Consider the following 53,744-nt stretch of genomic DNA (forward strand, 5'->3'; position numbering starts at 1 on the left):
GTTAGAATACACGTACACGCAACTCCTTTTCTGCTTGTTTCTCGTCAATTCAAGTGTAGTAAAGATTGGAGCTTGCGTGTTTTTTTATACTAAATTTTTATCTACCCCAACAAATATTTTAGAGCCTCAATAAAGCGCAGGGCAAGCAATGTTACTATCATTACTGGTTTTAACTATTGCTATAATTATCTTAGGGAAAGTGATATTCTCCCTTTATAAGGAGATGAAGATCGGGATTCCTTTTAATGACGAACGTTCGAAAAAGCTTAAACTCTTCGCTGCGGGGCACGCATATTTTTATTCTTTATTTCTATGGATCGTCTTGTTCGCATTTAAAAAATATTTTCAAACAGACGACCTACTAATAATCGGCCTCGGGAGTATGGTCTTCCTTTTAGCATTTTCGTGGTTAAAGATTAAAAAACAGAGCGGAACGATGGAATGAGAACACGGATAAAAGAATTTCGAGCCAGGCATGACTTAACGCAAGCGGATCTTGCACGAATGGTCCATGTGAGAAGGGAGACTATCGTTTTCCTTGAAAGAGGAGAATATAACCCTTCTCTCAAATTAGCTGCTAAAATTGCTTATCAATTCCGGGAACCAATAGAAAATGTTTTTCTTTTTGATGAAGAAGAGCTCTATTGAAAAAACCTCGCTGTTACAGCGAGGTTTTTTAATAAGTTAAATACGTTTCTTTTGCAGCTTGAACCAGTAACCGCCCAAAATGCTTGCACCAATAACCATTGTGACCGTTGAAAGAATCATGTGAATAGATGAGGCTACCACTACGTTGCCGGTTACCACAATCACGAATCCTACAACTGCATTCAATAGCAGTGAAAAAAGATAGAGCCAAGATAAAGTTACATGATATTTAAATTTAGAAGCGTATATAACGAACCATACCGCTGCTACTAAAATCACGATTGTTGCTACCCAGTGAAGAGAATAAACCATGTTAGCAATCGATTCACTTCTGATCAGATATTCGACTGCGGGTATATCGAGCATGACATTACTTGCACGACTGTGTTTGAAAAAAGCTCCTAGAATTACTTGCATGACATAGATACTGAAACCTATTATAAACGTTCTGTAGCTCATGGATATAGTGGACCAGCTTGTCCGTTCCAGCTCAATTTTCTTCTCATGAAGACTATAGCTTAAGAGGACAAGTACAATCAATAGAATTTGACTGAACGTAACATCAAGCGTTGTGAAACCTGGAGGCGTACCCAGCAAAACATTGAAACCTCCAACTAATGACTGAAATACCAGCAAGCCCAGACTCAATATGGCTAGAATAAGCACGGACCTCCGCTTACGGTGTTTAAATATTGCACCGACTGCATTGATGAAAGTAAGCATGGCGAGTAAAGGAACCATTAAACGGTGTGAATATTCTATAAGAACGTGATAATCAGTAAAATCAGGTATGACTGAACCATTACAGAATGGCCATGACGTTCCGCACGCATCCCCGGAATTTGTCGCCACAACAAGATTTCCAAGAATAAGAGCGAGGAACGTAACAAACGTAGTTAAAATTGAAAATTTCTTCATCGTCTTACCCTTTCTCTATATATAATGACGATCGTCAATACATTGAAGCATTCATATAAAATCATATCATGAAAGTCGAATAATAGAGAATGATAAACCCCATCATGCTCATGAACTTTTTGTGAACGAACGCTTTTTTCGGATTTTCTTCACAATTAAATAAATAAGAGAGAGTAGAATGAGCAGGGTATTAATCAAAGAGAAGATTCCAGCGTAATGTTCATTATCCCAATAAGATACCTTGCTTCTGAAAACATATGAGCTGACTGGATAAAATAAAGGAACGGCATCCTCTACATGAGTGAGCAGATCGATAACTACGTGCCCAAGCCACCCATAGATTAGAGCAGTCCATTTCGTGAGCTTATGCCCCTTCCAAACGAGGATTATAGCAAATACCACGGTCCATATAAACATAGAATGACCAGCCTGTCGAAGAATACTCACCACTGGATGGTCAAATAAATCGTGAACTATGCCAAAAAGTGATCGTAAAGGGGCAGGATCATTTAAGACCTGCCAAGCATTACGAGAAATACATAAATATAAAAACATCACATAATAAACAATATCCGGTAAAATACTTCCAAATATAAACCATCCGGTGTGCTTATGTTTTCGGCTTACAAAAAAAGTCCAGTATCCGTGATGAAGTGTATTCATTTCATCACCTCCCCCTTCTGCTTGTTTCATACTCTTCTGACAAGCTGTAACTATAAAACAGAAAGTATAGGAAAATGACAACTGTATTTCAAGAAAAAGCCCACCTTACAACAAAAGGTGGGCTTGATTTACTCAGCTACTCTTTTTCATTAATTACCAGAATCATTGGCAATTTTCCATGTTCCAAGACGTCTCGGATCTCCACCGCCATACATCTGGGTCACGTCCTCATTTGTACGAATACCAAGACCCTGGATGCCTCCATAGAAAACGGGAGAGTCATGGGTGATGACAGAATAATCCATTTCACTTCTCAAACGGTTTACAGCTCCTTGATCCACCATGTTTTCCAAGTGGACAACATTATCTTCTGTATAGAACCGTGAACGGCTAATGGCTTGTTGAAGTGTAAGTTTCTCGCCTTCCTCCGTCACTCCATATTCGTACTGAATTAGAGCCTGAAGAAGCATAGCAGGAATCCTTGATCCCCCCGGAGAGCCAATTCCAAGAACGGCACGCCCGTTTTCCGCAAAGACTAATGGAGATACGAAAGAACGAGGCCTCTTACCAGGCTCATAATCGTTCATAGCGCCATCTACGGTGTCAAAGTTGCTCATCTGATGGTTCATAAAGAACCCTTCTATATAGCGTCCAGAACCAAAGAATTTCCCGAGTGAGTTTGTGGCAGAGACCATCATGCCATTCTTATCCACTACGACAAAATGTGTGGTATTTCTAGAATCTGCTTTTTCGCCAGGGGAAGTAAGAATTTCAGATGAACTGGTAAGCTCCTGCCCACCTACATCAAATTCTTCTTCAAATAGTTCCTTAGAATAACTTTCAGACGTAAGATTCTCCTGATTTATATCCACAAACTTAGGATCACCAAGTGTATGAACACGATCGGAATAAACTCGATTCACTATCTTGTTCACTAGGTGAATGTAAATATCTTTATACTGAGGCTGATTTACAACCTCCTGCATATTTTCTGGCATGTTTCCAGCTAAAAAGGCAGGAAGTTCTCCATTTTCATTTTCAAATTCTGTGCGCAGTACTTCTTCCAAATTATTTTCTAATGTTTCAAGCATTTGAAGAGCCTGAATAACAATAATACCGGAAGTTGGTGAAGATCCTGCATAAACTTGTTGACCTTTAAAGTCACCTGAAGGAGCCACACGCTCCTCAACTTCATAAGATGCCAGGTCATTAGGTCCGAAGTTGACCTGTTGTTTAATCTTCTCAGCTATTTCACCTTGGTAAAATGCTTGCGGTCCGTTTTCCTGAAGCGTTTTAAGCGTGTTTGCCAGTTCATCCTGTATCAGTGTTTTATTCATCTCTAATGCCCGACCTTCTGGATAAAACTTATTAGATACCGCGGGATCTTCATTTCCGCTTTGGATAAATCTTCTGGAGTTTTGAAGCTGTTCGTGAAAGATCCGGCCAACTTTCACGCCATCTTCACTATGTGTCACTGCGTCATCTAGCAGCGTGCTCCAATCCATATTACTACCGTAATCCTCATAAATGGCACCCATCCCTTTAACAAATCCGGGCACCGCTATATCTCTATCAGGTCTCGCACCGCTTTGAGGCGCAGCTTCTCTATAGTCGTAGGTTTTAGCACCTTCGCCAGGTTCATGTACAATCATCTGGCCGCCGCCACCCATTCCTGATCCGTAAGGTTCAACAACATTTAGAACAAACGATACAGCGATTGCTGCTTCTGCTGCGTTACCGCCTTCGTCCAACACCTTCATTCCAGCTTCTACCGCAAGCGGGTGAACAGCACTTACGCCGTAAACTTTAGAAGCATTTTCACCGTCTGCGTTGCTTACTTCAACTGTTTCTGATCGATCTTCTACCGTATAAGGTTCACGAAACTGGTCGAATTCTTCTTCAAAATAAAAATTCCATCCAACCAGGCCGATAAAGACAATCGCGGCAATGGTGTACGTGATTTTCAAATAATTCAAGGCACCAGCCCTCCTATCCTTCTATTACTCCAGCTTTTTTCAAATCAATAACTAATCGGTCATCTTCCATGCGCCAGTACTCATTGTCCAACTCCTTACGAAGCGTTCGGAAAATACGGAAGTCTCTTAAAGGCTTCAAGAGTCCATTCGTTTCCCGTGGACGTGTATCGGAAATTTGCATGGGTACAAAGGAGAGCTCAGCTCCACCATCTGTTAGAAAGTCCATTTGAGCCATAGTCGAATCCCTGGTTCTTGTCCATCCCTGGTCAAAAACGAAGTTACCAAGACTATTCATAACAATCGCTGTGTTTCCATTATCCTGAGGGTTGTTCGGGTCACCTTCAACTTGCACACGCGTGACAGGCTCAAGCACGTGGGGATGGTGTCCAATGATGACATCAGCTCCCATATCCGTCATTAGGTAGGATAAAGTCTCCTGCTCCTGGCTCGTGCCTCCTGCGTATTCATCCCCCCAGTGGGAATGCACCATAACCACATCGGCGTTTTCATTCGCTTCTCGAATGCGTTTTTGCAAAACGCCCAGTCCAGAACCGGTGAGAACCCCTCCGACGTATTCATTTGCACTATATCCTTGTACATAAACATCCGTAAAACCAAGGATGGCTATCGTTCGGCCATTTGCTTCATAATAGTGAATTTTACCAGCATCCGTATGCTTCTCTTCTTCAGGAAAAAGATCTTCAGAAGGGTCCAAAGCTTTCCCTATCCCGAGTAAGTCTATATCCAGAGGCCCCATATTCTTAATAGTTTCCTCCAGAGATAGACTTCCATAGTCCATCGTATGGTTATTAGCCAAATTCACAGAATCAAAGCCGGCCTTCGCCACAGCTTCTCCTGCTCCTTTGTCGGAATATAAGTGAATAGCTTTATTACGCAGCTCGAAGTCCTCCATGGTATCTTTTACTTGAGGATTATCCGCATCAATAACTGGGTTTTCAAAGTTACCTGTTGTATGATCCGATTCTTCAATATAAGGCTCTACATATTCAAACACTCGGCCAATCGGCTCACCACTTCTTTCAGCAGCTTCACGGACGTGCCGGCCAAGCATCATATCGCCCACCATCGATACCCTATACTCCACATCATCTGGTCTTGTATCCCCTGGCATTGGTGGTCGGTCGATCCATTCATGGCCAAAAAAAGGAATAGCCAGTAGAGCCGCAACAATGAGCGAGTGGGGGGCAGCTTTTTTCTTGTGCTTTTTAGTCCATACTTTCATTTTGTACTTTATATCATTCTCGTTCATAAAAAATGCTCCTCTAAATCAAGTTATAAACTGTAATGGCCACAAACGTAAGGAAGGCAATGACAAATGTAGCACTAAAGGTAGGAAGTACTCCCTGTTTTTGGATCGAATTCGCTATAAGTCCCGGCACAATAACCCCTATCCCCCGGAGTTCCATCGTAGGAAATGGGGTTAGCGGATACAGATAGTCCATTGACATCTTCATCAAAACACCCACTGTAAGCATAGCCGCAAATTTACGACGTCCATAAAGCACAGTAAATCTAGAAAGCACCTGTGAAACTATTAAATACGTTAATAAACTAATTAATCCTACTACTAATACATACATAACCTGATCAAAAATCAAAGCTACATATCCCGGGACGACCAAACCAGCTGGTACTACCCCTGTTTTCTCAGAGTATAATAAACTCAATAACACACCTACAACTATTGCAATATATAAATCTGTACCGAACACGACAACTCCAACTCCTTTAGCGGTATTTCACTTTACTTATTTGTTTGAAGAGTTCTTTCTTCATAAGCTTCTTCTGTGATGGTATGGCTTTCTTCTTCTTCCCAGCTTGTTTGATAGTCTGATAGAGAAGGCACGATTTCAAGGTCCTGAATCGCAGCTGCCAATTCTTCTCCTCCACCTACAATATTTCCTATTCCATAAATGACACTATTACCAGGCAGGTCTTGCAAGTGTTCTACAATAACTTCTGCAGACTTATTCTCCAAGTTGATCAGGTTCGAAGCCGATATGCTGCCCTCATTATAGGCGTTTATAACAGGATCTACGGTTTCTCCCATTACAATCAGGTTATCCATGTCAATATGCGGCAGTACTCTCTCAGCAAAATCAATCGTACGTTCGACTCGGTCGCTACGGCAGTTCATAATGACGGTCTTTTCCTCCGTAGGGTAATCCAATTCCTGAATTCGTTCCCAAATGTTTAAGGTGGAGGTGATATCGTTCGCAGCAAATCCATTAAAGAAGTACTTAGGAGCACGTTTTTTACCGAATCTGTGCACACGCATAGCACCAGGGTCGACAGGTGCACTCAGCATGCCTCGAAGGGCTACTTCCCGGTCAATTTCCAGAATGTCAGCAACGGCAAGCGAAAGTGCCGCGTTCTGAGGGAAGATCATGAACGGGAATTTCTTTAAATATTCTTCTTCGAACAGACTTTCATCCGCAACTACAACTTTTGAATTACGGCGTCGGGCTATTTTCTCAAAATAACCTTTGTATGGTGTATCAGGGATTACTACATGTCCATTATGGGGAATAGTGGAACTAAAGGCTTCCGCAATGTCATCCAAAGTTGGCCCCATAACATCCATATGGTCTTCAATTACGTTAGCAATCACTGTGATATTTGCTTTGACGAGGCGCTGTTGGAAAATCCTTTGATACTCTGGATTTACCGCCATACACTCACTGACAAAAGCATCCGCTCTTCGCTTTACCACTCTTTTCGCCATTGTCTTCTGCTCACTAATGTTAGGTCCTTGCAGACTTCTGACAATTGGCTCCTCTTCTTCCTGATCCCAGTAGAACATACGGGCGGAAGTTCCTGTGGTCTTACCGGCTACCCTTCTGCCATCTTCCTTCAAAATTCCCATGATAAGACGGGTAACCGTGGATTTCCCTCGTATTCCATTAACCAGAATACGGGTAGGGATTTTTTTCAAATTCCGGTCATGAGATGATTTTTCTCTCAAACCAATGACTAGGACTATCACTGCAAAAATAGCCAAATAAACGATTTCCTCCACTACTTTTCCTCCTTAAATTTCCTTTCTTGAATGTAAGACGCTTTTTTATTACCTTATGTAATAAGCTAATATTCTCTATCTACGTCCCATGAAAGTATAGATAATATTCCATACCCTATTAAACATTTTTCAAAAGGAATTTTCAAAAGTTTAATGATTGTTTAGATATAATTTATTTTATAAAAACTACGACTCCCAGGTCCCTAACAAATTCTAGAAAATCATACGCCCTGGAGTCCCTCTACGCCCAATTGTCGTGTTTAAAACGTATAATACGCTTTTCAACGTCCAATCCGTTATGGATAAGATCCAAAACTCTACAATAAGCAAGCAAAAGAGAGACAGATTCGTTACTTACTTTTTCTTCAACCAGCTAATGGATCAATCCGTCCACTTGACGAAATAACCTGTTCGGCGCTATTGGATGCATTGAATTACAGTCGTGTAACATATTTCCCCGTTGTGCTAAATGAGCTAGTGAACCAATATGAAAAGCTTCTCCCCTGTGAAGAGTCACTGCTTCGGACGAAAAACACCATTTTTCAAACTCATTCATCAGCTTATGAGTACGCACAAAAAAACTGGGATACAGCAAAGAAGAAAATTCCTTCTTCTCAAGTAACCCTTGGGACATTGAGGCGCGGCTTTCTTTGGTTTTTACTGCCCGGTTAACCATGCTAAGCAGAAATGACCATAAATTGGTACAAAGGCCTTCCCACACCATAACTGATTTAAACCGAGCACCGCAATAGGAACAAGCGATCTGGTACATGTAATGGTTCCCAGATCTTCCAATTCATAAAATCTAATAAATCAAACATCATCTAATCCTTGAGCAATTCTATCATCTCTTGTCAAGATCAATGCCTTTTCGGTCATCAACTTAAAATAGTTTAACAGATTTAGAATAACATACCCAATATGATTATTTACGCTACACATTTATGCCATTGCATGATCGCCTCATTCACGTAAAACCGATACCATTAGGCATCAACATACATATCATACCATTTCCCAACAATAATTCTACACCATTCTACAAAAAGGTGAAACAAAAAAAGCAATGGAAATGTTTTTCCATTGCTCTCACATTTTCTTAGCTTATCCAATTGTTGACTGAGGCGTCTGTGCTTCCGCCTGTGCCTGCTTAATCAAGCAGCGGCCTTTTCCGTGCGGGATGCACATCGGTGTGCCAAAAAGAGGATCTTGCCTGACATCACAATTCATTTCAAACACGTGCTGCATTAAATCACAAGTAATGACTTCTTCAGGCTTCCCTTGTGCATAGACAGTCTGATCTTTTACAGCAATTATATGATCAGCATAGCGGCAGGCAAGGTTGATATCATGAAGAACCATTACCACAGTTCGTCCATTCTCCTGATTCAAGTCAAATAACAAATCCAAAATTTCAATCTGATGTGTCATATCAAGATAAGTGGTAGGCTCGTCGAGTAAAAGGGTATCGGTATTCTGAGCAAGGGTCATAGCAATCCAGGCACGCTGGCGCTGTCCTCCGGATAAAGAATCAACCGTACGCTCTTTCAATTCCATTAAATTAGTATCTTCTAACGCTTTATTCACCGCATACTCATCGTCTTCAGACCAGCGCTTTGCAAAACCCTGATAAGGGTAACGCCCTTGTTTAACTAATTGATAAACACTTAGACCTTCTGGAGTAGTAGGGCTTTGCGGGAGAATTGCCATTTTTTTTGCAACTTCTTTTGTACGCATTTTTGAGATATCTTCACTATCAAGCACAACTTCTCCTGATTTCGGTTTCAGCAGGCGGGCCATTGAACGTAGTAAAGTAGATTTACCACACCCATTACCTCCGATGAGTACGGTAACCTTTCCTTTCGGAATGCTGATATTCAAAGAATCTATAACGACGGAATCCCCATAACCCAAGGTCAGGTTGTTAGCCAACAGTGTATCCATAATCTCGAACTCTCCTTTTTCTACCCATTACGAAATCTCTATCTGTCTGTTGGTAATCTATAATTTCATAGAACTTTTTATATAAACGTGTCTAATATTTCTTTCATTTACTAGTTTATGTGCATTCAAGAGCTCTGTCAATGAATTTGAGAATCATTTTCACTTTGTTGGATGGTTACATTGTATGAATTTAATTCACTATTCAGACTAAAAAAGTCAAAAGCCCTTTTAGTAAGGACTTTTGACCTTCATTTAAATTGAAAGAACATTTATAATTTTCATCCGTGCTTGATTAATTAGGGACTTTCTCAGCCTGGCGCCAGAGAAAAAAGCGGTCCATCTGAACCCCTGTTCGGATTTTCACAGTGTCTAGTGCTTCTTATACCCTCGAAATCGGAAAGGTAGAATTACTCTAAAACACAAATATATGGAAAATACTTCTAATAAACACTGACTGATTTCTCACGATGCGGAGGTTCGACAAAAACCAGTCCCAGTTCGTAATGTTCACCTTCATAGAGGGGGCGCTGAACATAACGGTTCTCACCCTGTACATCATGAACTTCGATTTTATTGAAAGCTGCGTTTTCCTGCAGAGCTTCATAAAAATCATTTTCCGTACGTACTTGCCTGTTATTTACTCTTATAATTAGCTCCCCGGGTGAAAGGCCCATTTGTGCCGCAGGGCTTTTCGGAATGATCCCAAGGATAAGGAGTCCCTGCTGACTGGCTGAGAAAAACGGCTGGCGCTTCTCGCCTGACAAGTGCTGAAGCCGAATCCACGTACGTCCTAAAAGACTAAGCACTACGGCCACCAGGGATAAAATCGGTAAAAACAGGCTGCCTATAGCCAAACTTAACACTAGAAGGGCCAAAAAAAACGTCCGGCGCCCGACAATTTTGGCTGCCTTTACAGGTAATTGGCCACGCGCAATCCACTCCCAGCCGGTTAAAAAAGGAATGAGAATTAGGCCAAAACTTTCTTCACCGATACCAAAAAGAGGCCACCAAGGAGCAAACGGTTCAATAGATCCAGCAGGAAATAGAGCAAAAAACGGAATAAGTGCAAGCTTTCTGCTGCGGTGCTGTCCAATCCACATCCCTCTTCTTCCCATTACCCGCTCCGGGAAAGTTGATAGTGAAGACGTCCTTAGCATAAGAATGCCTTCCACAATCAAGAACCCACTGATGAGAAAGGGCAAAGCCATCAGCGGTGTGTCCACAAAAGGAGAGACCCATGATGACTGCTTTATACTTTCCGGTAAGTATGGAAGAAAATATATGATAAGGTACGCCGCTCCAAGTGTATAGGCTGCAGAGTACCAGTTGGATCTTAAAGGGAGACTTAGAATCAGCAGAACTACGGCTAGGAGAAACAATAGTGGCAGAGAAAGAACGATTCCGCTGCCGACGGCAAAAACGGACAAAATAACTCCAGCGGCTATAGATGTGCCTAAGGTACCGCTCCATTCTGAAAAGGCATCATAAATACGCGTTCCAAACTGCCTGCGCTCGCTTTTAATACGGCGCCTCGTTAAAATTAAACCTATTATAATAGCTATATAAAGGAGTGGCTGTGTAAACACACGGCCCGCTCCTTTGACGATTTCCATAATCCAGACTTCCAAGATCATTCTCCTTTCCAATCTTAACAAAAAAGTCCGCAGTCAAAGACTACGGACATTATTTCCAGAACTAAGAAGGAATCCCTGTTTACTCGAACAGGGCCTCCACAGCTTTATCCATTTGACGGTCATTTTCTTCCTTGCGTACTTCTTCTACGATTGCTTCTTCCAGCTTTCCTCCCGTCTTTTCGTCTACATCTCCTGTAGCTTCTAGTCCGTTTTCAGCTTGGAAAGCTTCTACTGCAGATTTTGTACCCTGGCTGAAATAACCATCCGTCCGTCCTGGTTCATATCCAAGACCTTTCAGCATCTTTTGTATGTTTTTCACTTTTTCATTATTATCATTATACTTCAGCTCTTCTTTAATTTCGACCGGATTCGTATAGAAGTAGGATGGCTGCTTCACTTCTATCGTAGGCTCAATTCCTTTTTCATGAACCCAGTTCCCGTTAGGAGTCAGCCATTTGTACAAGGTCAGTTTAATTGTACTTCCATCCCCCATCGGAATTGCTTGCTGGACGGTTCCTTTTCCGAAACTCTTGGTACCTACAAGCTCATACCCTCCAGCTTCATTCATGGTTGCGGCAAGGATTTCCGAAGCAGAAGCACTACCCTCATCCATCAAAACTATGATTGGATACTCTTTCTTCTCTTTGCGATCAGAGAAGTAACGGGATTTCTCCCCATTCCGGTCTTCTACTTGGACAATAGGCTTATCGTCAGTAATAAATTCTTTTAAAATTTCCTGAACATCTGTAAACAGCCCGCCTGGATTGCCACGGACATCTATGACCAGTCCGTCCATGTTATCTTTCTCCAGTTTAGTTAAAGCTTCGTGGAATTCCTCTGAAGTTTTTTCAGAGAAAGAGGTAATTTCTATGACGCCCACTTTTTTCCCGTCGACTTCCTTCGTATTGGAGTAAACCGTTTCAAGCGGAATATCATCACGGACGATATCAATGGTTACTGGCTCACTCACGCCTGGACGATCTACCTGAAGGGTAACCTCTGTGCCTTTCTCACCACGTATTTTCAAGACCGCTTCGTACAAATCGAGGCCCTCTACACTTTCTCCATCCACTTTCAAAATTTGATCGTTTGGTTTCAGTCCGGCTTCTTCGGCTGGTGATCCTTTAATCGGAGCCACAATGGTAACTTTGTCATTAACCATGCTTACTTCGGCTCCGATCCCTTGAAAAGAAGATTCAATGGATTGATTAAACTGCTTCATCGTTTCCTGATCCATATAAACGCTGTACGGATCTTCAAGTGTGTCCAGCATGCCCTGCACAGCACCCTCTATCAATTTATCTTTATCTACTTCATTCACATAGTTTTCTTTAATTGTACTGAATGCCTGCTCTACTTTTTCTAAATCCGTATTCTCCGACTGATCTTCTGTTGATTTGTTCTGTTCTTCCCCCGATGCACTTCCGGGACCGTTAGTGTTTTGATCGGCATTGGTTAATTGTTCTGACTGGGAGCTTTCCTGCTCCCCGTTAGCGAAATATTCTATTCCTATATAAGAACCGGCAGCTCCCAATAGGACCGCAAGCACCATGAGAAGTGCTACGTAACGCGGTTTTATATTCATCGCATTCACCCTTCTACTTTTAATTTCCCTAATGTACCTATCCTAGCAAATGTATATGTGTACCGTAAATCTGAGTTTCCTTCCTGCTTTAAGTTATGCCATTAATCTTGCAGGCATGTCTATCTAATTATAGGAAATATTGATACTTTTTTCTACTAGATTCGAAAAACAAATATACAATCACCGAACATAACCATACAAATTGTTAACTTGCGGCTAACATAAGTTTTACAAAGAAGCGTTACATTGAATCTGCAGCACTAGGTAAAGAGAAGAAAAAACTATTCGCAACTATCTTAAAGAAAGGATGCATACTTATGACCCCCTATATAAAAGGTGTGATTTTTGACTGGGCTGGGACTACCGTTAATTACGGTTGTTTTGCACCCGTTCAAGTTTTTATGGAAGTCTTCTATAAACGAAAAGTTGCCATTACTAATGAGGAAGCCCGTGCTCCAATGGGTCTATTAAAAATGGATCACATTCGTGCGATCTGCGAGATGAACCGTGTTAAAACTGCTTGGAGAGAGGTTCACTGGAAAGAATCCTGAAGAAACAGATGTCAAAGCTCTCTATGACGATTTCGAACCGACGCTGTTCCGTATTCTGAATCAATACGCAGATCCAATCCCAGGCGTGCTCGAGGTGGTGGATCACTTAAAAAATAAGAATATTAAAATCGGCTCTACGACAGGATACACGGGAGATATGATCGAAGTTGTCGCACATGAAGCCGCTCAGAAAGGATACATACCGGATTCGATTGTTACGTCCACTGACGTTCCTGCAGGCCGCACCTATCCTTGGATGTGCTTTCAGAACGCAATTAATCTGGATGTCTATCCAATGCTTCATATGATTAAAGTTGGGGATACCACAAGCGATATGCAAGAAGGTGTGAACGCCGGAATGTGGACGGTTGGTGTTGTAAAAGGAAGCAGCATCCTCGGACGGACAGAAATTGAAGTAGAAACGATGGATTCTTTCCAACTACATCAGGAGATCAAAGAAACCGCACAAGTTTTGAAAAATGCTGGAGCGGACTATGTAATAGAAGATATAACTGAGCTTCCTGAAATCGTCGAAACGATTAATAAGCGGTTAAACGCTAGCCATGTAAGCTACGCCTGAGCGTGTATTTAAGATAAAGAAAGGAGATTAGTCATGGAAGATCACTATTTATATTGACTCCCGGTCCTCTGATCACAACCGACACAGTTAAAGAAGCTATGCTTAGCGACTGGTGTACGTGGGACGACGATTACAAGTCGCTTGTCCAATCCATCCGGCGTGATCTCCTGGAAATAGCGGGATTATCCGAAACATTGTACACTTCTGTTCTTATGCAAGGAAGTGGAACATACTGTGTGGAGGCTGCTATCGGGACGATCGTGCCCCAAAACGAAAAGCTGCTTGTGATTGTAAACGAAGCTTACGGCAGAAGGATGGTCACTATTTCGGAGCGTTTAGGAATTATTACCGTCCCTTTTTAATGCAGCGAGACGGAACACCCTGACCTTGTTCAGCTAGCCATGGCTCTTGAAAAGGACACGGCGATTACCCACGTGGCTCTCGTCCATTGTGAAACGACCACGGGCATGATGAACCCTCTGAAAGAAATTGCTTCTATTGTAAAGCAGTACAATCGTACCTTAATTGTAGATGCGATGAGCACTTTTGGCGGGGTACCTATGGATTATAGATGGGATGGATGTCGATTACTTAATCAGCAGCGCCAATAAATGTATTCAGGGAGTACCGGGATTCGGATTTGTATTAGCGAAAAGAGAAAAATTGAATGGCTGCAAGCATCAGGCCCGATCCCTTTCTCTGGATATATATGACCAGTGGAGAGCCATGGAAGAACAAGAAGGTAAATGGCGCTTCACCTCGCCCACCCATACCGTCCGAGCTTTTAAGCATGCATTAGATGAATTGCGCAATGAGGGCGGGGTTGATATACAGCCAATCAGCATACCCTTGTCCAAGGAATGAGAGATCTAGGTTTCACGCCCCTTTTACCAGAAGAAAAACAATCACCCATCATCACACCGTTTTACTACCCTGATGATTCTAAGTTTGTTTTTGCCGCATTTTATAAAGAGTTAAAGCAAAAAGGATTCGTCATCTATCCTGGAAAAGTTACTGACCACGACACATTCCGGATCGGCAATATTGGTAATGTTACACCAGAGAATATAAAGCATCTGCTCACTGCCGTACAAGAAAGTAAATATTGGGACAACATTCTCTCCTTTAAAAAAAGAAAGGATTGACTAAATAAGCACTTATACAGTGACCATGACCTCAAGCTGTTGATCCCGGGAGATTAGTTCAAGTAGAAAATGAAGCAAATAATCATAATCCTTAAGTCCTAATCCCTTACTCAACAGGGGAGAAAGGGACCCCATCTTAGTCTGTAGAGCCATCATAAAAAGCACTCCTTTTTAAAGGAGTGCTTTTTCTTTGTCTACCATATAAATATAAACTAATCCTCATACCCGTAATTGCCACGAATTTCATCTCGCACGACCATTCCATCCTCAATAGCAATTACACGACGGGGAATTGTGTTCACTATTTCCCGGCTGTGTGTAGCCATTAAAATAGTGGTTCCGCCTGCATTTATTTCGTCTAATATATGCATAATTTCCCATGAGGTTTCGGGATCCAGGTTCCCTGTCGGCTCATCCGCAATTAAAATTTTCGGACGGTTTACAATCGCACGTGCAATGGAAACCCGCTGTTGTTCGCCACCAGACAGCTCATCAGGAATAAAACGTGCTTTGTTTCTTAAGCGTACCTGATCCAATACCTCCATCACTCGTTGCTTAATGTTCTTTTTGGATTCTTCGATCACTTCCAGGGCAAAAGCAACATTTTCATAGACCGTTAAATTTGGGAGCAATCTGAAATCCTGATACACCACGCCAATCTGGCGGCGCAGCAAGGGTATCTTGCGCTCTTTCATCGTTGAAGTATTCATATTTATTACATTAACATTTCCTCTGGAAGGCTTTTCTTCCCGGTAAATCAATTTCGTGAATGTCGACTTACCCGCACCACTTGGTCCTACTACATAAACGAATTCACCTTGATCTATTTGGATATCCAGACCGTTCAGAGCCGTAACTCCATTGGGAAATGTTTTATAAACACCTTTCATATCTATCATATGACGATCACCTTAGTCTCTTTTTTTTGTTATTCCTGTCGTCTCTTGTAAACAAGTTTATTATAACATTTATATTCGATAAATTTAGACAAAAAATATTACATTTCCTTTTCAATTTGGGTAGTTGCTTTGAAAGACTGCTCCTTTAAACGTTGTGATTGATTTTTTATAAGGGGCTTATTCAAAACTTCAGGGACCGATTCTGCAAGACTGGATTTAAAGTTATTTGGGAGGGTATTGGGCTTGAGATGGACGATCCGTTTTCCACTTCCCTGCGTGACAGGAACGTTTCGAATGTGTAATCGCCCAGAAAGATCTGGCCATCAAGAGGGTTGGAGTTGTTCAATCCTCTTGATGGCCAGCTTATATATCGAGTGGATGGGTGGGTGAAGGAATAAGACGAGTTTAATCCTACCCAATCCTAATCTTTTTTTATCATCACAGCCTTTACCTTTTAAGGTTAATAAGGAGATTTAGCTAAGCCAAAAAAAAGCCCGGCACTCTGCCGGACTTTTCAACCTTTATGTTATTCCATAGTAGCGAGCCAATCCGCGACAGATTGAGCATCTTCGTCGGATACCTGATTTTGAGCTGGCATTTGCCCTTTACCATTTTTGATAATATCTACAATTTTTGCTGCATCATATTTAGCTCCTACTTCGGTCAGGGCTGGGCCAAAGCCGCCACCCAATTCACCGCCGTGACAACTGGCGCAGCTGTTCTGATAAACTTCCTCTGCAGCTGCCGTATCAACTGTCCCGTCCCCGGATCCGCTCTCAGAACCTTCTCCACCACTGTCCTCTGCTGATTCTCCAGAATCCTCCTGGGAGCTCTCATCGGTCTGTTCTTCAGAGGTATTATCTTCAGATGAACCCTCGTCGCCACCACCGCAAGCTCCAAGTACAAGTAACATAGCGAAGAATAAAGAGAATAGTAATTTTTTCATTTCGCTTCCCCCTATAAAAATTAAGTATGGGAATATTATAACCTTCCTATCCGGTTTTGAAACCCTCACCCAGCACTTCCGTGGCATTCATAGCCACAACGAACGCCCCAGGGTCTACCACTTTTACCGTTTGTGTCAATTTGGTGAATTCATTCTGCTGAACAACACACATCACAACACGACGTTCTTGATCGGTATAGCCTCCCGCACCGCTTAACACGGTAACACCCCGATCGATTTCCTTAAAAATCGCCTGGCGTACATCATCCACCTGCTCTGTAATGATCATAACGTTCTTGGAAGTATTTAAGCCTACTTGTACAAAATCGATCGTTCGGCTAGTGGCAAATAACCCAATCAATGCGTATAATCCTTCTTCAAGGGAAAACACAAGGGCTGATGTTAAGACAATCATCCCATCCAGTAATGCGACACTAATTCCCAGCGGAAAATGAGTGAATTTATGCAGCACTTGAGCAGCTAGGTCAATTCCACCCGTAGAAGCGCGGCCCCGGAACACAATTCCAAGTCCTAGCCCTACACCCATACCCCCAAAAATAGCTCCAAGCAGTGGATCTGGTGTAGCAGGTTCTAAGTTACTTGTAAGCAGGACAAATAATGGCAGCGTAATCGTACCCACAAAAGATTTAATACCGAAATTTTTACCTAAGATGACTACTCCTATAATAAATAAAGGAATATTAAGTATCCATTGCACAATCCCCGGTTCCCATCCGAATACGCCCTTTGTGATTGTACTGATACCGGCTACACCGCCAGATGCTATGTTATTCGGTAATAAAAATACATTAAAGGCTAATGCCACAAAGAAAGAACCTAAAATTACGAAAGCAAACTCCATCGTATGCCTTAAAGCCGGCGGCATCGGCTCTCTTCGATATTTTTTTGCCATCATCATAATCCTTTTCCCCCTGCGAAAACCTGTTTCATTTCCGTTCATTTATTTTTAGCGATAATTGTAACCGATGTACGTATAGTAAACCTTATGGAGTATATCACTGCCGCGACTTACTGTAAATGAGACTGAAATAACGTATTAATACGGTAAAGGAAGAGATTATAAATTAAAAAAAGCGGAAAGCCTGCCGGCTCCCGCACGTTTCGCTATCCGTGGAAGGATTTCTGCTGTTTGACGATATTTTCAACCAACTCATAAACGTCATCACGCATGTCTTCGCGCTCCATTGCTAGAGCTAGGGTCGTCTTAATAAATCCAAGCTGATCCCCAACATCGTAACGATCGCCTTTAAATTCATAACCGTACACTGGCTGTTCCAAATTCAGACGCTCAATAGCATCGGTAAGCTGAATTTCCCCGCCTGCTCCAATATCCTGTGTTTCAAGCATGTCCATAATTTCAGGCGTGAATACATACCGCCCGATAATAGCAAGGTCAGAGGGGGCTTCTTCGACGGAAGGCTTTTCCACAAAATGCTCCACCTGATAGCGTCGGCCCTCCTGGTTCTTTGGCGCAATGATTCCATACCGGTTTGTCTCATCGTGCGGTACCTTTTTCACCCCGATAACCGAAGAATGGGTTTCTTCAAATTGATCCATCAACTGTTTCAAGCACGGTTCATCCGAGCGGACGATATCGTCTCCAAGGAGAACCGCGAAAGGATCGTCACCAATAAACTTACGCGCACACCAAATGGCATGACCAAGTCCCTTGGGTTCTTTTTGCCGAATATAATGAATATCCACATGTGCAGACTGTTTTACTTTTTCAAGCAAATCAATCTTCCCTTTTTTATACAGGTTTTCTTCCAGTTCAAATGCGTGGTCAAAGTGGTCCTCAATGGATCGTTTGCCTTTTCCAGTTACGATAATGATGTCCTCAATCCCTGACTCGATCGCTTCTTCCACAATGTACTGAATTGTCGGCTTATCTACAACAGGAAGCATTTCTTTAGGCATCGCTTTTGTAGCAGGGAGGAACCTGGTCCCCAGACCTGCTGCAGGAATAATTGCTTTTTTCACTTTCACTGTTTGTCCACCGCCTTTTAAATGTGTTACCTATCTTCATCATAGCAAACATTCTTATAAAAAGGTAGTTCGTACGGCCAAGATTTTCCGTCTAAAAAAGCTCTGTTTAGTTTCAGTATTTTATCGATAAGCTCCCGTTTGTGTAAGACTTGATTTCGAAATATTGGTTATGAGAAAAGTCCTTCGGGGGACGATTTCTCTTTCCGACCCTGCGTCGTGCAGGGCCATAGGAAAGCGAGTTATTTACCCACCAGCCCTTTGCCAACTAACATAACGGACACGAGTTATCTCGTAACTGAGTCTTCAACACTCCGGCCCTATAGCGTAATAAGCCTTTGATGAGAAATTAACTACAAAATTTAACAAAGCAAAAAAAGAGCCCTTTAATAAAGGCTCCTCCTTTTAAGATGCATCCATTTTGGACCGTAAGAATGAGTTAATAAATTTATCAAGGTCGCCGTCCATAACGCCTTGTGTATTTCCAACTTCCATATTGGTGCGATGATCCTTCACCATGGAGTAAGGGTGGAAGACATAAGAACGAATCTGGCTTCCCCAGCCGATTTCCTTCTGTTCGCCCCGAATCTCGTCCAATTCCTGTTGTTGACGTTCGATCTCGAGCTGATAGAGTTTGGCTTTTAACATTTTCATAGCCTGTTCACGGTTTTTTATTTGGGAACGTTCGGATTGACACGTAACGACCGTATTTGTCGGCTGGTGTGTAATCCTTACTGCAGAATCAGTGGTATTCACATGCTGCCCGCCCGCACCGCTGGAACGGTAGGTGTCGATCTTCAAGTCTTCTGTATTGATATCAATATCAATTTCATCATTGAACTCAGGCATCACTTCGCAGGATGCAAAAGATGTGTGACGGCGTCCGGATGAGTCAAACGGGGAGATCCGTACCAGGCGATGTACGCCTTTTTCAGCCTTTAGATAACCGTAAGCGTTATGACCTTTGATCAGCAAGGTTACACTTTTAACTCCAGCTTCATCGCCCGGCAGGTAATCCATGGTCTGTACGGAAAAACCTTTTCTATCTGCCCAACGGGTGTACATGCGGAGCAGCATGCTTGCCCAATCCTGAGATTCAGTCCCACCTGCGCCCGGGTGGAGTTCAAGAATCGCATTATTTTTATCATAAGGCTCGCTTAGAAGAATGTTCAGTTCAAACTGATCCAGATCTTTTTTTAATTGCTGTACCTGCTCAACTAAATCTTCTCTAAGATCTTCATCATCTTCTTCTTTGACTAGTTCATAGGAAACTTCAAGGTTTTCATGAGTTTCCTCATGTTCTTCCAGGGTATGAACGAGATTTTTCAATCCATTTACTTCATCTATAACTTTTTGCGCCGTTTTTTGATCATCCCAAAATCCCGGCTCTGTCATTTCTTCTTCTAATTCAGCAATACGGGTTTTCCTTTGATCAATGTCAAAGAGACCCCCTGAAGTCAGCTAGTCGTTCAGCTGTATTGTTTAACTCATGGCGTACGTCTGCCATATCCATAATAATCACTCCTATTAATATCTGCTTGCTTAAAACTTGTTTATTTTTGCTCGGTTCTTAGACAAGGGAAGACACTCCCATAACGAGAGTGCCTTACTTCCTTATTTTCCGTGACAGTTCTTGTATTTTTTACCGCTTCCGCAAGGACATGGGTCATTCCGCCCCACATTATCTGCTTTCACATACGGCGTGCGTTTTTTACTCTCTTTACTTTCTTCTCCATCGCTTGAGACAGCTTTTGCTCCCTGAGCGACTTCCTGACGCTGCAAGTTATTACGGATTTGAGCTTTCATTACGTAACGGGCAACTTCTTCCTCAATATTTGCAACCATCGTTTCGAACATGCTGAAACCTTCAAATTGGTATTCACGAAGCGGGTCATTTTGACCGTATGCACGAAGGTGAATCCCCTGTCGTAGCTGGTCCATCTGATCGATGTGATCCATCCACTTCTGGTCAACAGTTCGAAGAAGAATTACTTTTTCGAATTCACGCATTTGATCTTCCGTTAGCTCTTCCTCTTTTTCATCGTAACGCATTTTAACCTTTTCAAGAATCAGTTCTTTCATTTCTTCAGGATCCTTACCTTTCAGATCCTGAACGGTAACGTCGCCTTCTTCAAGAAGGTTGGCGCGCATATATTCAACGATTGCTTCAAGCTCCCAGTTTTCATCCTCTTCCTCACTAGTATGAACTTGTACATTCTGCTCCACAGTACGCTCAATCATTTGTTCAATGATTGAACGCAGATTCTCAGATGTAAGCACATCATAACGCTGTTTATAAATTACTTCACGCTGCTGGCGAAGCACATCATCGTAGGAAAGGATCGTTTTACGAGCATCAAAGTTGTTACCCTCTACACGTTTTTGTGCTGATTCTACAGCGCGGGAAATCATTTTACTTTCGATGGGCTGTGAATCATCCATACCTAGACGGTCCATCATGCTTCGAATATTGTCAGATGCGAACCTCCGCATCAATTCGTCATCCGTAGCCAGATAAAACTGAGACATACCAGGGTCACCTTGACGTCCAGAACGACCTCGCAGCTGATTGTCGATTCGGCGGGATTCGTGACGCTCTGTACCAATAACAGCAAGACCACCCGCTTCTACTACTCCATCTCCAAGTTTTATGTCAGTACCACGACCGGCCATGTTGGTAGCAATCGTAACGGCGCCTCTTTGGCCGGCATTCTCAATGATTTCCGCCTCACGGAAGTGATTTTTGGCGTTCAGAACGTTGTGCGGAACGCCAGCTTTTTTCAGATAACGGGAAATAATTTCTGAGGTTTCCACAGCTACCGTACCTACAAGAACAGGTTGTCCATTTTCATGACGCTCTTTAATATCTTCCACAACCGCTTTAAATTTACCGTCTGATGTTTTATAAACAAGGTCTGCTTTATCATCACGGATAATTTCACGGTTTGTCGGAATTACAATAACGCGCATGTTGTAAATATTCAGGAATTCCTCTTCCTCTGTCTTCGCCGTACCTGTCATTCCGGAAAGCTTCTCGTACATACGGAACAAATTCTGGAATGTGATAGATGCGAGTGTCATGCTTTCATTCTGAATCTCAAGGCCTTCTTTTGCTTCGATTGCCTGATGAAGACCATCACTGTATCGGCGTCCTTTCATAAGACGTCCAGTAAATTGGTCAACAATGACTACTTCTCCTTCATCAACCACATAATCCGTGTCCCTGTGCATAGAGGTGTGAGCTTTTAAAGCCTGATTTATATGGTGGATTAAAGAGACGTTAGAAAGATCAAATAAATTTTCGATCTTGAAAAAGCGCTCGGCCTTATTGATTCCTTCTTCTGTCAGCTGAACATTTTTTGTTTTCTCATCGTACGTAAAGTCCTCTTCATGCTCCAGTAAACGCACGAAAGAGTTTGCAGATTGATAAAGATCAGCTGATTTGGAAGCCGTACCTGAAATAATTAACGGGGTACGCGCTTCATCAATAAGAATCGAATCTACCTCATCAATGATGGCAAAGTGAAGCGGACGCTGCACCATCTGCTCTTTATATAGCACCATGTTGTCACGCAGATAATCGAAACCGAACTCATTGTTCGTACCATAAGTAATATCTGCAAGATAAGCTTCGCGCTTTTCGTCTTTGGACATCCCATTTAAATTTAATCCTACTGTTAATCCTAAGAAATTGAAAAGCTCTCCCATCTCTTTAGCATCACGGCTCGCCAGGTAATCATTGACCGTAATAATATGAACACCTTTTCCTGTGAGAGCGTTCAAATAGGCAGGCATGGTAGAAGCCAGTGTTTTACCTTCACCTGTTTTCATTTCAGCTATATTCCCTTCGTGCAACGCAATGGCACCGTCCAGCTGTACTTTAAATGGACGCATACCGAGCACACGCTTGGAACCTTCACGAACGACAGCGAAGGCTTCTACTAATAAATCATCTAATTTTTCACCATTTTGGTATCTTTCTTTAAATTCATCGGTTTTCTGACGAAGTTCATCGTCAGATAAAGCTTCATATTCAGCTTCTAAAGCATCGATCTCCTCGGCGGTTTTATCAAGACGCTTTAGTTGACGAGAATTACCATCGCCAAATATTTTCTTTAAAGTTCCTAGCATTGCAACCGCTCCTCTATTGGTTTCGAATCTTCGGTTGGTTAGTTTAATCCATTTATTATCATAACACTAAGAGAAGCAGACTGACAATAAAGTACATAACCCATGATGAACGTTTTGAGGAGGGTTTTGCGTCTACTGCAAAGCCGGTAGTTATAAATTAGGAAGACGTCGTAAAAGCAGGGCGTTGCTCCCGGATAAACTGATGTTCAACACCAAGCTGACGCTGATTTAATTCGTGGACACGACGGTTGGTTGCACCGATGATATCAACAAGTTGAGCAATCGTTTCTTCTTGCTGTCTCAGACGCTGATATAAAAAATCGCAATCATGACAAGAAAAAGTAGATTTCATTGGGTTTCCTCCTGAAGGGTAAGTTGATATTCTTTTTATACCATGAAGAATCGAGCGACGCTAATGCTCAAATTTAATAATTTGGAACTATATATGAGTAGATAACCATAGTTTATTCGGAGAAAAACTTATAAACAGGTCATAATACGTGAGGAAATTTAAATTTTTAAGCCATTAAATAAGCACCCCTGCTGAACAGGGGTGCTCTCTCGTTTTATCTTAAGTTTCAATCAAGCCATAACGTCCGTCACGGCGTTTATATACAATGTTCGTTTCGTCAGTGTTTGCATTTGTAAATACGTAGAAGTTATGACCAAGCATGTCCATTTGCAGGGCAGCTTCTTCACTATCCATTGGTTTCAGGTCAAAGCGTTTCGTTTTCACAATTTGAATATCAAAATCGCTTGCTTCTTCTTCTTTTATCTGCTCTTGCTGGGCTTCTCGCTCCAGTTCTGCAAATACGTGTTTTGGAGCACCTTCCTGGCGGAACTTACGGTTTACCTTCGTTTTATGCTTACGAATTTGACGTTCCAATTTATCAACCACAAGGTCGATGGCAGCATATAAATCTGTATTGTGTTCCTCCGCTCGAAGAAGCAGGTTCTTCATTGGGATTGTGACCTCGATTGTCTGCTCATCATTATAGACACTTAAGTTTACGTGAACCTCAGAAGATGGTGGATTATCAAAGTAGCGCTCCAGTTTGCCCACCTTTTTCTCCACATAATCCTTAATAGAATCTGTCACTTCTAGGTTCTCACCACGAATGGTATATTGTAGCATAAGAAGTGTCCTCCTTTCATCCTTATGTGATATATATTCTATCATACCCTGAGCCTTTCCTGCATAAACTATCTAAAAATTTTGTCCTTTTTATGTCGGTAAATGTTGGAAAAGCTGTGAGACTGGTTTAAGTTCACTTTTTCAGGTTGAATTTTGTCTGGGAATGCGGAAGCTTAGGATGCCCCGCTTTCTTAGCGAATCAACCCAAGTAGAAATTCCCTGGAAGAACTTGGTGCTTAATGCACGATATAAGGCTTCACATATGACTGCATCTGGCTTCTCCAGCTTTCGAAAGCCGGTACTACTTTCTCTACAAGCAATAGTCGTTTATCCTCATTCGTTTCAAACTCAAACCATTGCTGCAAAAGTTTCACGATATCGTGGAAGTCACCAATCAACGTAATCAGCTTTATGTCTTCGTTAAATAGTGAAACCATTTGTTCATGAATAGTACTTGCTTTATCCAGGGCTAGCAGAACATCTTGAAATACTTGCTGGGCTTCTGGAGACGTTTCTTCTTGAATATTGTTCTCTAGGTATTCCAATGCATCACTTAGGGTATTTAATAATTGATCGTATTCATATAACAATTGATGCTGTTCGACGGTTAGTTCTGACAAAAAAATCACCTGCTACTTTTTATGGTCTACATACATTCCATCATAAGTCGACACACTTTGGTAGGGATTTGTATATCTTTGTTTGGAAGACTTCTGCTTTTTCATATTGCGAAGCTCCCGTTTTAGACCATCAAAAAGAAACTCAAGCTTCTGATTGATCTTGAGATCCTTCTGTAATACGTCATCTATCAATGCCCGTTCTGCTTCATTTTCAGGTTGAGGAAGTTTTAGTAGGAGAGCGTCTCTTTCAGCTAAAAGTTTCTCCACATGCGCAACCATTTCAGATCGATTTCTTTCTGTGAAGGTTTGATGAACTTTTTCTTCTAACTGTGTAGTGAGATCATAAAAGTGTTCCCAAACGTCCACTATGCTCGGCCGCCTTGAACCTGATGAACACTTTTTCTTGTCTGCAGGATCACTTCTTTCCACGTATCTCGGAATTCTTCGGTAAGTCCTTGAACTTCCTCGAGAATTTCCAAATCATTATTAATATTAGCTTCCATTAAACGAAGGTTCATATAATCGTAGAGGGACATGATTTCTTTCGCAACCTCATAATCTTGATCCATAGTTACCATCAGTTCACGGATGATGTTTTGCGCCTTTTGAATATTCGTGTTTTTCTTTTCTATTTCTTTATTTTCAATCGCTTTTTTAGCTGACTTAATAAATTTTAAGCATCCATTGTAGAGCATTAGTGTAAGCTCTCCCGGAGAAGCAGTTTCTACTGAATTATTTTGATAGGTCTGAATCGACATTTAGCTGTCACTCCTTTTTATAAATCAACCAAAGTTTTGCATTAAATAGGCGGACTGTGAATTCATTTTCTGAATTGCGGATTCCATCGCACCGAACTGCGCCCAGTAGCGGTCTTCAATCTGAGTCAGTCGATCCTCAAATCGTTCCATTTGCTCGTCCATGTCTTTGATACGGCGCCCCAATAAAAAGTTATTATCTAAGGCTGTGGATTTACCGGCTTTTCTTTCAATGGACGATATCGTCGTTTCGATACTGTTTTCAATGCGCCTGGCAACGCCCGGGTTTTCCTCTGTACCGGAAAAAAGCTTATGTACGGATTCCGGATTAGTACTTAGAGCCTTGCGAAGCTCATCTTCATTAATGGATAGTTTTCCACCGTCTCGATAATTGGAAGAAGTGGTAATACCAATTTCAGACATCATTTGAAAATCTCCATTGTTATTGACAGGCGTGTACCAATTCGTGCGCAGGCTGCTTAAACCATTTTCTATAACAGAATCACTTCTAAGTAACCCGCTTTTTGCTTTTTCGTTCCAAAGTTCAATCTCTTTTTCTTCCATGTCTTCTTTTTGCTTATCTGTAAGCGGAGGAAATTCCCTGTATTTCTTTTCCTCTGTTTTACCATTCATTTCTTCAATGATTTTGTTGTATTTATCAACGAATTCAACGATCTTATCAATAGCTTGATTAACATCATTTGTCACGTTCACTTTGATGTTTCCATCAGTTACATCATTAAATGTAAAATTCACACCATTTAAGGTGTAATTATTCGAGTGTGATTTAATTTTCAGCCCATTGTTGTAAGTAAACTCTGCTTCTGAGCCCCCACGTTCTGCTTTCTTCCAGGTGCCGGTCGAGTTATCTCCATTTTTAATCCCAAGAGTTGTAGACAGGAACTCATCCGAACCATTAAATCCAATTTCTGCTCCAAGAAAATCCCCGCTATCATCAGGGTTAAAATTACCTGTTTTTGTTCTCTCGATCATGACTTTGTCCGCACTTTTATCGTAAAAAGCCCTTACACCTAGATCTGAATCATTAATCTCCGAGAGGATACTGTTAAGAGATTTGTCTCCTGTTACTTCAAACGTCTCTTCTTTTTTAGTCCCATCTTCATTATAAGTGGTTATGGAAAAAGACTTGCCTAAACTAAGCTTATTTTTCAAGTTTCCTTGCTGGGTACTCAGTCTTGCATCAGGATCAAATGATGCTCCCACTTTACTAATTGGACTCTCGCTATAGTTATAAGCTGCGGTTGCTGTTTTTTCGACACTAAGCGTATAATCACCAGCGCCTGCAGAGGAGTTGGCAGTAGCTGACACAGCTGGACTGGAGGACGTTACACTTTTCGAGTTAAATGTTCGTTCAAGCCTCATATCAAAAGCCAGAGTATCCAATTCATTCAACATTTTATTAACATCTCGATAGGCATCCCGCTGCCAGGTCAACCACTTTTTATCCTGTTCCATTTTGTTTAAAGGCTGCTTCTCCGCACGCATGAGATCACTAATGATCTTATCCGTATCCATACCCGAAGCGAGTCCGCCGATTCTCATATCACTCATATGTTCACCTACTTATAGTTTGTGAGCCTCTAATACTCCACGAGATTATGTCCTACCCGCATAAAAGTCGAGCATTTTCTCTCTTTCATTCATTCACTCTTATCGCTAATTACTACTGTGCCATAGAATTCTTAATGCTTTTTTCATGACATTGAAAACGGAAGAGAGTTTGAAGTGTTTTTTTACTTATTCATTGTTTGGGTCACTAGTATCCTTTTTTGTAATTCATGTATTTATTTGTCTTTAAGGATTATTTATATATCGGTCTTCTGAACAGATGTGCTTGCTACGCTTGAAAGTAGAATTCTGCAGAAGTTAGGGTGGGTCGAACGGTTACGTAAATCCAGCTTCAGCAACTCCTGGATTGGTTTCTTATAATATCGGTAATTCTTATTCAGAGATGAAGTGAAAACAGCAAAATCCCATCTAGGAAGAATGGGATTTTACTAGTTTACTATTAATAGGACGAATTTCCTTGGTCTGATAGAAATACTAATGTCCGAAGTTTACATTTTGTATAGGGCCTAATCCTTCATCAAACTAACAATCCTTAAAAGGAAAACACCTGATGCAAGTGCCTCCCCCGAAAGACCAGGTAAGTTTTGAATTTTCTACTTAATTAATTATTATTTTCATTTTTCAGCATATCTAATAGATTCTTCGATAACGTAGCCGCTTCGGTGTTCTCTTCCTGAATGGACGCATAGATTTCCTGCCGATGGATGGCCACATTCCGAGGGGCTTCAATACCGACCTTCACTTGTCCGCCTTCTATCGAAACAATTTTGATCTCCACATCATCACCAATACGGATCGATTCTCCTTCTTTACGATTAAGGATTAACAAGGCTGCCACCGCCTTCCTGACCATTAACCAAAGGGTGTCTAGCTCGATAACTCTGGTCGTTAAGAATCAGTTGCTTTGATTTTCTGTTTTTCAGGTTGATAATCACAGGAGCCTGCAAGTTCATCGTTGATTCTTTAAAAGGTTCACGCAGGGTAAGTACATTATAGACAAGTACGTCGTCCGGACTGGTCAATCCAAGCTCCTGCTTCGTATTTTCATCTACGTCAAAGGTGTACTCTTTAAAAAATATGTAAGGACTTGAAATAATTAAAGCCAATCCCGCTGCCTCTACCGACTGCAGGGCAAAATAAATGGCTGATTCGTCAACAGGAATAAGTGCGTATGTTTTATACATTTCAAACCCTGGCAGTCCATTGTGGAATTTCAAAAGCTTGGTTTCGTCCACTTCTACTTGACCAAAGTGTTTCGTTGAGATCTTCATGCTTATCCATCCTTTTTTTAAACTTTCCAATCAATTTGTATATCAGCCTGCTGTTCTAAATTCACTTCTACTTTTCCAGGTCGATAGGACAATTCGGGAGCTCGCTTAATAGTTTGAATCCTTGGAGGGTTGGATTCAATAGTAATAGAGGCAGAAGCAGGATCATATTGAATATCAACCAGTTCATAAGCCGGGCGTCCTTCAGGAACCATAGAAAAATCGAACTGCGCAATCTGCTCAGCGTGAGAGGCAATTGGATCACCTTTATTTTCAATTCACATGAGTTCATCCCTTCCCGCGCAGTTCTTGAGATCCCATCCATCCAAATTTGCTGTGCCTTGGAAGCTGTTTCCTCTGTCTTAGAAAAGATACTCTTTAAGCCAATATTATTCCACGCCTTCGTTTGATTTATCGTCAACTTCCCAGGACGCTGCTGAATACTTACCTCCGCTTCTGGCTGTTCAATCGTCCGCTCAGCCTTATACTGGCGGATAGTTTGGGCAGCTAGGTTACTTATAATGCCAAGGCGAGCTTGTGTGGTTTGAATTTGCAGCTTAGAAATCGACATTCAGCACCTCCACTATAATCAAATTAGACCTGACATTAAACGACCCCACAATAAGTGGGGCCTATTTCACCTTAGAAAGTCCATTAGCGTAGGTTGAATAATTCGAGAACCAACACCGAGTGCCGCGCGGTGAATACTTTCCTGGGTTTTTAGATTAGTTATGACTTCTTCAATATCCGCATCCTCATTATCAGACATCATCTTACTCGCCGTAACTTCCTGACTTTCCACACGGTCTTCAATCAGATCGATCCGATTCATTCGGGCACCGAGATCGGCACGTTCATTAACAATCTGATTAATTTTTTCATCAAAGACGGCGATATAATCATCCAGCTCATTTGAGCCAGTTTTTAAATCAGCTGCAAAAGCTTCAAGATCGTCAAAAAGCCCCTGGTCGAAAACAGGCTGAGCATTTACGTTCGCTTGAATCCTTACACCTTCCGATACGCCGATCTCGACTTTACTCATCCCACTATTGACCGTGAAGTTATCAGCATCCACGGGCTCCTCCGTCGTATCGGCTCCGTTAAATATGTACTTATCGTTCACTTTGGTGTTTGCTATATCTGCCATGTGACCTTTCAATTGGCGGATTTCCTTTGAGATATTTTCTTTTTGCTCGGTGTCATATGTACCATTGCTTGCCTGAACAGTTAATTCCCGAACCCGCTGCATAGCCTTGGTGGCTTTATCTAGAGAGGAATCACTGCTATCCATCCAGTTATGAACCTCTCCGATATTTCTTTTGTACTGCTGGACTTCTGTGAGCTGAGATCGGTAATTGATGCCCTTCATCGCAACCACAGGGTCATCAGAAGGCTTAGTAATTTTTTTACCTGTCGTGAGCTGCTCCTGGTATTTACCCATCTGTCCATAGCTTTGACTTAGATTACGAAGCATATTGCTTGAAAGCATACTTTGTGTCACACGCACGATTTGTCCCTACCTTCCTACTCGCCCCATTTGATTAATAACACGATCAATCATCTCGTCCACCACGGTGATGTTTCGAGCCGCTGCGTTATATGCATGCTGGAATTTCACCATATTTGTCATTTCCTCATCCAAAGAAACTGAACTGATCGACTGACGCTGTTCCTCGACTGATTGCCTCAGTGTATTAGAATTTCCCGCCATCCTTTGAATTTCCTGAGACTCGACACCCATACCTCCAATCATTGATTCATAAAAACTGTTTAAAGACGTGTCTCCGCCTAACAGCTGAAGGTTATTATTTTGAACCTCTGCAAGAGCAAGCGCATTATCTCCGTTCCCCGCTAGCGATTCGGCACTGCTAGCAGCAGCAATATGGTCTTTATCCATTTTTATTTCGTTCGTTAAATCTATCGAACCAGCTAATCCTTCACGAATACCTTCTATATTTAAAGTGGTTCCTCCAAAAGAAAAAAACGCAGGCGGCGTGTTACCCGTCTTTATTGAATTTAGACTGTCTCCGCTCGTTTGGACGGCATTAAATTCAGTCGCAAAAGCCGTAGCCATCTGGTCAAGATCACCTAGCATACCTTCATAAAAACCCCGCTTGATTCCAGATTCAGCTTCGTAACCTCCAGCTTCTATCAGACCTTTCAGCTTGCCGGGTGAGGTAAATTCTTCTGGGTTGTAAGACGTTGTTCCAACTTGAATAGACTGAACCAGATCAGTACTTGCAGACGCATAAGAAACTGACATTCGGTTGACTGAGTTGCTTGTGCCGTCAAGCAGCTGCGACATCGGGGATAGTGGCTGGCCGCTTCCATTCATTAAATTGATTGATGCTTTCCCCATTGCCAGGGGACTGGCAGAGGAAGGCGGCTCCTCATAGGACACTTCAATATTTACATGCTCTGACAGTTGATCGATCAATCGGTCCCGTTCATCGTACAGATCGTTCGCTACATAGCCATGCGGCTCTATTTCAGCAATCTGTTTATTTACATTATTGATTTGAGAAGCTAGTGAATTGATTTCTTTTGTAGTTACGTTTACTTCATTTTTTATATCAGTCTGCATCGTGTTGATGGTATTGGATAAATAATTGAAAGTCTCTGCTACTGCCTTTCCTCGCTGCCTGACGACGGAACGGGCTCCAGCGTCTTCAGGATTAACCGATAGATCCTGAAGCGACTGCCAGAAACGGTCCATTGTTTTTGCCAAGCCATTCTCCGTTGGTTCATTCATCAATTCTTCCATTCGTTCCATGGAACTCCCCATTACCCTATAGTACCCCGCCCGGTTGTTTCCTGAGCGGAACTGATCATCTAGAAACTGCGTGCGGACCCGTTCAATACTTTGGGCCTGCACTCCCATCCCCATCTGCCCAGGGATCTCTGCTCGGTTTCTAGAGGCAGCCGGGTAAGGACCGGTTTGTTCAAAATTAACACGTTGCCGCGTGTAGCCCTCTGTATTAGCATTCGATATATTATGACCAGTGGTGTAAAGAGCGGACTGCTGGGTGAAGAGCCCTCTTTTGGCTACTTCAAGTCCATGGAAGGTGGATACCATGTGAATTCTCCTCTGCATTAGGCTTTTGAATCAAAGGTGGATCGTTTCGGTTTGTTCCTGTTTGAAGCAGTTGTCCTGCCTGCATAATTGACACTTTCAAGTGATGGCTGAAGCATATTTAACGAAAGGTTAATAAACTGCAGCGACTGCTTCGTGAGCTCGGCGTTCAGCTGCTCTTGCTGCTTGAGACTTGAAAGCACAAGAACCATCTCTTCATAAATGTCCTGAAGCTGGACCTGTGAATCTCCTTCAAGGTTATTAATCATATTGGAAATAGTGGGGTCGTATGTAGAGAGGCCCTGCGCCTCGAACCAGGAAACAGCTGCATCACCGCGCTGCTTTTCCACCTTATTTATGGCCTGCACGTGTTTTCTTTCCTGAGTTAGCATCTGCTGTAAATCAGTTGTGTTATTCGTTTTCAGGGCCTCCGTTTTCTTCCGGGATAAAATTAGCAGACTTTCATGCAATTGTTTCAATTGGTCCATGCACTGGATGACTGGTTTTAACGTCAATGCCATTCTCCTTTAGCTTTTGTTCGACCAGAAGTTCAGCATGTTCTTTGCCGTTGTTTTCGGATCGGCCTGATAATTTCCGGACTCTAATTTGATTTTAAGTTCTTCAATCATCTTTTGACGGACAGGATCTGCTTTTTCTGAGCTTTGCATTTGTTTCGCCTGATTGGAAATTTCGACTTTATCCTGAGGTTTTACCTGATTTTTCACTTCAGCTGGTTTGTTTACTTGTTTTGTATAAGGGTTGAAATTCGAATGGTTCGGTCCATTGATTCTCATTCCGCTCACCTCATTTCGTGAATAGTAACGATGGTTTCTTATAATATCGTCTGAATGACTCACTATTTAAATACATCTTATTATTTATTTTTCACAGAGTAGTAAGTCCTATTTTCATTAAGCTTTTCTTTACTATCAAGCTCCTTATTGCTTGTGTGACGCTTCAAATCCTTAGATATTTCTTGAATGCACGGTTCGCAGAAACGTCCGGTTTGAATAGGTCTTTCGCACTTCTCACATAAGTAGCTTATATTCAGAAACTGAGCCGGGTGTAACCGCTTTTGTTTTACGAATTCCCTAATTTGTCTTTCAGAAACTCCCGTAACAGCTTGAATTTCTTCCTCTGCAGCCATTCGTGCTTTTTACGCATAAATGCATAAACCTTTTGGAAACCCTGCTCCTCTTTGCTTCTGCATTGGCTACAAACGGCAGCCGTTCCTGCTATGAAGTTGGCAATACAACGTGGACAATTAGCTAGATCCCCCATAACGTCGCCTCCCATATGATATCTATTACATATATCAGCATTGAACATCGAAGTCAAAGGTTCTTAGGACTAATTTACCGAAAAATAGTAAACGAAATGACCTCCGGGCATCCTCCCTGTTTTAAAAGTGATGCCGCGTGTCTGACAGTAGTTCCTGTTGTGTAAATATCATCTACCAGGATCACAGGTTGACGCACAGATTCTATCAGCTTAAATGGATTATCGGATGTAATGCGTGCGTATCTTCCTTTTTTTGATTGCTTTTCTGTATTTTTTCTTTCTAGCAGATGGCAGGGCGTTTGATTTAGCAATTGAATGACAGCTTCAGACTGGTTAAAACCACGCTCAACAGTACGTTCTTCACTTAATGGAATTGGGGCAATAATGCAGTCCGAATTCTTCATTCTATTAAATTGTTCCACGACATGCCGTTGCAATGCTTCCAATAGTATATAATCCCCTCGATATTTCCAGCGAGCTACGAAATCTTTAGCAAATTCATTGTATTGGAACACAGAAATATTTTTAGTTAGCAGCCCTGGATGATTCCATTCCCACCATTTACAGTCTTCACATACTCCGTTTTGACCTACTCGAAAACAGAGTTCACAGCCCGGTTTAAGAGATAGGAATTGATATTTACACTCGGAACATAATACTTCCTTTTCTGGTATTCGCCAAAAGTTGTCCCAAGTTATTCTAGGGAAGATTTCTTCGTGACAGATTAGACACCTCACAGCTTCTCTCCTAACCGATTCATTTTTACAACCGACTCACGAGCATTTAGAAGCGTATTCGTTTTTCCAGCATGAAAAAAGATGACCTCTCCATAAGGATCATCAGGGCTTCTTCCCGCCCTTCCTGCAATTTGAACAAGGGCAGCTTCATCAAACACTGAATGTCCCGCATCCACCACATATACATCTACAGAAGGAAACGTCACACCCCGCTCTAAAATGGTCGTAGTAACAAGAATCGGGTACTGCTTGTTTCGAAAATCGATGACTTTTTCAGCTCGTTTAGGATCCTCCGCATGGACGGAAGCCACTTTCAGCTTCCACTGGCTCAAATATTCAGCTAGCAAATCAGCCTGTTTGACCGATGGCACAAAAATAAGCAGCTGACGGTGAGATTGTTGTTGCATTTTAATTTTTTCAAGCAAGCTTGGCGGGATTTTTCCACGTTTTAAATGGCGGTAAAGACTAGGGGTCAAATTAAGTTTGGGGACAGGCAGCGGATAACCATGGAAACGCTTCGGAATGAAAACAACCGGGAGTGTTTTGTTTCGAATACGTTTATGCTGGGCTTTTCTAGGGGTTGCGGTGAGGTAAATGAGAGAGGATTCTATTTTAGCCGCACGCTTTGAAGCATAGTGGAGTGCAGGATCCTGGTGGAAAGGAAACGCATCTATCTCATCAATAATCATTACATCAAAAGCATGGGCAAAACGAAGGAGCTGGTGGGTGGTAGCAATAAGAAACTGTGCCGCTCCCTTTTTATCGGGACTGTCTCCATATAATGCTTCCATCTCAACATTTGGAAAGGCCGCTTTCAGGCGAGGCAGCAATTCGCGTACGACGTCAGTTCGAGGAGTCGCAAGACATACCCGCTTGCCCGAGGAGAAAGCTTCAGCAAGCCCCGGGAACAGCATTTCGGTTTTCCCTGCACCGCAGACCGCCCAGATCAGTTTTTCCCCTTTTCCAAGCTGAACCAAATCTCTTATTTCATCAGCAGCTTTTTGCTGGGAAAAAGTTAATTCCCCTTTCCAGGCGCAAGGGTTTTCCACCCGCGGCCACTTCACGTTTGGGCTGCCGAAATACAAAGGCTCACAATCCGTTGTCCGCCCCATTTGAATACAGGAACGGCAGTAAATACAATCATTTTCGCAGGCAGCATGGGGCATGTTAGCAAATAGGTGCTGTTCTTTATTTCCGCACCGCCGGCAGCAGAAGCCCCAGAAGTGATGTTCCAGAGCAGGGATTTTGGTTAATACGTTTTCTGACAGGGCAGACATAAGATTAGTATCGTTAAGAGGAACTTCATCACGAAGCAGGAGTTTACCGGCAAGTTGAGGATAGTTATGAGGAGTTTCTAAATCAGGGATCCAGTCAAAATCAGCAGAAAAATAAGTTCGCAGCGTTTGCAGCATTCTTTCACCTTCCTAAAATAAAAGTAGAGCCTGCTTGAGTCTCACAAACAGGCTCTACCTCAGACTTGACGGTACCAGCCAAGTCCGATTGCTCCCTCTCCGAGGTGAGTCCCGATTACTGGACCGAAATAGCTGACTTCGATATTTACGTTTTCAAACTGCTGTTCAATTTCCTGCTTAATCTGTTTTGCTTCGTCCAAACGATTAGCATGAATAATACAGGCTTTGTAAGTTCCGCCTTCTTCAATAGACTCTTCAAACAAAGTTAAGATGCGTTTAAGGGCTTTCTTTCTGGTGCGGATTTTTTCAAAAGGCACAATTTTAGTATCCACAAAATGGAGGACTGGCTTCACTTGCAACAGACTTCCTACAAATGCCTGAGCCCCGTTCAAACGACCTCCGCGATGAAGATGCGTGAGATCGTTCACCATAAAGTACGCTTTCATTGATTGCTTCATAACCTCAAGGCGGTAAAGGATCTGCTCAGGTGTCTCTCCATTATTAGCAAGCTCGGCTGCTTCAAGCGCATAAAAACCCTGCATGAGACAGCTGATTTCAGAATCAAACACATGAACATCAATCCCGTCTACCATATCACCAGCTGCTCTCATTCCCTGATAGGTTCCACTAATGCCGCTTGAAAGATGAATGGCTACTACGGCATCGTAATCACGGGCTAGCTCCTCCAGCTTCTCCGTCATTAAGCCGGTCGAAGGCTGGGAGGTCTTTGGCAGTTCACCGCCTTCTTTCACCATGTCGTAAAAATCATCCGCATTTATATCCATCTCTTCCTGATAGGATTCATGACCAAAAATCACGTTCAACGGTATCATATGTATGTCGTTGGCTCTGCGGGTTTCTCTCTTGAGATAAGCCGTACTATCTGTAAGAACCGCTGTTTTCATGTGATCCAACTCCTTGTCCACTATGTATTTTCTATCATTCACTCTCATAGTATTTAACTGTTATTTTACATGAACCACCGCTCAATTGCACCAATAAAGTAGAAATAACCTAATAGTTGAATGGGTAGAAACAGGGAGATTATATCACCCAGCATCTGGAGGACCTGAGCTTCCTGTTTTCATCTTTTTATAGTAGAAAAAGCTGCCGGCCGGAGCCCGCAGCTTTTAAATATTAATGTATGATTAGATAACTTCCACCCAGCCATTTTTAATTGCTGTTACAACCGCTTGAGTACGGTCGTTCACGTTCATCTTCTGTAAGATATTGCTCACGTGGTTCTTTACGGTTTTTTCACTGATATAAAGGGATTCAGCAACTCCACGGTTGCTATTTCCGTCAGCCAGCAGCTGTAGCACTTCGCATTCTCGACGCGTAAGCAGATGCAGCGGTTTGCGGTATTCTATCGTGCGATAAGCACTGCTCCCCTTGTTTTCGGAGAGGCGGCGATATTCAGCCACAAGATTATGCGTCACTTTAGGGTGCAGATAAGATCCGCCTTCCCCAACAACTTTAATTGCTTCAATCAACGCATCTGAGTCCATTTCTTTTAGCAAATATCCCTGCGCTCCGGTTTTAAGCGCGTGAGTAACGTAGTTTTCATCATCATGAATAGATAAAATAATGACTTTTAAGTCCGGATATTTCTTGGTAATCTCTGCCGTAGCTTCGACTCCATTCATACTCGGCATATTAATATCCATCAGGACCACATCCGGCATGTAATCATCAATCAGCTGAAGAGCTGAACTACCGTCGTCTCCCTCTGCCACAACTTCAAAGCTTGTTTCGAAGTCTAAAATTCTCTTTACACCTTCACGGAATAATTTATGGTCATCAATCAGGACTATTCGTGTCGTCATGATCTTTTCCTCCTATTTCCTTTACATCCACTGGATTTTTTCAGCATCCCTAACCTATAGGTCTTTTTAATCTTTTTTGTCTCTTTTTGTCTCTTTTTATTTCTATATCGTTGTACCCTAATCCTATTTTCTATTATAAACGATTCACGCCATTTTACATAGTTATTCCTGTAATTAACTATTTATTGGAATATGAATCGTGACAATGGTCCCCTCTCCGGGGCTTGAATCGATGTTTAGATCCCCATCCAGCATATCAACACGCTCACGCATACCAACTAAGCCAAATGATTTATCTTTCTTTGATTTAGGATCAAAACCTTTTCCATCATCTTTTACGATGATCATGGCTGCACCCGCTTTTAACTCCGTCTTTACTTGGATTACGGAAGCACTGGCATGTTTGACCGCATTTTGGACCGCCTCCTGAATCAATCGGAATAATGCAACTTCGAACTTAGATTCAAAACGGCGTTCTTCACCGAATAATGTGAATGAAATTTCCAAATCATTATAATCCTCTACCGTGGCTAGATACTTTTTCAGCGTAGGAATTAACCCTAGATCATCAAGCGCCATAGGACGAAGATCATAAATGATACGGCGGACTTCGTAAAGTGCGGAGCGAACCATGGTTCGAACACTTCTCATTTCTTTCATAGCTTCATCGATGCCTCTTTCCCGGTAAATCCGATCAACGAGGTCCGAACGAAGCATTACATTCGCAAGCATCTGGGCAGGTCCATCATGGATTTCTCTGGATAACCGTCTTCGTTCCTCTTCTTGAGCTTCAATAATCTGAAGACCGAATTGCTGCTTCTCCTTCGCATCCTCAAGCGCATCGGTGACGTGTTTGAAATCTTCAGTCAAATAGTTAAGCACCACCGATATTTTTCCTCCAAGCGCTTCGGCACGGCCAATTGTTTCATCCAAATTCCGTAAGCGCCTTTCCAGATCGTCACGCCGGTTGCGGAGCTGCTTTTCCTTCTCACGTTTCATGGACAAGTCCATCTGTAACCCGTGAGTTTGTTCGTAAACTTTGCGAATTTCATCTTCTGAATATTTCTGGAATTGTTTACTCACTTCCGACAAGCGCATTCGGGAGAAGCGTACTTTCTGCTCTAGCTTGTCTCCCTCATCAATAAGAGAACAAACCTCTCTTTTTGTTTCCTTCAGCTCTTTATCCAATTGTTCATACTCATTTCGGGATTCTTCACCAATCTGAAAAATTTCATCTTTACTATTGGTGACAGTATCCACCATTTCATGAATGATATGGTCAAGTGCTTTGTCCCCAAATTTCTTTTCGCTCATCCTTGTCCCTCCATCAATATTCACACACTCATTCGTTAGGCCTAAGCCGTTTTATGGGGGTGTTTAATTATAAAGTTACTTTTATTTTTCCTTTTTTGATAAAACAACCTACCATTTGCTGAATCATGCCCCCAGCTATATAATTAAGTCTTTAGGAGGTTTATGACATTATGTTAGAAAATTATTATACCGTAAAGCTCGAGGGATCTGAAGAAGTGACCATACAGAAATCCCGTTTCATTGGATATGTGCGACGCTGCGAAACGGAGGAAAAAGCCCAATCATTTATTCAGGAGATTAAAAAGAAACATAATGATGCGAACCACAACTGCTCAGCTTATATGATTGGCGAACACGACTTAATACAAAAAGCAAATGATGACGGGGAACCAAGTGGTACCGCCGGTGTTCCTATGCTCGAAGTATTAAAGCGAAAAGGGTTAAAAGATACGGCTGTCGTGGTCACGCGCTACTTCGGGGGCACGAAACTCGGGGCAGGCGGATTAATTCGCGCATATTCCGGTACTGTTTCTCAAGCAATTGAAAAAACAGGTATTGTTCAACGCCAACTTATGAAATCTATGCACGTGAGCGTAGCTTATCACCTGCTTGGAAAATTAGAAAATGAAGTACGCAACTCTTCCTATACGCTTGAAACGATTAATTACATGGAAAATGTGGAATTAATAATATATGTAGAAAGTGGGCAGGAAGAAGCTTTTGAAAGCTGGATAACTAATTTAACCAGTAATCAAGCTCAACTAACCCGAGGGGATTCATCTTATGTAGAATTTGATGTCAAACCTAGCGAAGGAGCTTGACCCCTTTATGAAACGCAAAAAATTAAAAATTGCCTTAAGCGTTGTGAGCTTTATTCTGTTAATCAGTATTGGTGCAGCCGCCGGTTATGCCATCTATTTAACCGATAAAGTCAAGCAGACGGCCACGGAATCCCATCAAGAGCTTGATCGAGGCGGGAAATCCGAAAAGCGGCGAAGCGAAGTGGACCCCGAGCAAGATGACATTTCAGTATTATTTGTTGGAATTGATTATAGTGAAAAAAGATCTTCCGGCGGCAATCGTAATGCTCTATCTGATGCACTCGTACTTGCAACCTTTAATGATCAAGATAAATCCATTAAAATGGTGAGCATCCCTAGAGACTCTTATACGTACATTCCTGAAATCGGCTATAAAGACAAAATCACTCATGCACATGCCTTTGGAGGAATCGATGCCACAGTAGAAACTGTGGAAAAAATGTTTGATCTTCCTGTAGATTATTATGTAAGGCTCAATTTTAATTCATTTATTGAAGTCGTCAACTCCATCGGCGGCATCACCTATAACGTCCCATTTGATATCACTGAACAAAACAGTGCAGATAAAGATGGAGCCATTGAATTGAAAGAAGGTTATCAAAAGTTGAATGGTGAGGAAGCACTGGCACTTGCCAGGACAAGAAAATATGACAGCGATTTGGCACGCGGAAAGCGGCAAATGGAATTAATTCAGGAGATTGCACGCCAAACGATGACCACAAGCTCACTTAATAACTTCGGCTCCATTCTAGACTCCATCAATGAGAATTTGAAAACGAATTTAACATTCGAAGAAATGATTTCCTTTAAGGACTACTTCCTTGATAAACAAGGGTTGCGTTTTGACAAAATGCAACTAAATGGTGAAGGTGGAAAAGTGGACGGAGTTTGGTATTACCAGGTAAAAGAAGAAAGCCTGGCATCTGCAAAAGACCAGTTACAAACTCATTTAAACTTACCTTCCCAGAAAAATCAAAACTCTAATACTTTCGCTGAAGAAAATGAAGATGAAGATAATTCTATGTAAGAACCTGCTTTTCGATAAAGCAGGTTCTTTGTTGGTTTTTGACGAAATATTTCCTCGGAAATATTTCGTCAAAAACCTCTATTTAGGTACTAAAAAGAGCTCTAAAGAGAAGGTGTTCCTTCCCTGTAGAGCTCTCTAATTACCGTCGTGTACGATAATCACGAATCATGTTGAGGATTGGTTTATAATCTTTCCCGATCAATCCAGTCATCTCGACGATTAACTCAATCATCAAGATAAGGGCAGCCATTACGAACATGGCTCCAAACATGGTTGCCTGAGAAAAGATAACAGCCGCCAGACTAAACAGCGCACTAACAGCATAAATCATCAAAACCGTTTCTGGATGACTATATCCCAAATTTATTAGACAATGATGAAGATGTGATTTATCAGGTGCCGAGAGAGGCTTCCGTTGAATCACTCTACGGACAATAGCAAACAATGTGTCAGAAATTGGTACACCGAGAATTATAACAGGAATAATGAAAGAGAATAAGGTTACGTTTTTAAAGCCTAGAAGAGAGAGCACGCTGATCATAAAACCAAGAAACAGCGCTCCTGTGTCCCCCATAAAAATTTTGGCTGGATAGAAATTGTAAATAAGGAATCCGATGGTGCTTCCCAACATCATAAATCCAGCAAATACGACAAACACATTTCCCATTGTAATCGCCATACCTGAGATCGTTAGAAGAGCAATAGCTGATACCCCTGCAGCTAATCCATCGAGCCCGTCAATTAAGTTAATCGCATTGGTTATTCCCACAATCCATAATATGGTAATGGGTATGCTTAAATATCCAAATTCCATTTCTCCACCAAATGGGAGGTTAATGTACTCTACTTGTACACCGCCTATAACCACGACAATAGCTGCAGCAAGTTGCCCTCCAAGCTTCACTTTTGCAGAAAGCTCCCTTAAATCATCAAGAACACCGGTAGCAATTATGATACTGGCACCAATAAATACCGGCCATGTATAACGGCTTTCCGGAAAGAAAAACAAAAGTCCACCGGCAAAGCTTAAATAAATAGCCAGTCCACCCAGCCTCGGCATAACCACTTTGTGAACTTTACGATGATTCGGCTGATCCGTCGCGCCAATAGCAACAGCAATTTTTTTAACGATAGGTGTTATTAACAACGAAGCAATAAAACAGAATAACAAGGCCTTATACTCCATAAAGACCCTCCTCAGGTTTATTATGTCCTCTCCCAAACAACATAAGCTGAAATAATTTTTCCATATTTTTAAGAATAAATGAGTCACTGTTATCTCATAATAATTCTAGATGATTATAGCACAAGAACCGCTCCTCAGATATACATATTTCTTTAAATATTTGTTAGCCTATTCCTAACAATTTTAAACACTAAAAAGGTTATTCCGACAAAGATGATTAATCTGCAAATTCCCTTACATGCCAGTTTCTATGGCTTCTGAAACAGTACATTCCCTCTATGTTTTTATTTATAAAATGTTTACTATTCATGCCCCCGCAATGACCTGCCTCGCACTCCACAGTGTTTCGAATAGATAATTATTCATTCGGGGGACTTATACAGAAATAATTCATTTTTCCTACTACTCTCTAATAATAAGGTTTAAGCCGCTCCTCGAAAGTAAATATACGTTTAGGTACAGCTTTACCTTGCAGTATGCTTCATGAATTCATAAAATAGGTAACGCATGACAATTTTACTAGGAGGATTTCTTACAACATGGCTAAACATGAAAGAAAAAAATTAGAAAGATCCTTAAAACCCCACTGGGTTTGGGCGATTGCATTTGGCTCTGCCATAGGATGGGGAGCTTTTGTATTACCGACAGACTGGATCGGGCAAGCAGGTCCTATAGGAGTTGTACTCGGAATTCTGCTCGGCGCTGCCCTTATGATGATTATCGGAGTAAGCTATGGTTTCTTAATAGAAAAGTTTCCAGTAACAGGTGGAGAATTTGCTTATGCTTATATTGGGTTTGGCAGAACATTTGCCTTTTTAGCAGGATGGTTCTTAACACTCGGGTACTTATGTATAGTAGCTTTAAACGCTTCGGCCCTGGCTCTTCTTGCTAAGTTTCTTTTTCCAGATTTTGTACGAACAGGAAATTTGTATGTAGTAGCTGGTTACGAAGTATCGATCATCCAGATTGCTATTGCCAGTATTGCACTTATTTTATTTGCGGTTTTGAACATTCGTGGTGCCAGCTTTTCAGGGAAAACACAATTTATCTTTAGTATGGTATTGGTATTAGGAATTACATTGTTAGGTATCGGAGCAATCTTTACGGATGGACCATCGTTCAGCAATATTACTCCGGCATTTAAACCGGATCAGACAGCAATTGCTTCGATTTTAACGATCTTAGCGCTTGCACCATTTGCTTATGTTGGTTTCGATAACATTCCCCAGGCAGCTGAAGAATTTGATTTTAAACCTAAAAAAGCATTTGGACTAATCATCTGGTCCTTGCTCGCTGCTGGCCTCGCTTATAGTGCCATGATCTTGATCACGGCAAGTACCATGCCCTGGCAGGATTTACTGGCTCAAATTAATGCAGAACAATCGGTGTGGGGGACAGGGGACGCCATTGAAAGCTATCTTGGACGTGCTGGTGTATTGATTATCGCTATCGCTGTTTCCATGGGTATCTTTACTGGATTAAACGGCTTTTACATTTCATCAAGCCGATTAACTTTCGCCATGGGACGGGCTCGCATTTTACCAAATGCCTTTCGTAAACTGCATTCCAAATATCACACGCCGTATGTAGGTATTTTATTTACAATGGCTATTTGCCTGATTGCTCCTTGGTTTGGTCGCCAGGCTTTATTGTGGGTTGTCGATATGTCTTCCACCGGAGTAGCGATTGCTTACTTTTTCTGTACAGCGACCGCTTATAAATTTTACCGCTGGTCCTCGAACCAGCCGGCTAAAAACAATTCAGATGTAGTATCCCCAGGAAGGAAGCTCCTTTCCTTAATCGGAATGCTCAGCTCTATTGGATTCCTAGCGTTACTACTTCTACCCTGGTCTCCAGCTTCACTGGGCAAAGAATCTTATATTGCCCTATGCATATGGATCGTGATCGGAATTGTTTTCTATATCTTTAACTATAAACGTTATAACCAAATTGAAGAAAAAGAAATGAATTATCTAATCCTCGAAAAAGAAGAAATTTAAGCATAAACATCCCCGGGACGCCCGGGGATGTTTATGCTTTATTTTAGTTAAAGTAGCTGCTGAAGTATTTGTTCCAAATACTATAAATCCAGCTTTTCACCCATTCATATTTATGTTCTTTTTCCTGTTCTTCGTCTTTCTTACCTTTATCGTCTTTGTCTTTGCGATCTTCATTGTCGCTGCCTTTGTCCTTATCTTTTTTATCTTCCTTATCTTCATTTCCTTTACCTTGTTCTTCGCCTTTATCCTTCTTGCCGTGATTTTTAATCATTATTTGAGCTAATACAGGGTCATGGTCACTCGCACGGCCATCAGCTTCTGAGAAGTCAGAGTTAATATTAACAGTCTGTACTTTCGTCTGTTTGGCAAGGTTATTGCTCACAAGGATGTGATCCAGAACTTGAGAATTCCCCTGGTATATATAAGTGTACTGTTCTTCTGTAGGAAGAGATTCAATCATATTGGTTAAAATGTCACCTTCAAGTGTATTAATTGGAGCAGAGAACTGAAAATCATTTAAGTCTCCAAGGACGACGACATTCGAATCATCCACCTCATTCTCTACTTTTTGAACGAAATTATTGATTACCGTGGCTTGCTGGATTCGCTGCTCTTCACTGCCTAGCTCCACAGGCTGATCCGCACCAAACAGTCCATCATCTCCACCTTTGGAATTGAAATGATTGGCTACCACCACTACTTTTTCTCCATTAAATTCAAATTCAGCCGCTAGTGGTTTTCGCGAATCATCAAAGGCATCATTTGTCGGGTCAACCCGGCCTGGATTCAAGGTCAGCCCATCTTCGTTCACGTCTACACCAGTCACGGCATCACCATCTGGTTTATCGGTCAGCGTCACCCGCTCAGGATTGTAAATGAATCCAACGCGAATGTTCCCACCCGGCTGTCCGCCGTCTGTTTTATCCTGCGGTGCAATGTCGGTGAACTCATACTTCGGTCCACCTGCTTCTGCGATGGCGTCAATTAATTTTTGGTAGCTTTCATTCGCTTCTACTGTTCCATCGTCAGTTGGGCCATTATTGTCTTGAACTTCAATTAAACCTACAACATCAGGCGTATTTAGATTTTGAATAATAGATTCCGCAATTTTTTCAACTTTTTCAGGAGAAGTGTCTGCAGAGAAGTTCTCGACGTTGTAGCTCGCTACAGTCATTTTTTTCTTAAGAGCTTTCAAATCTGCAGATTCGCGTTCAGTGCCCCCGTCTTTAATTTCCGGGAATTCTCCAGTTGGACGGATCTTGTAGTTGCTATAGTCGTAATTAACTACTCCGGTGATAGACTCATCAAAGTAATCACCTGTTTTCGCGTTAATATCTATTCCATCAACATCGATCAGCACACGTTCCGGATTGTAGTCGTCTGGGGAAATAAGTAAACCCTCTGCACGGGTAAACAATTGATTTTCGCTCGTTTCTACATACACTGGAAGCTCATCATATTTAACCGGACCGGATACTTTCGGTTCCGGAAGTTCAATCAACATTCCTTCCAGGCTTTCATAAAAATCAATGCCGTCTTCAGCCGGATCAAAGGACTCGAGACCATCATCTTCAATAATTTCGGTCGGCTGTTCACGATCTTCTCCTATCACCACTGGCTTCGGAATATCCGTTCCAGAAGACTCCACATTGATAGTGGAAGCACTGATCTGTGTAGTTAGTAGATCATTTGCATCTGAATAGCCATCTTCACGCCACTCTGTTACTTCTCCTGTCGCAGTTACAACATCACCTACCGCAACATTAGAAGAACGCTTGTAAACGTAAATTCCCTCAGACGTAGCGATGTCATCATCTGGGTTAAGGCTTTGCATATAAAATCCATTGCTGCCATCGAGTTTCGTTACCACACCTTCGACATTTTTCACTACTTCGCCTTCATAAGGAGAGGTATGGGAAGATCCTTGTATATCATGGATTTCAAGGGAGTCAGCAGCTTTTAGTGCGGTATAAGAAAACGTAGACACCTCACTCACTTCTCCATTATCACGAACAGCTGCCGCTTTGATCGTAGTATCCTTTGTAATCGTTATGGGTTCTGTGTATTCTTTACTTTCAGCTGTAGGCTCACTGCCATCCGTGGTATAATGAATCGTCACGCCTGGCTCAACTGCGCTGAGAATAATTTCAGTTCCTGTAATAACTGCCCCGGATTCTTTATTTGCCGTTACAGCGAAGGCTTTTTGTACGATATCAGACTTTGAACGAGGGACAAGCTTATAATTGTTAAAGCTGTAATTCACAACACCTTTTATCTGCTCGTAACTATCACCAACCCTAAGTAGATTCTCTTCAGCCGGAGTGATCAGGAAAGTTCCTTCTGCTCCTTCCGCAGTATAATCTCCATATTCGTTCACGTCGGTTATTTCTACATTATTCACTTCTACGAACTCACCTTCAATTGACTCTCCCTGATCGGCAGAGAATTGGAGTGCACTTACTCGTTCCGGTTCAGGAACGCCCACTCCTTCTTCTGTCACTTCCACAGCGGCTGAAGAGGTTTGAATTTGCTCCATTCCATAATAATCGCCTATTTCTCCTGAAGCTGTGATCTGATCACCAACCTGTGCGGTAATTCCTGGAGCTCGAACAATGATGCCAGCTGACTCGTCTTGTATGTATAAGTTAGTTTGTCCGCCAGATTCAAAAGCCGCCGTAGCAATTCCCTGTACACTTACCGTAGATCCTTTTTCACTTTGACGAGCCTCAGCAATAGATACAGTCTCTACGGGAGTGTCCGGAGTGTCATTTACTTCGTAAGAACCCAAATAATCAAATGTATCTTTAGCATAGCTGTCCCACTCGGCTGAAACGTCGTAACTGTCCGTTGGATCTGTGTCTCCAGAGGTTATGGAAGCTTTTCTAACCAGTGTGACGTCGTTAGCAAAATCGCTACCATTACCAACTTGCCCAAATGAATCGACAATTTCTCCGTCTTTTTTCAATACGAGCGGATCGTTTCCGTTAAAGCTCACAATTCCATCAATTAAGTCGGCTTTGTCTATAATATCCTTGGCCGCCTGGCTGTCTGCAATGACGAACGTTTCCCCACTGGCTAATGTGCCTTCAAGTTCCTGAGTCTGAGAAGCTTCAGTGGCTCCATTGGAATAGAGTTCAAGCGTATAACCCGATAAATCAATAGCACTCCCTGTGCCATTATAAAGTTCAAGCGCTTTATTAAAACTTGAACCTTCCACATATTCAGAAATAAACAAGTCTGCAGGTGCTTCCGCTGCCTTAACATCGGACATCGGAATCGCTGTAGAACTTAACGTCATTACCGTTACTAAACATCCAGCAACTACTTTTTTCACTGATGACGCCTCCTTGGTAAGTTTTGCCTTTTGGGCCGTTACACTTTTCAGTATAAAATACATAGTGAACAAATTATGTTGTTTTATTGTAAAATTAGATAAATAATTCCATTGAATCAGGAAAAAATAACTAATTATGACAAAATCATTACACATTGTCGTACGATAGAAGTGTGTCTTTGGTGTGTTTTCATATATGATAAAATATAAATTTGAGAGGTTAGAAGAATGAGGTGTGTTCGATGAATTCGAGAAAAGTTCGCATTCGTAAGAAAAATAGAAAGAAAAAAATCAGACGCTTAAGTATATTTCTGTTAATGCTTGCCATTCTTGCAGGAGGCGCTTTTTATTACGTCTCGCAAGTCTATACCGCATCTTTCCAGGCTTTAGATAGAGGGGAGAAATCTGACCTTCGCGAGGAAGCTGTAAATATCGGGAATGATCCCATATCTATTCTCTTAATGGGGGTAGAGGACTATTCAACAGACGGTTCAGCTGGCCGGGCTGACACACAGATTGTGATGACGCTGGACCCGAAGACAAATCAAATTACCATGACCAGTCTTCCACGTGATACAAAGGTTACGATCCCGGAAGAAAAAGTCGGTAAGAAATATTCAGGGGAGCATAAATTAAATGCCACCTATTCTATCGGGGAAGTTTCAGGTTATGGATCCGAAAAGCTTGCTGTAGAAACCGTAGAAGACTATCTTGATATCCCTATAGATAAATTTGCTACAGTTAACTTCGAAGGATTCATTGAAGTCGTGAATTTATTGAACGGTGTGACCGTTGATGTAAAAGAAAGCTTCTGGGAGCGAAGCAGCAAGGATTACTATAAGAAGATTGAGTTTGAGGAAGGGCCAACAGCGATGAACGGGGAAGAGGCTTTGGCTTTTGTAAGAATGAGAAAAAGAGATGCAGCTCTTACTTATCCTAGAGAAGAACGTCAGCGACAGTTCATTCAAGCAGCAATCGACGAAGCAATCTCTGCCGGGACCATTTTTAAGGCCGGTGAAATCGCAGATGTCCTTGGAAAAAATATCGCTACAAACCTCTCTCCAAGAGAAATATATGCATTACAAAAAGCCTTTTCATCAGAAGAATCGGCGGTAAAGTCTTTTACAATTGAAGGAGAAAATAAACGGCTGGAAAATGGACTCTACTATTTTGTTCCTAATGAAGAAAGCTTACAGAATGTAGAAAATAAGTTGAAGCAGGAACTTGATCTGTCCAGTGCCTCACCCTCAACATCTGAGTAAGTTTATATTTAACACTTAAGCCCCGTTCGCCAATCGAACGGGGCTTGCTGTTTTTCTGTAATACTCCTATTGAAAAAAGGATCTCCAGGGAGGAGATCCTTTTTGTACATGCATGCCCCTACGAGCCTGCTGGCTTAAAAACGAGCACGCCGTAAACTCTTTCAAAGGTGTAGGGACCCTCATACTCGATCAGGGGCACAACATCCTCGTTTTGAATGCTGATTTTACTAATCGTTGGTTTCGACACCATAATACGTTGAAATGTATCCTCCGTTAATTGACGGGAAGGCTCGACCACAATTGTTCGATCAATCCGTACACAATAACGGCCTAAAATTTGTAATTCTTCTCTGTCTAAATATATTTTTGATAATTGTGCCAAATCCACTTCACCCTCTCTATGTTCTATAAGAAGTGTTTAGCACATCACCCTATCCCGTATCCATAATATAATAAAATTTCTATTATTTGAAAAGTCTTTATAGGTAAAATAAGACACGAGAACTACAAAATTCGACTCTTTTCTCAAAAAGAGTCCTTTACTTCCGATAATAGATTCGCACGCCACTGTTTCTTCGTTTGCCTATATTCTTCCTTTAAGTCCGTCGCTTTTTTTGAACCCATGTCTTCTTTAACACTTTCATGAATTGTTTGAAACCCCTCATCTGTATTCGCTTCCAGACGATCGGCTGCTGAGTTATATTTGCTGAAAAAATAACTGAAAGATATGTCTTCACCATTCTGCTTTTTAGTCACATACTCTTTTTGAGCTTCTGTAACGATTTCATCCATTCTTCTTTCAGCTTCATTAATGAGCTGTTCATACGAAGTTTCATAGGATTCAATTCGTTCAGCAGGATTCATTTGTCCTTCAGCGCTATTATCGGGCAGGATAATTTCGTATGCTTCATCCGCTAACTGATCAACTTCCTCATCAGCTGTATCATGAGACTTAATGAAGAACACATACGCAAAATAACCGCCGATCGCTACCATAACTACCAGGAACAGCACGAGAATTTTTCTCACCTTGAACAATTCCCTCCACTCTTTTTATCTCTTTACAGAGTATATCACAGAAAAACCCTCTCCTGCGTTTTACGGCAGAAGAGGGTTGCTTTTATTTTTATTCTTCTATAATACGATAGTTGGTATGAGCTACAACCGTTCTATCATATTCAAAATCAATCTCATCTAAATTGTCCATAATTGTTAGGTCTACAATTACAGAGCGCTGGCATTGACTAGGAATCACTTTTCCCGTAAAAGTAATATCGTTTCTTTCAAAACTGACTACTTGACCGGGTGTCGCGATTTTATCATCAGGTTGTATCATAATTTCTACCCTTTCTCTACCTTTTTTTATTGAATCGATTTTACATAAAATTGACAAACAATTCAAATAAAATCTTTTACAGAATATGTTACTTTATTCGACAAATAAATACAAGCGAAATGGATATTGTTTTAGTAAAATATCTATTACTTATTTAAATTGTAATAATAGGGAGGAAAACAATAGTGAGCCAGACAGGAATAGGAAAACAACCCACATTTTAACCTTTCCTGTTCATCCATTTTTATCCACCTCAGGTCATCCAGAATTTGGTTTTAAGATGAAATGCTATAGTCTATTCGAACCATGGACATCTAAAGGTATATAATATAATATGAAAGCGGTTCCACTATTATTAGGAAAGAGGGGAAATAATTTGAAGAAATTTTATTGGTTCATTGGGTTAGTCTTTTTCTTATTGTCTTTTGCGCAACCGTTTGCACTAAACGCTTTTGCCGATGACAAAGTCTATGATACGGTCGTACTCCGAGGAAGCGCTGCTTCTTTGGATTGGAGTTCTAATGATCATCCGCTCGCTTATGACTCGGAAGAAGGAGTTTGGAAAAGTGATCCTGTGACCCTTGAAGGAGGAAATGAAGTCGAGTTTAAATATGTATATGATGGCAACTGGATGCCAGGAGCCAACTTAACCTACACGCCTCCTCAAGACGGAGATTATACCTTCGTTTTTTATCCAGAAGATGAACGTAAGGTAGATGTTCGTTCTGTAAATAATTCTTCCGGAAGTCTTACACTTGAACTAACTGTCCCTGAGAAAACTCCAGATTGGGTTGTGCCTACCCTTGCTTCTAATAAAAATGACTTCAACTATAAGGTAAGTCCTCTCAAAAAAGTGGACGAACGTACTTACCAGATTCAAGTGAACGGAGATAGTGGTGAAACACTCTCCTACTTCTACAGTTTAGGGGGCGAACCTTATAAAGAGGCGCGCGAAGAACCACGCTCAGCAGAATTTACAGAAGATTCTCAAATATATAAAGATACCGTTACGGAATGGGAAACGATTCCGGTAGCTCAGGATGTTACGCATAATTTTAACCATGACCCTTATACACCTGACAAAAAAGATAACGTCTCTGTAGAAGTATCGGTAGACCACTATGGTCCGATTGATGAAGGAGCTATCTACTATACTACGGACGGATCCAGCCCTGTTGGAAAAAGAGCAGAAGTTGAAAATGGGAAAACAGCTGATCTTAAAGTAACCAAAACAACCACAAAGGATAACGGTTTAAAAACATCCACTCTCGTGGGCACCATTCCGAACCAAAAGAATGAAACACGGGTAAAATACAAGACTGATGTGTGGAATTCCGCGAGTGCAGGCTCACAATTCGCTGATAACAATGCACTCACCTCAGAAAACGCCACAGAATTCGCTTATTACGTAGAGAACTATCAATCACCGGAATGGGCGAAAGAAGCGATTATTTATCAAGTCTTTGTCGACCGCTTCCGTGATGGCACAGAAAGTAACAATACATCTGTGGACCCTTCCCTTCCTTACAACGAACAACTGAAAGGCTGGATGGGCGGCGATCTTCAAGGAGTATTGGAAAAACTGGATTACATCGATAGTCTGGGTGTAAATACCATCTGGGTTTCACCTATTTACGAAGGGCCTTACTCTCATGGCTATCACCCAACAGATTTTATGAACATCGACCCTCGCTTCGGGAGTAACGAACTAATGAAAGAATTGGTGAAAAAAGCTCATAAACGAAATATCAAAGTTGTTTATGATTTAGTACCGAACCATACCTCAAATCGGCACCCATTTTTCCAGAACGCAGTAGAGAAAGGAGAAGACAGCCCTTACTATGACTGGTATTCATTTACCAACTGGCCTAATGAATATGAAACATTCTATGATGTCCAGGAACTGCCGGAACTTAACAATGATAACCCTGACACTAGAGATTACATGTTGGACGAAGTGGTTCCATTCTGGATGGAGGAGATTGGAGTAGATGGGTTCCGACTGGACTATGCTAAAGGCCCAAGCCAGAGCTTCTGGGTGGACTTTCGTCATAAAGTGAAAGAAATAGATTCAAACGCGTTCATCTTCGGTGAAGTTTGGGATAATCTCGATACGATTACATCCTATACAGGTAAGCTGGACGGGGCCATCGATTTTGAGACTCAGTCCGCCATCCAAAATGCTTTTATTAATAATGGCAGTATGAACGAGCTGGCTTCTTCCTTAACAACTATTCATGATGCCTATAGTGAAGAATTTGTACCAGCTACTTTCCTAGACAGTCATGATGTACCGCGCTTTTTATATGAAGCAGATGGCAACACGCAGACTCTGAAAAATGCTGCATCTCTACAATACACACTGCCCGGCGCACCGGTCATTTACTATGGAGATGAAGTGGGGCTTTCCCAAAGCGGCGATCACAATGCCGTTGATGAATGGAAGGACCGCTATTACCGTGAAATGATGCCTTGGAAACCTTCAGAGCAGGACCAGGACGTGAAAGCTCATTACAAAAAGCTCATTGATATCCGACAGGAACATGAAGCATTGACTAATGGCGACCTGCAAATGATTTATTCCGATGATGATCTTCTTGTATTTGAAAGAAAACTTCCTCAAGACCAGGTCGTTGTCGTCATCAATAAAGGAGACAGTCAGCGTCAGTTAGATCTTATTGATCTTTACAATCAGAAGACACCGAATCGTGTCAAGCTGATGTCGTTAATGGATGGTAAAAAACTGAGAAGTCACAAGGGGGCGCTTGAAGTGAAAAGTGATGCCCATTCTGTTTCCATTTATGAAGTAAAAGGAAAACTCCGCATGGAGATTCCTGATAAGAATAAGAAGTACTCAAAAGTTGCAGTGCGTGGAGCTGCACCGCTTGATTGGGAATCTGACGCCAATTTATTATCCTATGATGACAGGGATCGCGTCTGGAAAAGTGAACCAATCGAATTAACAGCGGGTGAAACCATCGAGTTTAAATATGTACGTGATGGAGAATGGCTGGAAGGAGACAATTTAACATTCACTCCCGAAATGGACGGAGACTATAAATTTATCTTCAACCCTCAGGAAGAATATGAGATAACGGTGATCCCTTATTCTAAAGCAGCTAATCTAGGAAAAGCTTCATAAAGCGAAAAGCCTGCCATGTGGCAGGCTTTTTCAAATCTATTAACCTATTGCTTTTCCTTCGTTAATATATTATATTACCATTTGTACCCATTTGGGTATGCCACCTTTCGCTAACCGCCCCCTGCCACTATTTTTCCTACATATAGGAGGACCATTATGAAGAAACATCTATGGCTTAGTCACCTTGTACTTCTATCCATCTACTTGATTGTATCCGCAGCTCCGGTAACAGCTTCTGCAAGTTTTACAGATATTGAAGGACATTGGGCTTATGAGGAAATCAACTACCTTATCGATCAGGATTTATTTAATGGATATCCGGATGGCACCTTTAAACCCAGCCGGTCTATTACACGTGCAGAGGCTTCTAAGGTCATTGCCGAACAACTCGGACTAAAACCCACGAAAACCTCAGATTTTCCAGATATTAATGGACATTGGGCAGAACCATACATTAAAGCCATTGAGGAACAGGATATCATTATCGGATTTGAGGACGGAGAGTTCAAACCCAATTACACCCTCCGAAGATCTGAACTGGCTGTTATACTTACCCGGGCGTACCAATTAGAAGGAAACAGCTCTTCCACGTTTACTGATTTATCTAGTGGGCACTGGGCTTTCCCTCACGTAAGTTCTCTTTTGGCTAATCACATTACAACCGGATATGAAGACGGCACTTTTCGCCCGTCCAAAGATGTAACAAGAGCTGAGTTTTCAAGCTTTTTAGCAAGAATTATGGATGACCGTTTTAAGATTGATGCAGTTAATAATGAACAAAAAATTCCACTCCTCATGTATCACAGCCTTTCTAAGAACCCTGCGGATTGGAGCTCCGTTACTATATCACCAGACAAGTTTTATGAAGAAATGTTGTATTTAAAAGCATTGGGTATGAATACGATTAATTCCAAGCAATTAATTGATGCTAAAAACGGGAAAGCTGAACTACCCGATAATCCCGTGATGGTTACGTTTGACGATGGTTACCGCAACAACTATTTACATGCCTATCCAGTGCTAGAGAAGCTCAACATGAAAGCCGTCATCTCAATTATTGGATGGAGTGTAGGGCGTACGACTGATTTAGGCGAGGAGCAGGATATCATTCCTCATTTCACATGGGGCGAGGCAAAAGAAATGGCAGACAGCGGTCATGTGGATATTCAGAACCATTCGTTTAACCTCCATAATCTCGGTAGTTCTAATGGCTATGGAAAAGGAACGCTTCCACGTGAAGGAGAAACAGTAGAGGAACACGCTGAGCGTTTTAAAAAAGATACGATGAAAATTCACCAATTAATTAAAGAAAAGTTAGGGTATGAACCAGAGCTGTTCACATACCCTTACGGAGCTTATAATCAAACCACAGAAAACGCTTTGAAAGAATTGGGGTATCAAGCCACGCTGACAACTCATTCAGGAATATCTGACTTAAATGACGGTTTATTTCAGATGAAGCGAATCAATTCCCCTGCTTATCTGCCGGGTTATCAGTTGATGGAAAGAATTGTTCGAGATGGAGTGGATGTTCCTTTTCAAGCAGTTTCCACCCGTGAAGCTCGAATTGCTAAGTTGGAAGAGTATTTAGGGATTAAGTAAACAAAATTAGAGCTCTTCTAGAGGAGCTCTAATTTATTTAAACCGAGTAGTTTTGTCCCAGCCAATAACCTGCTGCTTTTTCTATGTTTTCAAATAGAACACTAGACTTCTTACAAATAAATAAGAAAACAACTGAGCATAAGTTAAGTACATAATAAAGTATGAGAATTCCATTTGAATGCAAATGCCATGGCTAAAATAGTTAATGAAGAAATAACCGTAAAAACGATAATTGAACTACCCCCACTTACTCGCTGACGCTCCTTGAAGTTGGGGGATTCCTAAGAGCACGAACCTAACGGTTCGTTCAAATGATTAGGCTAGCCCCGTCGCACCGACGGTTGAAAGGAGTCGTTGAA

47 protein-coding genes and 3 pseudogenes are annotated in these 53,744 nt (G+C 41.7%); 9 read left to right on the forward strand and 41 right to left on the reverse strand.

Annotated elements, in window-relative coordinates; genetic code table 11:
* The first annotated feature begins 441 nt into the window (after positions 1 to 441).
* On the forward strand, positions 442 to 648 hold the full coding sequence (locus ACTWPM_RS17585; RefSeq protein ID WP_443134299.1) for a helix-turn-helix transcriptional regulator: 207 nt from the start codon (positions 442 to 444) through the stop codon (positions 646 to 648).
* Positions 649 to 684: 36 nt separating this feature from the next.
* On the opposite strand, the gene ACTWPM_RS17590 is transcribed toward ACTWPM_RS17585, so the two are convergent.
* From ACTWPM_RS17590 to ACTWPM_RS17630, 9 genes are all read right to left on the reverse strand, one after another.
* A complete protein-coding gene (locus ACTWPM_RS17590) occupies positions 685 to 1,566 on the reverse strand; it encodes a COX15/CtaA family protein (RefSeq protein WP_443134300.1) in 882 nt (293 codons plus the stop codon).
* 108 nt (positions 1,567 to 1,674) lie between these two features.
* A complete protein-coding gene (locus ACTWPM_RS17595) occupies positions 1,675 to 2,229 on the reverse strand; it encodes a hypothetical protein (protein ID WP_443134301.1) in 555 nt (184 codons plus the stop codon).
* Positions 2,230 to 2,378: 149 nt separating this feature from the next.
* The gene (locus ACTWPM_RS17600; protein WP_443134302.1) at positions 2,379 to 4,205 is read right to left on the reverse strand and encodes a gamma-glutamyltransferase family protein; all 1,827 of its coding nucleotides are present in this window, start codon (positions 4,203 to 4,205) and stop codon (positions 2,379 to 2,381) included.
* 13 nt (positions 4,206 to 4,218) lie between these two features.
* Positions 4,219 to 5,475 (reverse strand): CapA family protein, encoded by a 1,257-nt coding sequence (locus tag ACTWPM_RS17605; protein WP_443134303.1) that lies wholly within the window; start codon positions 5,473 to 5,475, stop codon positions 4,219 to 4,221.
* 13 nt (positions 5,476 to 5,488) lie between these two features.
* A complete protein-coding gene (gene pgsC / locus ACTWPM_RS17610) occupies positions 5,489 to 5,938 on the reverse strand; it encodes a poly-gamma-glutamate biosynthesis protein PgsC (RefSeq protein ID WP_014644287.1) in 450 nt (149 codons plus the stop codon).
* Positions 5,939 to 5,970: 32 nt separating this feature from the next.
* A complete protein-coding gene (pgsB, locus tag ACTWPM_RS17615; RefSeq protein ID WP_443134304.1) occupies positions 5,971 to 7,245 on the reverse strand; it encodes a poly-gamma-glutamate synthase PgsB in 1,275 nt (424 codons plus the stop codon).
* A gap of 1,104 nt (positions 7,246 to 8,349) precedes the next feature.
* Positions 8,350 to 9,189 carry an ABC transporter ATP-binding protein gene (locus ACTWPM_RS17620; protein WP_443134305.1) on the reverse strand — a complete coding sequence of 280 codons (840 nt, stop codon included), beginning with the start codon at positions 9,187 to 9,189 and terminating at the stop codon, positions 8,350 to 8,352.
* 440 nt (positions 9,190 to 9,629) lie between these two features.
* Positions 9,630 to 10,817: a PDZ domain-containing protein gene (locus tag ACTWPM_RS17625; protein ID WP_443134306.1), complete on the reverse strand. Its 1,188-nt coding sequence runs from the start codon at positions 10,815 to 10,817 to the stop codon at positions 9,630 to 9,632.
* Between the two features lie 85 nt (positions 10,818 to 10,902).
* Positions 10,903 to 12,408 (reverse strand): S41 family peptidase, encoded by a 1,506-nt coding sequence (locus tag ACTWPM_RS17630; RefSeq protein ID WP_443134307.1) that lies wholly within the window; start codon positions 12,406 to 12,408, stop codon positions 10,903 to 10,905.
* A 317-nt stretch (positions 12,409 to 12,725) separates the two neighbouring features.
* Here ACTWPM_RS17630 and phnX point away from each other — a divergent pair.
* Together phnX and ACTWPM_RS17640 are read left to right on the forward strand one after the other, a co-directional pair.
* A pseudogene (phnX, locus tag ACTWPM_RS17635) lies at positions 12,726 to 13,539 on the forward strand (phosphonoacetaldehyde hydrolase).
* A gap of 33 nt (positions 13,540 to 13,572) precedes the next feature.
* Positions 13,573 to 14,684, forward strand: a pseudogene (locus tag ACTWPM_RS17640) (2-aminoethylphosphonate--pyruvate transaminase).
* 12 nt (positions 14,685 to 14,696) lie between these two features.
* Here the strand turns inward: ACTWPM_RS17640 and ACTWPM_RS17645 are convergent.
* The 27 genes and pseudogenes from ACTWPM_RS17645 to ACTWPM_RS17775 form a co-directional block, all read right to left on the reverse strand.
* Entirely contained in the window at positions 14,697 to 14,840 is a 144-nt protein-coding gene (locus ACTWPM_RS17645; protein ID WP_443134308.1) for a hypothetical protein, read from the reverse strand.
* A gap of 56 nt (positions 14,841 to 14,896) precedes the next feature.
* Entirely contained in the window at positions 14,897 to 15,583 is a 687-nt protein-coding gene (ftsE, locus tag ACTWPM_RS17650; protein WP_443134309.1) for a cell division ATP-binding protein FtsE, read from the reverse strand.
* A gap of 526 nt (positions 15,584 to 16,109) precedes the next feature.
* Positions 16,110 to 16,529 (reverse strand): cytochrome c551, encoded by a 420-nt coding sequence (gene cccB / locus ACTWPM_RS17655; protein WP_443134310.1) that lies wholly within the window; start codon positions 16,527 to 16,529, stop codon positions 16,110 to 16,112.
* A gap of 46 nt (positions 16,530 to 16,575) precedes the next feature.
* Entirely contained in the window at positions 16,576 to 17,415 is an 840-nt protein-coding gene (locus tag ACTWPM_RS17660; RefSeq protein WP_443134341.1) for a YitT family protein, read from the reverse strand.
* A 239-nt stretch (positions 17,416 to 17,654) separates the two neighbouring features.
* Complete coding sequence (galU, locus tag ACTWPM_RS17665) at positions 17,655 to 18,536, reverse strand: UTP--glucose-1-phosphate uridylyltransferase GalU (protein WP_443134311.1); 882 nt, start codon at positions 18,534 to 18,536, stop codon at positions 17,655 to 17,657.
* A gap of 402 nt (positions 18,537 to 18,938) precedes the next feature.
* Positions 18,939 to 20,046, reverse strand: a protein-coding gene (gene prfB, locus ACTWPM_RS17670) for a peptide chain release factor 2 (RefSeq protein ID WP_443134312.1) whose coding sequence is annotated in 2 segments (ribosomal slippage) — positions 18,939 to 19,973 and positions 19,975 to 20,046 — 1,107 coding nt in all. Because the reading frame shifts where the segments join, the coding sequence is not laid out codon by codon here.
* 101 nt (positions 20,047 to 20,147) lie between these two features.
* The gene (secA, locus tag ACTWPM_RS17675; RefSeq protein WP_443134313.1) at positions 20,148 to 22,664 is read right to left on the reverse strand and encodes a preprotein translocase subunit SecA; all 2,517 of its coding nucleotides are present in this window, start codon (positions 22,662 to 22,664) and stop codon (positions 20,148 to 20,150) included.
* Between the two features lie 157 nt (positions 22,665 to 22,821).
* Positions 22,822 to 23,016 carry a hypothetical protein gene (locus tag ACTWPM_RS17680; RefSeq protein ID WP_443134314.1) on the reverse strand — a complete coding sequence of 65 codons (195 nt, stop codon included), beginning with the start codon at positions 23,014 to 23,016 and terminating at the stop codon, positions 22,822 to 22,824.
* 219 nt (positions 23,017 to 23,235) lie between these two features.
* Positions 23,236 to 23,799 (reverse strand): ribosome hibernation-promoting factor, HPF/YfiA family, encoded by a 564-nt coding sequence (gene hpf, locus ACTWPM_RS17685; protein ID WP_443134315.1) that lies wholly within the window; start codon positions 23,797 to 23,799, stop codon positions 23,236 to 23,238.
* A 236-nt stretch (positions 23,800 to 24,035) separates the two neighbouring features.
* Positions 24,036 to 24,419, reverse strand: coding sequence for a hypothetical protein (locus ACTWPM_RS17690; RefSeq protein WP_443134316.1), 384 nt, complete (start codon positions 24,417 to 24,419; stop codon positions 24,036 to 24,038).
* Positions 24,420 to 24,431: 12 nt separating this feature from the next.
* Positions 24,432 to 24,785 (reverse strand): flagellar protein FliT, encoded by a 354-nt coding sequence (locus tag ACTWPM_RS17695; protein WP_443134317.1) that lies wholly within the window; start codon positions 24,783 to 24,785, stop codon positions 24,432 to 24,434.
* Positions 24,785 to 25,177 carry a flagellar export chaperone FliS gene (fliS, locus tag ACTWPM_RS17700; protein ID WP_443134318.1) on the reverse strand — a complete coding sequence of 131 codons (393 nt, stop codon included), beginning with the start codon at positions 25,175 to 25,177 and terminating at the stop codon, positions 24,785 to 24,787. The genes ACTWPM_RS17695 and fliS overlap by 1 nt, the downstream gene beginning before the upstream one ends.
* 24 nt (positions 25,178 to 25,201) lie before the next feature.
* Positions 25,202 to 26,746 carry a flagellar hook-associated protein 2 gene (locus ACTWPM_RS17705; protein WP_443134319.1) on the reverse strand — a complete coding sequence of 515 codons (1,545 nt, stop codon included), beginning with the start codon at positions 26,744 to 26,746 and terminating at the stop codon, positions 25,202 to 25,204.
* 619 nt (positions 26,747 to 27,365) lie between these two features.
* Positions 27,366 to 27,593 carry a carbon storage regulator CsrA gene (gene csrA, locus ACTWPM_RS17710; protein WP_443134320.1) on the reverse strand — a complete coding sequence of 76 codons (228 nt, stop codon included), beginning with the start codon at positions 27,591 to 27,593 and terminating at the stop codon, positions 27,366 to 27,368.
* Positions 27,580 to 28,035: a flagellar assembly protein FliW gene (fliW, locus tag ACTWPM_RS17715; protein WP_443134321.1), complete on the reverse strand. Its 456-nt coding sequence runs from the start codon at positions 28,033 to 28,035 to the stop codon at positions 27,580 to 27,582. The genes csrA and fliW overlap by 14 nt, the downstream gene beginning before the upstream one ends.
* Positions 28,036 to 28,052: 17 nt before the next feature.
* Entirely contained in the window at positions 28,053 to 28,310 is a 258-nt protein-coding gene (locus ACTWPM_RS17720) for a DUF6470 family protein (protein WP_443134342.1), read from the reverse strand.
* Positions 28,311 to 28,381: 71 nt separating this feature from the next.
* Positions 28,382 to 28,603 (reverse strand): annotated as a pseudogene (locus tag ACTWPM_RS17725) (DUF6470 family protein); the annotation flags it as partial.
* A gap of 66 nt (positions 28,604 to 28,669) precedes the next feature.
* Positions 28,670 to 29,539, reverse strand: coding sequence for a flagellar hook-associated protein FlgL (flgL, locus tag ACTWPM_RS17730; RefSeq protein ID WP_443134322.1), 870 nt, complete (start codon positions 29,537 to 29,539; stop codon positions 28,670 to 28,672).
* Between the two features lie 9 nt (positions 29,540 to 29,548).
* Positions 29,549 to 31,108 carry a flagellar hook-associated protein FlgK gene (gene flgK / locus ACTWPM_RS17735; RefSeq protein ID WP_443134323.1) on the reverse strand — a complete coding sequence of 520 codons (1,560 nt, stop codon included), beginning with the start codon at positions 31,106 to 31,108 and terminating at the stop codon, positions 29,549 to 29,551.
* Between the two features lie 17 nt (positions 31,109 to 31,125).
* Positions 31,126 to 31,620 carry a flagellar protein FlgN gene (locus tag ACTWPM_RS17740; RefSeq protein ID WP_443134324.1) on the reverse strand — a complete coding sequence of 165 codons (495 nt, stop codon included), beginning with the start codon at positions 31,618 to 31,620 and terminating at the stop codon, positions 31,126 to 31,128.
* Between the two features lie 12 nt (positions 31,621 to 31,632).
* Positions 31,633 to 31,899: a flagellar biosynthesis anti-sigma factor FlgM gene (flgM, locus tag ACTWPM_RS17745; protein WP_443134325.1), complete on the reverse strand. Its 267-nt coding sequence runs from the start codon at positions 31,897 to 31,899 to the stop codon at positions 31,633 to 31,635.
* A 286-nt stretch (positions 31,900 to 32,185) separates the two neighbouring features.
* A complete protein-coding gene (locus ACTWPM_RS17750) occupies positions 32,186 to 32,386 on the reverse strand; it encodes a hypothetical protein (protein ID WP_443134326.1) in 201 nt (66 codons plus the stop codon).
* A 74-nt stretch (positions 32,387 to 32,460) separates the two neighbouring features.
* On the reverse strand, positions 32,461 to 33,123 hold the full coding sequence (locus ACTWPM_RS17755) for a ComF family protein (protein ID WP_443134327.1): 663 nt from the start codon (positions 33,121 to 33,123) through the stop codon (positions 32,461 to 32,463).
* On the reverse strand, positions 33,120 to 34,535 hold the full coding sequence (locus tag ACTWPM_RS17760) for a DEAD/DEAH box helicase (protein ID WP_443134328.1): 1,416 nt from the start codon (positions 34,533 to 34,535) through the stop codon (positions 33,120 to 33,122). The genes ACTWPM_RS17755 and ACTWPM_RS17760 overlap by 4 nt, the downstream gene beginning before the upstream one ends.
* 59 nt (positions 34,536 to 34,594) lie before the next feature.
* Positions 34,595 to 35,440: a DegV family protein gene (locus tag ACTWPM_RS17765; protein ID WP_443134329.1), complete on the reverse strand. Its 846-nt coding sequence runs from the start codon at positions 35,438 to 35,440 to the stop codon at positions 34,595 to 34,597.
* A 243-nt stretch (positions 35,441 to 35,683) separates the two neighbouring features.
* Positions 35,684 to 36,361 carry a response regulator gene (locus ACTWPM_RS17770; RefSeq protein WP_014644321.1) on the reverse strand — a complete coding sequence of 226 codons (678 nt, stop codon included), beginning with the start codon at positions 36,359 to 36,361 and terminating at the stop codon, positions 35,684 to 35,686.
* 174 nt (positions 36,362 to 36,535) lie between these two features.
* Positions 36,536 to 37,675, reverse strand: a complete 1,140-nt coding sequence (locus ACTWPM_RS17775) for a sensor histidine kinase (protein ID WP_443134330.1) — start codon at positions 37,673 to 37,675, stop codon at positions 36,536 to 36,538.
* Between the two features lie 170 nt (positions 37,676 to 37,845).
* On the opposite strand from ACTWPM_RS17775, the gene ACTWPM_RS17780 reads away from it, so the two are divergent.
* Positions 37,846 to 38,496 carry a YigZ family protein gene (locus ACTWPM_RS17780; RefSeq protein WP_443134331.1) on the forward strand — a complete coding sequence of 217 codons (651 nt, stop codon included), beginning with the start codon at positions 37,846 to 37,848 and terminating at the stop codon, positions 38,494 to 38,496.
* 7 nt (positions 38,497 to 38,503) lie between these two features.
* On the forward strand, positions 38,504 to 39,523 hold the full coding sequence (locus ACTWPM_RS17785) for an LCP family protein (RefSeq protein WP_443134332.1): 1,020 nt from the start codon (positions 38,504 to 38,506) through the stop codon (positions 39,521 to 39,523).
* A 139-nt stretch (positions 39,524 to 39,662) separates the two neighbouring features.
* Here ACTWPM_RS17785 and ACTWPM_RS17790 read toward each other — a convergent pair whose 3' ends face one another.
* Entirely contained in the window at positions 39,663 to 40,709 is a 1,047-nt protein-coding gene (locus ACTWPM_RS17790) for a glycosyltransferase family 4 protein (protein ID WP_443134333.1), read from the reverse strand.
* A gap of 539 nt (positions 40,710 to 41,248) precedes the next feature.
* Between ACTWPM_RS17790 and ACTWPM_RS17795 the strand changes: the two genes are divergently transcribed.
* The gene (locus ACTWPM_RS17795) at positions 41,249 to 42,709 is read left to right on the forward strand and encodes an APC family permease (RefSeq protein ID WP_443134334.1); all 1,461 of its coding nucleotides are present in this window, start codon (positions 41,249 to 41,251) and stop codon (positions 42,707 to 42,709) included.
* A 43-nt stretch (positions 42,710 to 42,752) separates the two neighbouring features.
* Here ACTWPM_RS17795 and ACTWPM_RS17800 read toward each other — a convergent pair whose 3' ends face one another.
* Positions 42,753 to 46,043 (reverse strand): FN3 associated domain-containing protein, encoded by a 3,291-nt coding sequence (locus ACTWPM_RS17800; RefSeq protein WP_443134335.1) that lies wholly within the window; start codon positions 46,041 to 46,043, stop codon positions 42,753 to 42,755.
* A 242-nt stretch (positions 46,044 to 46,285) separates the two neighbouring features.
* Here ACTWPM_RS17800 and ACTWPM_RS17805 point away from each other — a divergent pair, with 242 nt between their 5' ends.
* A complete protein-coding gene (locus ACTWPM_RS17805) occupies positions 46,286 to 47,305 on the forward strand; it encodes an LCP family protein (protein ID WP_443134336.1) in 1,020 nt (339 codons plus the stop codon).
* Positions 47,306 to 47,423: 118 nt separating this feature from the next.
* Here ACTWPM_RS17805 and ACTWPM_RS17810 read toward each other — a convergent pair whose 3' ends face one another.
* The 3 genes from ACTWPM_RS17810 to ACTWPM_RS17820 form a co-directional block, all read right to left on the reverse strand.
* On the reverse strand, positions 47,424 to 47,687 hold the full coding sequence (locus tag ACTWPM_RS17810) for a hypothetical protein (RefSeq protein ID WP_443134337.1): 264 nt from the start codon (positions 47,685 to 47,687) through the stop codon (positions 47,424 to 47,426).
* A gap of 143 nt (positions 47,688 to 47,830) precedes the next feature.
* Positions 47,831 to 48,334, reverse strand: coding sequence for a hypothetical protein (locus ACTWPM_RS17815; RefSeq protein WP_443134338.1), 504 nt, complete (start codon positions 48,332 to 48,334; stop codon positions 47,831 to 47,833).
* Positions 48,335 to 48,431: 97 nt separating this feature from the next.
* Positions 48,432 to 48,641: a YkvS family protein gene (locus ACTWPM_RS17820; RefSeq protein ID WP_014644330.1), complete on the reverse strand. Its 210-nt coding sequence runs from the start codon at positions 48,639 to 48,641 to the stop codon at positions 48,432 to 48,434.
* A gap of 376 nt (positions 48,642 to 49,017) precedes the next feature.
* Here ACTWPM_RS17820 and ACTWPM_RS17825 point away from each other — a divergent pair, with 376 nt between their 5' ends.
* Both ACTWPM_RS17825 and ACTWPM_RS17830 read left to right on the forward strand, forming a co-directional pair.
* On the forward strand, positions 49,018 to 51,783 hold the full coding sequence (locus tag ACTWPM_RS17825; RefSeq protein ID WP_443134339.1) for an alpha-amylase family glycosyl hydrolase: 2,766 nt from the start codon (positions 49,018 to 49,020) through the stop codon (positions 51,781 to 51,783).
* 156 nt (positions 51,784 to 51,939) lie between these two features.
* Complete coding sequence (locus ACTWPM_RS17830; protein WP_443134340.1) at positions 51,940 to 53,385, forward strand: S-layer homology domain-containing protein; 1,446 nt, start codon at positions 51,940 to 51,942, stop codon at positions 53,383 to 53,385.
* The last annotated feature ends 359 nt before the right edge of the window (positions 53,386 to 53,744 follow it).

Origin of the sequence: Halobacillus sp. K22 (assembly GCF_052246795.1) — a bacterium.
In the GTDB taxonomy this organism is placed as follows: domain Bacteria; phylum Bacillota; class Bacilli; order Bacillales; family Halobacillaceae; genus Halobacillus.

What these genes read in the sequence shown, in the direction of transcription:
- ACTWPM_RS17830 (WP_443134340.1), top strand. Translation starts at nt 51,940, where the DNA reads ATGAAGAAACATCTATGGCTTAGTCACCTTGTACTTCTATCCATCTAC.
- hpf (WP_443134315.1), bottom strand. Translation starts at nt 23,799, where the DNA reads ATGCTACAATATACCATTCGTGGTGAGAACCTAGAAGTGACAGATTCT.
- secA (WP_443134313.1), bottom strand. Translation starts at nt 22,664, where the DNA reads ATGCTAGGAACTTTAAAGAAAATATTTGGCGATGGTAATTCTCGTCAA.
- ACTWPM_RS17620 (WP_443134305.1), bottom strand. Translation starts at nt 9,189, where the DNA reads ATGGATACACTGTTGGCTAACAACCTGACCTTGGGTTATGGGGATTCC.
- cccB (WP_443134310.1), bottom strand. Translation starts at nt 16,529, where the DNA reads ATGAAAAAATTACTATTCTCTTTATTCTTCGCTATGTTACTTGTACTT.
- ACTWPM_RS17790 (WP_443134333.1), bottom strand. Translation starts at nt 40,709, where the DNA reads ATGGAGTATAAGGCCTTGTTATTCTGTTTTATTGCTTCGTTGTTAATA.
- ACTWPM_RS17820 (WP_014644330.1), bottom strand. Translation starts at nt 48,641, where the DNA reads ATGATACAACCTGATGATAAAATCGCGACACCCGGTCAAGTAGTCAGT.
- ACTWPM_RS17680 (WP_443134314.1), bottom strand. Translation starts at nt 23,016, where the DNA reads ATGAAATCTACTTTTTCTTGTCATGATTGCGATTTTTTATATCAGCGT.
- ACTWPM_RS17585 (WP_443134299.1), top strand. Translation starts at nt 442, where the DNA reads ATGAGAACACGGATAAAAGAATTTCGAGCCAGGCATGACTTAACGCAA.
- flgK (WP_443134323.1), bottom strand. Translation starts at nt 31,108, where the DNA reads ATGGTATCCACCTTCCATGGACTTGAAGTAGCCAAAAGAGGGCTCTTC.
- ACTWPM_RS17590 (WP_443134300.1), bottom strand. Translation starts at nt 1,566, where the DNA reads ATGAAGAAATTTTCAATTTTAACTACGTTTGTTACGTTCCTCGCTCTT.
- ACTWPM_RS17785 (WP_443134332.1), top strand. Translation starts at nt 38,504, where the DNA reads ATGAAACGCAAAAAATTAAAAATTGCCTTAAGCGTTGTGAGCTTTATT.
- ACTWPM_RS17765 (WP_443134329.1), bottom strand. Translation starts at nt 35,440, where the DNA reads ATGAAAACAGCGGTTCTTACAGATAGTACGGCTTATCTCAAGAGAGAA.
- ACTWPM_RS17760 (WP_443134328.1), bottom strand. Translation starts at nt 34,535, where the DNA reads ATGCTGCAAACGCTGCGAACTTATTTTTCTGCTGATTTTGACTGGATC.
- ACTWPM_RS17595 (WP_443134301.1), bottom strand. Translation starts at nt 2,229, where the DNA reads ATGAATACACTTCATCACGGATACTGGACTTTTTTTGTAAGCCGAAAA.
- fliS (WP_443134318.1), bottom strand. Translation starts at nt 25,177, where the DNA reads ATGTCGATTCAGACCTATCAAAATAATTCAGTAGAAACTGCTTCTCCG.
- ACTWPM_RS17780 (WP_443134331.1), top strand. Translation starts at nt 37,846, where the DNA reads ATGTTAGAAAATTATTATACCGTAAAGCTCGAGGGATCTGAAGAAGTG.
- fliW (WP_443134321.1), bottom strand. Translation starts at nt 28,035, where the DNA reads ATGAAGATCTCAACGAAACACTTTGGTCAAGTAGAAGTGGACGAAACC.
- ACTWPM_RS17660 (WP_443134341.1), bottom strand. Translation starts at nt 17,415, where the DNA reads ATGCCGCCGGCTTTAAGGCATACGATGGAGTTTGCTTTCGTAATTTTA.
- ACTWPM_RS17645 (WP_443134308.1), bottom strand. Translation starts at nt 14,840, where the DNA reads ATGATGGCTCTACAGACTAAGATGGGGTCCCTTTCTCCCCTGTTGAGT.
- ACTWPM_RS17630 (WP_443134307.1), bottom strand. Translation starts at nt 12,408, where the DNA reads ATGAATATAAAACCGCGTTACGTAGCACTTCTCATGGTGCTTGCGGTC.
- ACTWPM_RS17805 (WP_443134336.1), top strand. Translation starts at nt 46,286, where the DNA reads ATGAATTCGAGAAAAGTTCGCATTCGTAAGAAAAATAGAAAGAAAAAA.
- ACTWPM_RS17795 (WP_443134334.1), top strand. Translation starts at nt 41,249, where the DNA reads ATGGCTAAACATGAAAGAAAAAAATTAGAAAGATCCTTAAAACCCCAC.
- ACTWPM_RS17770 (WP_014644321.1), bottom strand. Translation starts at nt 36,361, where the DNA reads ATGACGACACGAATAGTCCTGATTGATGACCATAAATTATTCCGTGAA.
- ftsE (WP_443134309.1), bottom strand. Translation starts at nt 15,583, where the DNA reads ATGATAGATATGAAAGGTGTTTATAAAACATTTCCCAATGGAGTTACG.
- ACTWPM_RS17775 (WP_443134330.1), bottom strand. Translation starts at nt 37,675, where the DNA reads ATGAGCGAAAAGAAATTTGGGGACAAAGCACTTGACCATATCATTCAT.
- ACTWPM_RS17705 (WP_443134319.1), bottom strand. Translation starts at nt 26,746, where the DNA reads ATGAGTGATATGAGAATCGGCGGACTCGCTTCGGGTATGGATACGGAT.
- flgM (WP_443134325.1), bottom strand. Translation starts at nt 31,899, where the DNA reads ATGAGAATCAATGGACCGAACCATTCGAATTTCAACCCTTATACAAAA.
- ACTWPM_RS17605 (WP_443134303.1), bottom strand. Translation starts at nt 5,475, where the DNA reads ATGAACGAGAATGATATAAAGTACAAAATGAAAGTATGGACTAAAAAG.
- ACTWPM_RS17750 (WP_443134326.1), bottom strand. Translation starts at nt 32,386, where the DNA reads ATGGGGGATCTAGCTAATTGTCCACGTTGTATTGCCAACTTCATAGCA.